Annotated in this window: 55 protein-coding genes, 1 tRNA gene and 2 pseudogenes (2 of these 58 running past the window's edge); 31 read left to right on the top strand and 27 right to left on the bottom strand. The window is 58.1% G+C overall.

What is annotated here, in order from left to right; all coding sequences use genetic code 11:
* The 4 genes in view from AB4O36_RS21505 to AB4O36_RS21490 are tightly spaced (at most 58 nt apart) and all read left to right on the top strand, a layout consistent with a single transcriptional unit that may run on beyond the window.
* On the top strand, nt 1-249 hold the final stretch of the coding sequence (locus AB4O36_RS21505; RefSeq protein ID WP_460117846.1) for a branched-chain amino acid aminotransferase. The gene continues 624 nt to the left of window position 1, outside the view; the window shows 249 of its 873 coding nt (coding positions 625-873); the start codon falls outside the window, past its left edge; its stop codon occupies nt 247-249.
* Nucleotides 250-270: 21 nt separating this feature from the next.
* On the top strand, nt 271-1,029 hold the full coding sequence (locus AB4O36_RS21500) for a TauD/TfdA family dioxygenase (RefSeq protein ID WP_460140227.1): 759 nt from the start codon (nt 271-273) through the stop codon (nt 1,027-1,029).
* 58 nt (nt 1,030-1,087) lie between these two features.
* Nucleotides 1,088-2,047, top strand: a complete 960-nt coding sequence (locus AB4O36_RS21495) for a diiron oxygenase (protein ID WP_460140226.1) — start codon at nt 1,088-1,090, stop codon at nt 2,045-2,047.
* 13 nt (nt 2,048-2,060) lie between these two features.
* Complete coding sequence (locus AB4O36_RS21490; protein ID WP_460140225.1) at nt 2,061-2,873, top strand: N-acyl homoserine lactonase family protein; 813 nt, start codon at nt 2,061-2,063, stop codon at nt 2,871-2,873.
* Between the two features lie 104 nt (nt 2,874-2,977).
* On the opposite strand, the gene AB4O36_RS21485 is transcribed toward AB4O36_RS21490, so the two are convergent.
* The 4 genes from AB4O36_RS21485 to AB4O36_RS21470 all read right to left on the bottom strand — a co-directional run bounded on the left by AB4O36_RS21485 (nt 2,978) and on the right by AB4O36_RS21470 (nt 7,800).
* The gene (locus tag AB4O36_RS21485; RefSeq protein ID WP_460140224.1) at nt 2,978-4,408 is read right to left on the bottom strand and encodes an aminotransferase-like domain-containing protein; all 1,431 of its coding nucleotides are present in this window, start codon (nt 4,406-4,408) and stop codon (nt 2,978-2,980) included.
* Nucleotides 4,409-4,621: 213 nt separating this feature from the next.
* Nucleotides 4,622-5,326, bottom strand: coding sequence for a hypothetical protein (locus tag AB4O36_RS21480; RefSeq protein ID WP_460140223.1), 705 nt, complete (start codon nt 5,324-5,326; stop codon nt 4,622-4,624).
* Nucleotides 5,327-5,569: 243 nt separating this feature from the next.
* The gene (locus tag AB4O36_RS21475; protein ID WP_460140222.1) at nt 5,570-7,087 is read right to left on the bottom strand and encodes a sensor histidine kinase; all 1,518 of its coding nucleotides are present in this window, start codon (nt 7,085-7,087) and stop codon (nt 5,570-5,572) included.
* On the bottom strand, nt 7,084-7,800 hold the full coding sequence (locus tag AB4O36_RS21470) for a response regulator transcription factor (RefSeq protein WP_460117833.1): 717 nt from the start codon (nt 7,798-7,800) through the stop codon (nt 7,084-7,086). The genes AB4O36_RS21475 and AB4O36_RS21470 overlap by 4 nt, the downstream gene beginning before the upstream one ends.
* 151 nt (nt 7,801-7,951) lie before the next feature.
* Between AB4O36_RS21470 and msrB the strand changes: the two genes are divergently transcribed.
* Together msrB and msrA are read left to right on the top strand one after the other, a co-directional pair.
* Nucleotides 7,952-8,470, top strand: a complete 519-nt coding sequence (gene msrB, locus AB4O36_RS21465; protein ID WP_460140221.1) for a peptide-methionine (R)-S-oxide reductase MsrB — start codon at nt 7,952-7,954, stop codon at nt 8,468-8,470.
* A 28-nt stretch (nt 8,471-8,498) separates the two neighbouring features.
* Nucleotides 8,499-9,206: a peptide-methionine (S)-S-oxide reductase MsrA gene (gene msrA, locus AB4O36_RS21460; RefSeq protein WP_460117830.1), complete on the top strand. Its 708-nt coding sequence runs from the start codon at nt 8,499-8,501 to the stop codon at nt 9,204-9,206.
* Nucleotides 9,207-9,216: 10 nt separating this feature from the next.
* On the opposite strand, the gene AB4O36_RS21455 is transcribed toward msrA, so the two are convergent.
* Nucleotides 9,217-10,230 (bottom strand): sensor domain-containing diguanylate cyclase, encoded by a 1,014-nt coding sequence (locus AB4O36_RS21455; RefSeq protein ID WP_460140220.1) that lies wholly within the window; start codon nt 10,228-10,230, stop codon nt 9,217-9,219.
* Between the two features lie 65 nt (nt 10,231-10,295).
* A complete protein-coding gene (locus AB4O36_RS21450) occupies nt 10,296-11,201 on the bottom strand; it encodes a LysR family transcriptional regulator (RefSeq protein ID WP_460140219.1) in 906 nt (301 codons plus the stop codon).
* A 102-nt stretch (nt 11,202-11,303) separates the two neighbouring features.
* On the opposite strand from AB4O36_RS21450, the gene AB4O36_RS21445 reads away from it, so the two are divergent.
* Nucleotides 11,304-12,479, top strand: coding sequence for an acetylornithine transaminase (locus AB4O36_RS21445; protein WP_460140218.1), 1,176 nt, complete (start codon nt 11,304-11,306; stop codon nt 12,477-12,479).
* A gap of 3 nt (nt 12,480-12,482) precedes the next feature.
* Here the strand turns inward: AB4O36_RS21445 and AB4O36_RS21440 are convergent, their stop codons facing one another.
* The 5 genes and pseudogenes from AB4O36_RS21440 to AB4O36_RS21420 form a co-directional block, all read right to left on the bottom strand.
* Nucleotides 12,483-12,737, bottom strand: a complete 255-nt coding sequence (locus AB4O36_RS21440; protein ID WP_460117823.1) for a Txe/YoeB family addiction module toxin — start codon at nt 12,735-12,737, stop codon at nt 12,483-12,485.
* A complete protein-coding gene (locus tag AB4O36_RS21435; protein ID WP_460117821.1) occupies nt 12,734-12,988 on the bottom strand; it encodes a type II toxin-antitoxin system prevent-host-death family antitoxin in 255 nt (84 codons plus the stop codon). The genes AB4O36_RS21440 and AB4O36_RS21435 overlap by 4 nt, the downstream gene beginning before the upstream one ends.
* 209 nt (nt 12,989-13,197) lie before the next feature.
* Nucleotides 13,198-15,120, bottom strand: coding sequence for an alkaline phosphatase D family protein (locus AB4O36_RS21430; RefSeq protein ID WP_460140217.1), 1,923 nt, complete (start codon nt 15,118-15,120; stop codon nt 13,198-13,200).
* A 94-nt stretch (nt 15,121-15,214) separates the two neighbouring features.
* A pseudogene (locus AB4O36_RS21425) lies at nt 15,215-15,451 on the bottom strand (hypothetical protein); the annotation flags it as partial.
* A complete protein-coding gene (locus AB4O36_RS21420) occupies nt 15,441-16,241 on the bottom strand; it encodes an MlaA family lipoprotein (protein ID WP_460140216.1) in 801 nt (266 codons plus the stop codon). The pseudogene AB4O36_RS21425 and the gene AB4O36_RS21420, both read right to left, overlap by 11 nt.
* Before the next feature lie 168 nt (nt 16,242-16,409).
* Here AB4O36_RS21420 and AB4O36_RS21415 point away from each other — a divergent pair, with 168 nt between their 5' ends.
* Nucleotides 16,410-17,120: a response regulator gene (locus tag AB4O36_RS21415; protein ID WP_460140215.1), complete on the top strand. Its 711-nt coding sequence runs from the start codon at nt 16,410-16,412 to the stop codon at nt 17,118-17,120.
* Nucleotides 17,117-18,466 carry an ATP-binding protein gene (locus AB4O36_RS21410; protein WP_460117814.1) on the top strand — a complete coding sequence of 450 codons (1,350 nt, stop codon included), beginning with the start codon at nt 17,117-17,119 and terminating at the stop codon, nt 18,464-18,466. The genes AB4O36_RS21415 and AB4O36_RS21410 overlap by 4 nt, the downstream gene beginning before the upstream one ends.
* 789 nt (nt 18,467-19,255) lie before the next feature.
* Here the strand turns inward: AB4O36_RS21410 and AB4O36_RS21405 are convergent.
* The 5 genes from AB4O36_RS21405 to AB4O36_RS21385 all read right to left on the bottom strand — a co-directional run bounded on the left by AB4O36_RS21405 (nt 19,256) and on the right by AB4O36_RS21385 (nt 25,291).
* Entirely contained in the window at nt 19,256-19,477 is a 222-nt protein-coding gene (locus AB4O36_RS21405) for a formate dehydrogenase subunit delta (protein ID WP_460140214.1), read from the bottom strand.
* Complete coding sequence (gene fdhF / locus AB4O36_RS21400; protein ID WP_460140213.1) at nt 19,474-22,356, bottom strand: formate dehydrogenase subunit alpha; 2,883 nt, start codon at nt 22,354-22,356, stop codon at nt 19,474-19,476. The genes AB4O36_RS21405 and fdhF overlap by 4 nt, the downstream gene beginning before the upstream one ends.
* A complete protein-coding gene (locus AB4O36_RS21395; protein WP_460140212.1) occupies nt 22,353-23,915 on the bottom strand; it encodes a formate dehydrogenase beta subunit in 1,563 nt (520 codons plus the stop codon). The genes fdhF and AB4O36_RS21395 overlap by 4 nt, the downstream gene beginning before the upstream one ends.
* A complete protein-coding gene (locus tag AB4O36_RS21390) occupies nt 23,912-24,388 on the bottom strand; it encodes a formate dehydrogenase subunit gamma (RefSeq protein WP_460117806.1) in 477 nt (158 codons plus the stop codon). Before AB4O36_RS21390 ends, AB4O36_RS21395 begins: the two co-directional genes overlap by 4 nt.
* 573 nt (nt 24,389-24,961) lie before the next feature.
* Nucleotides 24,962-25,291, bottom strand: coding sequence for a hypothetical protein (locus AB4O36_RS21385; protein ID WP_460140211.1), 330 nt, complete (start codon nt 25,289-25,291; stop codon nt 24,962-24,964).
* A 222-nt stretch (nt 25,292-25,513) separates the two neighbouring features.
* On the opposite strand from AB4O36_RS21385, the gene AB4O36_RS21380 reads away from it, so the two are divergent.
* A complete protein-coding gene (locus tag AB4O36_RS21380) occupies nt 25,514-26,851 on the top strand; it encodes an MFS transporter (protein ID WP_460140210.1) in 1,338 nt (445 codons plus the stop codon).
* Between the two features lie 35 nt (nt 26,852-26,886).
* Here AB4O36_RS21380 and AB4O36_RS21375 read toward each other — a convergent pair whose 3' ends face one another.
* Nucleotides 26,887-27,921, bottom strand: coding sequence for a LacI family DNA-binding transcriptional regulator (locus AB4O36_RS21375; protein WP_460140209.1), 1,035 nt, complete (start codon nt 27,919-27,921; stop codon nt 26,887-26,889).
* Nucleotides 27,922-28,131: 210 nt separating this feature from the next.
* Here AB4O36_RS21375 and AB4O36_RS21370 point away from each other — a divergent pair, with 210 nt between their 5' ends.
* A complete protein-coding gene (locus AB4O36_RS21370; protein ID WP_460140208.1) occupies nt 28,132-29,463 on the top strand; it encodes an MFS transporter in 1,332 nt (443 codons plus the stop codon).
* 13 nt (nt 29,464-29,476) lie between these two features.
* Nucleotides 29,477-30,835, top strand: coding sequence for an amidase (locus AB4O36_RS21365; RefSeq protein WP_460140207.1), 1,359 nt, complete (start codon nt 29,477-29,479; stop codon nt 30,833-30,835).
* 251 nt (nt 30,836-31,086) lie between these two features.
* Here AB4O36_RS21365 and AB4O36_RS21360 read toward each other — a convergent pair whose 3' ends face one another.
* Nucleotides 31,087-31,407 (bottom strand): DUF3077 domain-containing protein, encoded by a 321-nt coding sequence (locus AB4O36_RS21360; protein ID WP_460140206.1) that lies wholly within the window; start codon nt 31,405-31,407, stop codon nt 31,087-31,089.
* Between the two features lie 618 nt (nt 31,408-32,025).
* On the opposite strand from AB4O36_RS21360, the gene AB4O36_RS21355 reads away from it, so the two are divergent.
* A complete protein-coding gene (locus tag AB4O36_RS21355) occupies nt 32,026-32,445 on the top strand; it encodes a hypothetical protein (protein WP_460140205.1) in 420 nt (139 codons plus the stop codon).
* Between the two features lie 128 nt (nt 32,446-32,573).
* On the top strand, nt 32,574-33,011 hold the full coding sequence (locus tag AB4O36_RS21350) for an NUDIX hydrolase (protein WP_460140204.1): 438 nt from the start codon (nt 32,574-32,576) through the stop codon (nt 33,009-33,011).
* Between the two features lie 322 nt (nt 33,012-33,333).
* On the opposite strand, the gene AB4O36_RS21345 is transcribed toward AB4O36_RS21350, so the two are convergent.
* Together AB4O36_RS21345 and AB4O36_RS21340 are read right to left on the bottom strand one after the other, a co-directional pair.
* On the bottom strand, nt 33,334-34,422 hold the full coding sequence (locus AB4O36_RS21345; protein WP_460140203.1) for a toxin-antitoxin system TumE family protein: 1,089 nt from the start codon (nt 34,420-34,422) through the stop codon (nt 33,334-33,336).
* 32 nt (nt 34,423-34,454) lie between these two features.
* Complete coding sequence (locus AB4O36_RS21340; RefSeq protein WP_460140202.1) at nt 34,455-34,670, bottom strand: hypothetical protein; 216 nt, start codon at nt 34,668-34,670, stop codon at nt 34,455-34,457.
* A gap of 919 nt (nt 34,671-35,589) precedes the next feature.
* Between AB4O36_RS21340 and AB4O36_RS21335 the strand changes: the two genes are divergently transcribed.
* The 4 genes from AB4O36_RS21335 to AB4O36_RS21320 are packed head-to-tail and all read left to right on the top strand — an operon-like array spanning nt 35,590 to nt 40,772.
* Nucleotides 35,590-35,787 carry a hypothetical protein gene (locus AB4O36_RS21335; protein WP_460140201.1) on the top strand — a complete coding sequence of 66 codons (198 nt, stop codon included), beginning with the start codon at nt 35,590-35,592 and terminating at the stop codon, nt 35,785-35,787.
* A gap of 27 nt (nt 35,788-35,814) precedes the next feature.
* On the top strand, nt 35,815-39,141 hold the full coding sequence (locus AB4O36_RS21330) for a hypothetical protein (RefSeq protein WP_460140200.1): 3,327 nt from the start codon (nt 35,815-35,817) through the stop codon (nt 39,139-39,141).
* Entirely contained in the window at nt 39,134-39,607 is a 474-nt protein-coding gene (locus tag AB4O36_RS21325) for a response regulator transcription factor (protein WP_460140199.1), read from the top strand. Before AB4O36_RS21330 ends, AB4O36_RS21325 begins: the two co-directional genes overlap by 8 nt.
* A complete protein-coding gene (locus AB4O36_RS21320; RefSeq protein ID WP_460140198.1) occupies nt 39,588-40,772 on the top strand; it encodes a hypothetical protein in 1,185 nt (394 codons plus the stop codon). Before AB4O36_RS21325 ends, AB4O36_RS21320 begins: the two co-directional genes overlap by 20 nt.
* Nucleotides 40,773-40,863: 91 nt before the next feature.
* On the opposite strand, the gene AB4O36_RS21315 is transcribed toward AB4O36_RS21320, so the two are convergent.
* From AB4O36_RS21315 to AB4O36_RS21290, 6 genes and pseudogenes are all read right to left on the bottom strand, one after another.
* Nucleotides 40,864-41,229 carry a histone-like nucleoid-structuring protein, MvaT/MvaU family gene (locus AB4O36_RS21315; protein ID WP_460140197.1) on the bottom strand — a complete coding sequence of 122 codons (366 nt, stop codon included), beginning with the start codon at nt 41,227-41,229 and terminating at the stop codon, nt 40,864-40,866.
* Nucleotides 41,230-41,296: 67 nt separating this feature from the next.
* A complete protein-coding gene (locus tag AB4O36_RS21310) occupies nt 41,297-41,482 on the bottom strand; it encodes a hypothetical protein (protein ID WP_460140196.1) in 186 nt (61 codons plus the stop codon).
* Nucleotides 41,483-41,545: 63 nt separating this feature from the next.
* On the bottom strand, nt 41,546-42,139 hold the full coding sequence (locus AB4O36_RS21305; RefSeq protein WP_460140195.1) for a chromosome segregation protein SMC: 594 nt from the start codon (nt 42,137-42,139) through the stop codon (nt 41,546-41,548).
* Between the two features lie 134 nt (nt 42,140-42,273).
* Complete coding sequence (locus AB4O36_RS21300) at nt 42,274-42,516, bottom strand: hypothetical protein (protein ID WP_460140194.1); 243 nt, start codon at nt 42,514-42,516, stop codon at nt 42,274-42,276.
* Between the two features lie 20 nt (nt 42,517-42,536).
* A pseudogene (locus AB4O36_RS21295) lies at nt 42,537-42,870 on the bottom strand (chromosome segregation protein SMC); the annotation flags it as partial.
* 314 nt (nt 42,871-43,184) lie between these two features.
* Nucleotides 43,185-43,269, bottom strand: a tRNA-Leu gene (locus AB4O36_RS21290).
* 107 nt (nt 43,270-43,376) lie between these two features.
* On the opposite strand from AB4O36_RS21290, the gene queA reads away from it, so the two are divergent.
* From queA to AB4O36_RS21260, 6 genes are all read left to right on the top strand, one after another.
* Nucleotides 43,377-44,426: a tRNA preQ1(34) S-adenosylmethionine ribosyltransferase-isomerase QueA gene (gene queA, locus AB4O36_RS21285; RefSeq protein WP_460140193.1), complete on the top strand. Its 1,050-nt coding sequence runs from the start codon at nt 43,377-43,379 to the stop codon at nt 44,424-44,426.
* A gap of 14 nt (nt 44,427-44,440) precedes the next feature.
* Complete coding sequence (gene tgt, locus AB4O36_RS21280) at nt 44,441-45,556, top strand: tRNA guanosine(34) transglycosylase Tgt (protein ID WP_162130405.1); 1,116 nt, start codon at nt 44,441-44,443, stop codon at nt 45,554-45,556.
* A 43-nt stretch (nt 45,557-45,599) separates the two neighbouring features.
* On the top strand, nt 45,600-45,938 hold the full coding sequence (gene yajC, locus AB4O36_RS21275) for a preprotein translocase subunit YajC (RefSeq protein WP_007916913.1): 339 nt from the start codon (nt 45,600-45,602) through the stop codon (nt 45,936-45,938).
* A gap of 63 nt (nt 45,939-46,001) precedes the next feature.
* On the top strand, nt 46,002-47,870 hold the full coding sequence (gene secD / locus AB4O36_RS21270) for a protein translocase subunit SecD (protein ID WP_460117765.1): 1,869 nt from the start codon (nt 46,002-46,004) through the stop codon (nt 47,868-47,870).
* A 9-nt stretch (nt 47,871-47,879) separates the two neighbouring features.
* Nucleotides 47,880-48,794 (top strand): protein translocase subunit SecF, encoded by a 915-nt coding sequence (gene secF, locus AB4O36_RS21265; RefSeq protein WP_460117763.1) that lies wholly within the window; start codon nt 47,880-47,882, stop codon nt 48,792-48,794.
* A gap of 132 nt (nt 48,795-48,926) precedes the next feature.
* Nucleotides 48,927-49,475 (top strand): glycine zipper 2TM domain-containing protein, encoded by a 549-nt coding sequence (locus AB4O36_RS21260; RefSeq protein ID WP_371049206.1) that lies wholly within the window; start codon nt 48,927-48,929, stop codon nt 49,473-49,475.
* A gap of 256 nt (nt 49,476-49,731) precedes the next feature.
* Here the strand turns inward: AB4O36_RS21260 and suhB are convergent, their stop codons facing one another.
* Entirely contained in the window at nt 49,732-50,550 is an 819-nt protein-coding gene (gene suhB, locus AB4O36_RS21255) for a type III secretion system regulator SuhB (RefSeq protein ID WP_007941397.1), read from the bottom strand.
* 146 nt (nt 50,551-50,696) lie between these two features.
* Between suhB and trmJ the strand changes: the two genes are divergently transcribed.
* From trmJ to hscB, 7 genes are all read left to right on the top strand, one after another.
* The gene (gene trmJ / locus AB4O36_RS21250) at nt 50,697-51,467 is read left to right on the top strand and encodes a tRNA (cytosine(32)/uridine(32)-2'-O)-methyltransferase TrmJ (RefSeq protein WP_460117761.1); all 771 of its coding nucleotides are present in this window, start codon (nt 50,697-50,699) and stop codon (nt 51,465-51,467) included.
* 3 nt (nt 51,468-51,470) lie between these two features.
* Entirely contained in the window at nt 51,471-52,250 is a 780-nt protein-coding gene (gene cysE, locus AB4O36_RS21245) for a serine O-acetyltransferase (RefSeq protein ID WP_460117759.1), read from the top strand.
* Nucleotides 52,251-52,525: 275 nt separating this feature from the next.
* Nucleotides 52,526-53,017, top strand: coding sequence for a Fe-S cluster assembly transcriptional regulator IscR (gene iscR / locus AB4O36_RS21240; protein WP_192302621.1), 492 nt, complete (start codon nt 52,526-52,528; stop codon nt 53,015-53,017).
* Nucleotides 53,018-53,068: 51 nt separating this feature from the next.
* The gene (locus AB4O36_RS21235) at nt 53,069-54,283 is read left to right on the top strand and encodes an IscS subfamily cysteine desulfurase (protein ID WP_460117757.1); all 1,215 of its coding nucleotides are present in this window, start codon (nt 53,069-53,071) and stop codon (nt 54,281-54,283) included.
* 82 nt (nt 54,284-54,365) lie between these two features.
* Entirely contained in the window at nt 54,366-54,752 is a 387-nt protein-coding gene (iscU, locus tag AB4O36_RS21230; RefSeq protein ID WP_003443374.1) for a Fe-S cluster assembly scaffold IscU, read from the top strand.
* Nucleotides 54,753-54,785: 33 nt separating this feature from the next.
* Nucleotides 54,786-55,109 carry an iron-sulfur cluster assembly protein IscA gene (gene iscA / locus AB4O36_RS21225; RefSeq protein ID WP_028620147.1) on the top strand — a complete coding sequence of 108 codons (324 nt, stop codon included), beginning with the start codon at nt 54,786-54,788 and terminating at the stop codon, nt 55,107-55,109.
* Nucleotides 55,110-55,117: 8 nt separating this feature from the next.
* Nucleotides 55,118-55,257, top strand: the beginning of a protein-coding gene (gene hscB / locus AB4O36_RS21220) for a co-chaperone HscB (RefSeq protein ID WP_460140192.1). Its footprint extends 382 nt past the window's final position; only the first 140 of its 522 coding nucleotides appear in the window; it begins with the start codon at nt 55,118-55,120; its stop codon lies beyond the right edge, outside the window.

Below are 55,257 nucleotides of genomic sequence, written 5' to 3'. Positions count from 1 at the left end.
ACGCCCAAGCCGGATTGTTTTCTCGATGGGATCACCCGCCAGACCGTCATCGAGCTGGCCAGGGCGCTGGATTACCAGGTGGTCGAACGCAGGATTCTTCCCACCGAGCTGGGTGATTTCGACGAGTGTTTTCTCACGGGCACCGCCGCCGAAATTACCCCAGTGCAGAGCATCGACGAGCAGCACTACCGACCGGGCACTGCCTGCCGCGACTTCATCGCCGCGTACACCCAAACCGTTAACGCCTGATAAACCACCAGGAACACCACCATGTCAGATCAAGGGACTCTTGTGTCTACACCTTACGTTTCGCTCGGCCATCGCCAAGAGGAATTGGCCTCGCGCGGCTGGACGGTGCTGACTGCTGGCGAATTTGCCTACGATGTTGTCGGCACATTGCAGGCGTTCGGCCGGATCATTCCGCAATTCAATGGGCAAACCGCCTACCCCATCACCCGTAAGCCAGGGTATGAAGCCTTGCCGTATTCCCAGAGCATGAATGGCATTGGCCCGCACACCGAGGCGCCGGTCTACGGCCCGCCGCCGCGTTACCTGGCGCTGCATTGTCATCAGCAGGCGACCTGCGGCGGTGGGCATACCGGGTTGGTGGACGGCATCGAGTTCCTGGCCCATCTGGAGCGCACCGAACCGGAATTGCGCGAGTGGCTCGACGAAACCCCGGTGGAATTTGTGGCCACCGCCAAACCGGGGGAAGCGGCACAGACGCGGGTCAAGGAATACATCCTCACGCCTACAGAAGATGGGGATATTTTCCGCTTCAGCTACAACCAGTTTCACTACGGCGATGTGAACCCGTCCGAGGAAGACCTGCAGCACTCGAACGTGACGAACAGCCGCTCGCCACTGGCCCGTTTTGCGACCCTGGGGGAAGCCTGGTTCGTCGAGCACAACACGCCGGTGCTGATCCCCGATGGCTGCATGTTGATCTGGGATAACTGGCGCATGATCCACGCCCGCAGCCGATACACCGACCCCGGACGAAACCTGACCCGCTACTGGCTGGCCTGACTCCCACTTTTCCATTGGCGTACCCCTTACCGGGTACGCGTCCTACAGGTATCGCCTCATGCAAACAGCAATCGAGATCGCCAAGGTCGATCATCAACTGGTGGTCCGCCTCAACCAGGCCTGGACCCGACGCGCCACGGTGTGTTCGCCGGACAAGTCTGCCGTCGACGAAGTGTTCGATCCCGGTCGTCCGGATTATCCAGAGTGCATGGTGCCGTTTTTCCACCACCCGGAGTTCCAGGCGCTGGATGACGAGCTGAAAAGCAACGTCGTGACCTGGGGCTGGATTGGCTACAACCTGCGCACCGTGACCGCTGAAGAGCACGTGGTTAATCCGGCACTGAGTGTCATCGCCAACCAGTATCTGGGAAAGGACAACTGGCATTTTCGCGAGGCGATGCAACAGACACTGATCGACGAGCACTACCACACCCTCATGCACCTGCGAGCCATCGAGCGGACCCGAGAGGACCGTGCGCTGGACCACGACCTGGACCTGCCACCCTCAGTCACCTACCTGCGCCTTGTCGCATTGCAGCAAACCCTGACCGAACAATGGCAGCGCGACCTGGCGGCGATCACCTTCGCGGTGGTGGCCGAGATCAGCGTCAACGCCTACCTGGATCTCCTGGCCGATGACCAGAGTATCCAACCGCAAAACCGCCGGGTTGCCGAACTGCACAACCGCGACGAATATGCCCACAGCAAGGTACTCGCCGAAGTGGCGAAGGTCATGTACGCCAACATGGAATCCGAGCAACGGGTGTTTTTCACACAGACCCTGTCGGTAGCGCTGAGTGCATTCGTGGCACAGGACTACTCGATGTGGGAGGCGATCCTGACCCAACTGGGTGTCGCGCAGGCGGAGCGGATCATTGCCGACACCCGCGAGAGCAACCGGAACGCCACGATCATGCGTGACTACAGCGGGCTGCAGCGGTTGGCCGAGGATCTGGGCATCCGCGACCAGATCGATTTCGACTTCCGTCCGACACTCAAATCGGCTGCCGTGGCCTGATCAGGAGATGAATATGTCCGTTCCTGAGTACGAAGTGTTCGCCATTCGCGTCGGCGCCAATGCCCAGCGCACGGCGGGGGAGAACTTTCTTTACGACGCCTGTTGTGGTGATCCGAACGCCTCGATGCCGCTGGATTACTACTTCTGGGTCATCCGCAACCCGCAGCAGGTGATCGTGGTCGACACCTGTTTCCAGCCGGCCACGGCGGATCGGCGCAACCGACAGATGTATTGCCTGCCGGAACAATCCCTACGCCAACTGGACATAGATCCGTCGCGCGTCGAGAACCTGATCCTCACCCATTTGCACTGGGATCATGCCGGCAACCTAGGGTTGTTTCCCAACGCCACGGTGCATTTGCAGGAAGCCGAATTGCGTTTCTGCACCGGTCCGAAAATGGCACACCGTACGGTGAACAAAACCTATGAGGTGGAGGATGTGATGTCGGCATTGCCGCCGCTGTTCGAGGGGCGGTTGCGGTTGCATGGTGGCGTGGTCGAAGTGGCGCCGGGTGTGACGCTGCACCCGGTGGGCGGCCACACGCCGGGCAGCCAGGTGGTGCGGGTCAACACCGCACGCGGGTGGATTGTCCTGGCCTCGGATGCGGCGCATTTGTGGGCGAACATCCGCGAACGCAGCCCGTTTCCGATTCTGGATGACCTGGCGCAGACGCTGGAGGCGTTCGATGTGATCGACGCGCTGGCGGATGGCGAGGACCACGTCATTCCTGGGCATGATCCGCTGATCGCTGAGCGTTTCCCGCATTGGAATGGTGAGCCGCACATTATCTGTCTGCATCAAGCACCAATGCTCTACCCCCTGTAGGAGCGAGCATGCTCGCGATGGAGGCCAACGATAACGCTGGCTGCCTGACACCCTGTGGAGTCCCGGCCACCATCGCGAGCGTGCTCGCTCCTGCAGCGAGGTGTTCAGGTCGGGTTTTTTAACATCTGCCCCAACGTCGCCAGCGCCTCATCGATCTTCGGCGAATACGGCATCCCGCAGCCGATCCGCACGAAATGATTGAAGCGTTGGTTGTTGGAAAAGACATCCCCAGGCGAGATCTGGATCCCCACCTTGAGCGCTTCATGGAACAGCCTCATGGATGAACAGTGTGGTGGCAGTTCCACCCACAGCAACGCGCCGCCCCGAGGTTCGCTGATGCCGGTGCCTGCCGGGAAATAGCGTGTGATCGATTCACTCATCTGCTGGCGTTGTAGCGTCAGGGTTTTTCTCAACCGGCGCAGATAACGTTCGTAGGAGGGTGTTTTCATGAACGCGCTCACCGCCAGTTGCGTCAACGCTTCGCAACCTCGGGACTGCGTGTGTTTGAGCATCTCGACGCGTTCGTGCCATTTCCCCCCGCTGATCCAGCCCAGGCGCATGCCCGGTGCCAGGGTTTTATTCAATGAGGCGCAATGGATCACGTTATCGCTGTGGTCCCAATGCTTGAGCGTCGACAGCGGCTGATCGGTCTCCACCAGGTCGCCGTAAGTGTCGTCTTCGATCAGCACCGTGCCGTGCTCGGCGCACAGTTGCACCAGCCTGGCCTTGTTGGCGTCGGGCATGATGCTGCCCAGCGGATTTTGCAGGTTCGGCATGACGACCACGGCCCGTATGGGTTGCGAGCCTTGCAGCAGTTGCTCCAGAGCCAGCAGGTTGATACCCGATTGCGCCGTTGCCGGAATTTCCTGCACGTGCAGGTGGAGGCTCTCGAGAATCTGCAGCAGTCCATAGAAGGTCGGTGACTCCACGGCCACCGTGTCACCGGGATGGCTGACCGCGCGCAGCGCCAGCGTGAGAGCTTCAGTGGCGCCGTTGGTGATCACGATTTTCTCCGCGGGCAGAATGGCTTTGGCGGTCAGCGCACGTCGAGCGAGGACATTGCGCAACGCAAGGTTGCCGCAGGTCGAGCCTTCTGTATCAAGTAAATGCGCGTCCCGACGCAGCGCCTTGATCATCTGGTCCTGCAAGGTCTTCAAGGGGTAGAGCGATGGCGCGCAGTAGGCAGTGGCGAAATTGACCTTTACCGCCGCCTGCTCGCTGGCCTTGAACACCGATGACACCTGCGGGTGAATGCCCAGGTAAACACTGGTGTCCAGGGGCGGGGCAGGTGTGATCGCAACCTGTCTGGGCGAGGTGTCTGGTTGGCGAATGTAGTTGCCCGAGCGCGGGCGCGCTTCGAGGACGCCGCAGTCCTCAAGTTCGCGGCAAACCTGCACGGCCGTCGACAGGCTGACGGCATGTTTCTCCATCATCAGCCTGATAGAGGGGAAACGTTCACCGGTTTTCAAGGTGCCGCTTCGGATCGCGTCGAGATAGTGGTTGGCCAACTGACGGTACAAGGGCGTGGTGTGCATGATGACCTCAGCAATCGCACCACTGAAGTCTTGGGCTGGAAAGAAAGTCGATGTTCCCCGCAGGCGGACCCGTGGTGCTCAAGGGTGAAGGGAAGTGTTTAAGCATGTGTCGTTACTGTGAGAGTAATCGGGCTTTGGCAGGAATCGCGGGCAATAAAAAGCCCCGCTCTAGGGCGGGGCTTTCAGTCCGACGGTGGCGGGACTTCGAGGGAGTTACTGTGCGGTGATGCTATAGCCGTCGAAGGCTGTTTGCTGTTGGAGCGCGGTGATGATGTTCTTGCGGTTGACCGCTTGTTCGGTGCCCGCATTATCCAGGAAGGTCTCGCTTTCAAGCTCGGCTTCATCGCCTTCACCGACGAATGCAAAGCCGAGGAATTCCAGCGCTTCACGGTCAACGCTCAAGCGCGAGCGCGGGGTGCGCAGGGGCAGGGTGACACTGATGCCTTCCTTGCTGATGGTGAACACTTCGGCTTCTTTTTTGACTCGGGCAGCCTTGCTCTTGCCACCGCTCGGGTTGCTGATGGCCTGATGCGTCTGGTTCAGCACTTTGAGTGCCAGGCCGTAGACGATTTCCTGGAACGCCGGGTCGTCCTTGAACGCAGACAGGATGCGGCTGATCGGGAATTTGCTGCTCAGGTCTTCCAGCGCCGCCGTATCGGCTGCTTCGGCATCCTTGAGCTGTTTGAGCTGGCCCATCAGTTCATAGGCGGTATCGTCATCAAAGCGGTCATGCGCCTGGCGAATCGCGGCACGCAGCTCGCGAATCTGGTCACTTTCCCGAGTGGACTGGAAAGCGTCCAGCACCATCTCGCTAATGGTCTTGGCCTGGGACACATGTTGTGAAAGATTGATGGAGTTTTCGTATTCCGCTTTGGACGACAGGGTGACTACGGATTCAGCGGTATTGGAATCGGACATTGAAATTTCACTACTTATTTCAGCTTGAATAGAGACGAGAAAGCGCGCGGGCTTTTTCCGGCCGACTAATCTATTGGACCGGGGCGGGGTTGTCACCCCTGTAGGAGCGAGCCTGTCAAAACGTCGAAACGTGGCGATGGTCGTTAACGATAACGATGGCTGCCACCCTGCGGCGTCCTTGAGTCCATCGCGGACAAGTCCGCTCCTACAGGGGATGCGTTATCCCCGTTCCCACGATGGGGTTTACAGGGTTGGGGTGTTGAGGTTCATGGACCGCACGGCCCACTGTTCCGCTGTCTGTTGGTTTACCGCCAATGTGAAGCGAAAGGTCGCGCCGCGCCCGGGCACGTCGACCAGCTGGATATCGCGGCCATGCAATTGCAGGATCCGGTGCACGATCCTCAGCCCCAGTCCGCCGTCACGGCGCGCGCCGCCGATGTTGAACGGCCGCAGGAACAAGCCTTCGCGCAGTTCCGGGGCGATACCCGGGCCGGTATCGCTGACGGTCACCTCAATGAAAGCTCCCTGAGGTCGCAGGCTCAGTTCGATTTCTCCACCCTGCGGCGTATGGCGCAAGGCATTGTCGAACAGGTTGGTCAGCACCCTTTCGATCAAGCCCAGGTCGGCGCAGGCTGCCGCCACGCTGGGGGCGAAACTGGCCTTGAGCTCCACTTGGCGCGCCTCGGCGGTCAGTTCGAATTTCTGAAAAATGTCCTGAACCAGATCGGTCAGCGAAAAGCGCTCAAGCACCGGTTGCACAAAACCGTGTTCGAGCCTTACCAGTTCCAGCAGTGACTGCGCCAGGCCGCCTACCTTGCGGCTCTGATCCAAGGCGATGCCCAGGTAACGCCGCCGGTCGGCTGGGGACAGCGTCGTATCCTTCAGCGACAGGGTCTCCAGATAACCATGCAATGAAGCCAGCGGCGTACGCAGGTCATGGGAAATGTTCGCGACCAGTTCGCGTCGCTCCTGATCCTGGCGGGTCAGCGAGCGCCACTGTTCGCTAAGCCGTGTCTGCATCTGGCGGAAAGTCGCATCGAGAATGGCAATTTCGTCGTGGCTGGCGATCTTTTCCACAGGGAGTGCGGCAGCGGCTGCCATTGGCGTGCCATCAATGTCGAACCGGCTGACGGTTTCCGTCAAGCGGCGCAACGGCCGGGTGATCAACGCGAACGCGGTGAGACCTGCGATCAGGCAAAGCAGGGCGACCAGGGCGATGGACAGCAGTGCAGTGTTGAGGGCCGCGCTGGTGGCACCGCGTTCGGCCAGGCGATCATGATCTTCGCCCAGTAGCACCACATAGAGATAGCCGGCGGCTTTGCCGTCAACCTTGAGCGGCGCAGCACTGAATACCTTACGGGCATCGACGCTGCGCGGGTCGTCGCCGAGGATCGGCAGGGCATCGCCCTTGAGCAGGCGCTGGATAGGCGCCAGGTCGACACGCTCGCGGTGAATCCGTCCTTCGGGCGCCGCGCTGCCGACGATCTTGCCCTCGGTGTCGAGCAGATACACCTCGACACTCGGGTTGACCAGCATCAGCTTGCTGAACAGATCACGCACGGCATTGGGCATCAGGCCCTGGGTGTCCATCAGCACGGTGTCGCGGGCGATGTGCTGGGCGAGGTCGCGTGACAACCCCTGCACCACTTCCTGCTCGTGCATCTGGTTGGAGCGCACCTGCATCCATGCCGACGTGCCGCAGCACACCAGCAACAGCACGGCGAATACCAGCGACAAACGCTGCGTCAGGGTCAGCCTCATGGCTGTTCATCCGGGGCGGCGAATTTGTAACCCCGACCCCACACCGTGAGGATGCGCATCGGGTCTGCCGGGTCGGCCTCGATCTTGGCGCGCAGGCGGTTGATGTGGGTATTGACCGTGTGCTCGTAGCCTTCATGGCTGTAGCCCCACACGGCATTGAGCAGGTCCATGCGCGAGAACACCTTGCCTGGCTGGCGGGCGAAGAAATAGAGCAGGTCGAACTCCCTTGGCGTGAGGTCCAGTCGCCGGCCATCGAGGGCGACCTCGCGGGTGATCGGGTCGATGGACAGTCCGTCGATGATCAAGCTGCCGGCGTCCATCTTCAGGTTGCGCGCCATGGCGTCCACCCGCCGTAACAACGCCTTGACCCGGGCCACCAGCTCGAGCATGGAGAAGGGTTTGGCCAGGTAGTCGTCGGCACCCAGCTCCAGCCCGAGAATCCGGTGCACCTCACTGGAGCGCGCACTGGTGATGATGATCGGTGTGTAGCGGGCCATGGCGCGAGCGCGCCGACAGATTTCCAGGCCGTCGACACCCGGCAGCATCAAATCGAGAATCAATGCGTCCCAGCTTCCTTGCTCCAGCCGTCGCATACCTTCGTTGCCGTCGGCGCAGTGCACCACCTCGAACTGCTCGTCACGCAGGTGCAGGCAGATAAGGTCGGCGATATGCAGGTCGTCCTCGACCACGAGAACGCGTTTGGTCTGTTCCATCCAGTTCAATCCTTCGACGCAATGGGCACATTGTGCGGGTTTTCCAACGCCAGAGTTATCACGAATTATTTAACTTCTCGTGAGGATTTGGCGATCAACCCAAGCCTAGGCTGTGTTCCACGAAAGGCACTTTGGATTGTTGGAGGCGGCCATGTTTTCTCGGCGACATTTTCTTCTCGCGGGCGGTGGGCTGGGGGTTGCGGCGGTGGTCGTCGGTGTATTGCCAAAATTTGCCGCGACCAGCGCACTGATCAGCGAAGCCAATGCCGGGGAGGTCTTCGAGGTCACCCACAGCGACAGCGAATGGCGTTCAAAACTCAGTGCCGAGCAATACGAAATCCTGCGCGAAGAGGGCACGGAACGCGCCTACAGCAGCGCCCTGAACAACGAACACCGCGAGGGCACGTTCGCCTGTGCGGGTTGCGAGCTGGCGTTGTTTTCATCGGCGACCAAATTCGACAGCCGCACAGGCTGGCCAAGTTTTTGGGCGCCGCTGGACGGCGCCGTCGCGACGCGCCAGGACCGCAGCTTCGGCATGGTGCGCGACGAGGTCCACTGCCGGCGCTGCGGCGGGCACCTGGGGCACGTTTTCGATGACGGGCCGAAACCCACGGGCCTGCGCTATTGCATGAACGGCCTCGCCATGACATTCGACCCCAAAACCATTTGATACGTTTTTTTCATTCTGGAGTAAGCCCATGAAATCCATGTTCACCTGGCGTCGTGCCCTGTTGGGCCTGGCCGCTGCCGGCGTTATCGGGCAGTGTTCGGCGTTTTCCCTTGGCGGGGCTGAAGAGGCGGTGCTTCTTCCTCCTCCCGCGATTGACGAAAACACCCAGGCCCACACTGAAACAGCGATCTTCGCCGGTGGCTGCTTCTGGGGTGTACAAGGCGTGTTTCAGCATGTCAAAGGCGTGAAGAGCGCGGTGTCGGGTTACGCCGGGGGGGCGGCCGGTACTGCGCAATACGAGCGGGTCAGTGAAGGGGATACTGGCCATGCGGAGTCGGTACAGGTGACTTTCGACCCCACGCAGGTGAGCTATGGCACCTTGCTGCAAATCTACTTTTCCGTGGCGCACAACCCCACTGAACTCAACCGCCAGGGACCGGACCACGGCACGCAATATCGTTCGGCAATCTTCGTGCAGAACAGCGAGCAGCAACGTGTCGCCCAGGCTTATATCGACCAACTGAGTGCGACGAAGTCCTTCGAGCAGCCGATCGTCACGCGGCTGGAACGCTACAACGGTTTTTACCCGGCGGAGGAGGAACACCAGGACTTCCTGACCGAGCATCCGACGTATCCCTACATCGTGATCAACGATCTGCCGAAGGTGGCGCAGTTGAAGCAGTTGTATCCACAGCGCTACCAGGAAAAACCGGTGCTGGTAAAAGCGGGGCCTTGAGGGCGGGAGTTCAACTGGAAATCACATTCTTGCCTGCCGTTTTCGACCGATACAACGCTTGATCGGCTCTGGCGAGCAAACCGGTCTGGTGTTCTTCGTCGAATCGCTGCACCACCCCGATGCTGAGTGTCAGTTGGAAATCGCCGACCGGGGGAAGGTCGGCAAGTTTGCTACGAATGGTTTCAGCAAGAGCCCTGGCGTCGGCCAGGCTCGTATTGGGCAGGACCATGATGAACTCGTCACCGCCCCAGCGCACCAGCAGGTCGCCTTCACGAACGCATTGTTTGACCTTATCGACCACCCGCACCAGCGCTGCGTCCCCAAGGGCGTGCCCGTAGTGGTCGTTGATCGGCTTGAAGTCGTCAATGTCCATGGCAATCAGCGACAGTGGCTGGCGAAAACGTTGGGCGCGCTCACATTCCTGGGGCAGGGCGGTGCTCAGCAGGTGTCGGTTGGCGGTCGCTGTCAGCGCGTCGGTTTGCGCCAGTTTGCGGTTTTCTTCGAGCTGGGTTTGTAGCTGCTGGTTCACCCGGGACAGCTCCTGGGTGCGTACTTCAACCATGGCTTCCAGGGATTCATTGCGTCGCTCGAGGGCTTCGACCAGTCGCTTCCTGTCATCGATACTGCGATGGGCGCCGACCATGCGCGCGACAGAGCCATCGTCATTGCGGGCTATCACGTAGCCTCGGTCTTCAATCCAGATATAGCGCCCATCTTTGGCGCGGCACCGGTACTCGGCCTGGTAGCCGGTCGAGCGTTGTTCCAGGTAGGCGTCGAACAGGGCCATGACCCGAGGGTAGTCGTCGGGATGTATCACGCTTTCCCACGTCAGCACGGTGTTTTCCAGGGAATGCGGTTCGTAACCCAACATTTCATACCAGCCGGGGTTGCGATAGACAAATCCGGAATTGGCGTTCCAATCCCAGATGCCATCGCTCACCAACTCCAGAATGGTGTGCAGCATGTCTTCGTTCAAATCCGATAGATTGAACTTCAGCGTTTCAATTTCCGACGCTCCATCCATCAACGTTCTCCCTGACGAAAATGATCCGCGTGCCCAGCAGATTAGTCGAACAGTTGTTCAGCCGCCTAGTGCTTGCCCCACATCTGCATGGCGAAATCGACAAAGCGACGCAGTTTCGGCAAACGGTAGCGATCTTGCGCGTACATCAGGCTCATCGGCCGGCTAGGGGGCAAGAAGTCCGGCATCAGGGCAATCAATTTGCCGTTCTCCAGATCCTGCTCCACCAGCGCATCAGGCAACATTACGATACCCATGCCTTTACGGGCAGCCTGGTGTAGCCCGGCGGAGCTGTTGATGAGCATTGGCCCGTTGACCGCGACGGCAATCTCGCCATCGGGTCCACTCAGGCGCCATTGTTTTTCCACCGAGTGCCAGTCGTCGCCTGCCGGGTAGGCGAACGACAGACAGTCGTGCAATTGCAACTCCTCCGGGGTTTGCGGATTGCCACGTCGCGCCAGGTAGGCGGGGGAGGCGCACATGGTCAGCGGATAGTCGATCAAGGGGCGGGCGATCAGATTCTGCTGTTCCATATGGCCGAGGCGAAAGGCCACGTCGAAACCGTTTTCCAACAGGTCCGGGCGGCGATTGGTCAGGACCACATCGAGTTTGACGTGCGGGTACAACAGCGTGAACTCGCTCAGGGCCGGTGCCAGTTTTTCCGTGCCGAACGTCAACGGGGCAGTGATGCGCAAGGTGCCGCTCGGCTCATCCAGTGCCTGCTCGGCCAGGCGCTCGGATTCGGCCACCAACCCCAGTACCTCCAGGCAGCGCTGATAGTACGCGGTGCCGAATTCCGTCAACCGCTGGCGCCGTGTCGTACGGTTGAGCAAGCGCACGCCAAGACGTTTCTCCAGGGCTCGCAGGTGATTGCCCACCATTGTGGTGGACATTTCGCACTGCAAAGCCGCAGCGGTCATGCTGCCTGTTTCCACCACTTTGACGTAAACGGTCATTGCCTGGAACAAGTCCATTATCAAGCCTGACTTATAAATGAATTAAGTTTTACAGAGTTTATCCATTTCAGGTGGCTAACCATACTGGCAAAAACGCCACCCTTGATGGAGCTTGATGCCATGACCGCCGCCTGCCTGATGAGCACTTACCAACCACTGGCCCTGAGCTTCAGCAAAGGGCTGGGCACGCGTTTGTGGGACCAGGCCGGGCGAGAGTACCTGGACGCGGTGGCAGGGGTGGCGGTGACCAACGTCGGTCACTCACATCCGAAAATCGTCTCCGCCATCAGCGAACAGGCCGGCCTGTTGCTGCACACCTCCAACCTCTACAGCATCGACTGGCAGCAACAGTTGGCGCAGAAACTGACGCGATTGGCGGACATGGAGAAGGTGTTTTTCAACAACTCCGGTGCCGAGGCGAACGAAACCGCGTTGAAACTGGCGCGTCTGCATGGCTGGCACAAAGGTATCGAACAACCGCTGGTGGTGGTCATGGAAAACGCTTTCCATGGCCGCACGCTCGGCACCCTGTCGGCCAGCGATGGCCCGGCGGTGCGCCTGGGCTACAACAAACTGCCGGGGGACTTCGTCAAAGTGCCATTCGGTGACCTCAAGGCGTTGGGCAAGGTGCAAAAGGCCCATGGCCCGCGCATTGCCGCGATCCTCATGGAACCGATCCAGGGCGAGAGCGGCGTACAACCGGCACCACCCGGGTACCTCAAGGCGCTCCGCGATGTGTGCAGCCGGCACGGCTGGCTGCTGATGCTCGATGAAATCCAGACCGGTATCGGCCGCACGGGACAGTGGTTCGCCTTTCAGCACGAAGGCATCGTCCCGGACGTGATGACCCTGGCCAAGGGCCTCGGTAACGGCGTCCCCATCGGCGCCTGCCTGGCTCGTGGACGAGCCGCCGAACTGTTCACCCCAGGCAGCCACGGCAGCACCTTCGGCGGCAACCCGCTGGCTTGCCGCGTGGGTTGCACCGTGCTGGAGATCATCGAGGAACAGGGGCTGCTGGAGAACGCCAAAGTGCAGGGAGCACGGCTGCTCGAAAAATTACGCATCGAGTTGGCCGACAACCCCAACGTCCTGGCGATTCGCGGCCAAGGCTTGATGATCGGCATCGAACTCAAGCAACCCATCCGCGACCTAGCCCTGATCGCCGCCCGAGATCACGGCTTGCTGATCAATGTCACACGCGGCAAGACCATTCGCCTGCTGCCGCCGTTGACGATCGATGAGCGGGAGGTGGAGATGATTGTCAGAGGGGTGGGGCGGGTGGTACGGGAGGGGTGAATATCAGTAATGGTATCTGCACATGACGATGCAGATTTCACCGCCTTCGACGGCGTAGACCAATCGGTGCTCTGCCGTAATCCGACGTGACCAAAAACCGCTCAAGTTGTGTTTGAGCGGTTCTGGCTTTCCGAGACCATCGAACGGTTCGCGCTGAATTGATTTGATCAACAGATTGATGCGCTTCAAACCTGCTTTATCGTTTTGTTGGAACCACAAATAGTCTTCCCAACCTTCAGGAGTGAATTCGATGTTCATTCTTCGATAAGTTGCCTGGTTTTTGTTTTCCCTGCTCGCAGGTTGCTGATCGATTTGATCAGACGCTCAGCGTTGGCCGGTGAGCGCAGGAGATACGCTGTTTCTTCGAGGGCGTTGTATTCCGCCAGGGACATCATTACGACTGGCTCGCCTTTCTGGCGAGTCACCAGCAATGGTGCTCGGTCTTCGTTAACTCGATCCATGGTTTCGGCAAGGTGCGCGCGTGCGGTGGTGTAGTTAATGGTTTGCATATTGTCGTCCTCGCTTGATGCGACGAACGTACAGAAATGAGTACAGGTTGACAAGGCGATACCTACCAATGGTTGTTTCGCAGACGACGTATCTGCGTTCGCTCTGAAGTATCGCTCAAGCCGATTCGAGACGTTTCTGTGACTGATGTAGTCCAGGTCCTAGCGTAATCAAGCAGACAACACGGACAACTGTAGGAGCAAGCTCGCTCCTACAGGTCCTCGGGTTCAGGGGGGATCATCCGGGTTTTCGGTGCGCCGTTGGCGTTGTGCTGGTAGATCGCCTGCGGTTGCCCCTGTTCATTGAAGAACACCTGGCCGATCCCCGCCGAGTTCCACAGGCGCTCGCCCGCTTCGGCATGCTCGGGCACATGCGGCACGATGCGCATGCGCCGACGTTTGGTCAGCCAGTTCAAGGGTGAGCGTGGGGAATAGAGCCAGCGGTTGAGACGGTCGAACCATTCCAGCAGGGCGGGCGGGAATTCGTTCTTGATGCCGCTGCTGGTGATTTGCCAGATCCGTGGGCCGCCCTTGCGGTGGCGGATAAACACTTCGTAAACGAAGGAATAATGCACGTCGCCGGACAGCACCACGTAGTTTCCCGGTGTACGCGAGTGTCGGAAAATGTTCAGGATCACCTGCGCTGCGCCGCGATGGGCCATCCAGTTTTCCGCGTCCACCAGCAGGGGGTAACCCAGCCAGCTGAAGACCCGCTGCACGGTCTCGATCAGTTTGACGCCGAATATCGGAGCGGGGGAAACGATGATCGCCGAAGGGTGATCCAGCAGTTCCTGTTGCAGTTCACACAAGGCTTCCCAGTCCAGCAGACCCGAGGGTTGCTTGAGTGTCATCTCGCTGCGCCAGCGCCGGGTGCGGGTGTCGAGCACCACCAGCGCCGGGGTGGTGGGCAGCACGTAATGCCAGTGCTGGAACTTCAGCAGTTCGTCGATCAAGGCGTCCTGCACCGGGCTGTCGAGGTAGCCGTCGTCGCCGGTGGTACTGAAACCATTGGCCTTCTCAAGTAAGGCGCCGAACACATCCGGGTTGTTGCCCCAGCCCTGGCACAGCAGGTAGGCAATCAGCGCGTTACCGATGATGCGCTTGGAGAACGGATGGCCGTAGGCCGTTTCTTCCCATTGCGCGGAAAGGTTCCAGTCGTCGGTTATGTCGTGATCGTCGAAAATCATCAGGCATGGCAGGTGCGCGAAGGCCCGGGCGACACGGGGCAGGCCAGCCTTGAACGCATCGATGCGCGTCTGCTCCAGGGCATAATGCTCACGGCGCTCGGGGATCAGCTTCGGCGGTTTAGGCGCGATCAGCGTCCAGGGCACTGGAGACCAGACCAGCAGGTACATGGCCATGACTTCGGCGAAGGTCACCAAATGGTTGTCGGCACTGCTGCTGGTGAAAATCGGCTTACGTGTGCCGCCGAAAAATCGCTCGCGCAGGGTTTCGTTGCTTCGCAGCGCCGGTAGCAAATCCGCACGGTGGTAGTAGCTGGCCGGGTGTTCGTAGAGCTTGGCGCTGTCACTGACCACCGCGCCCTCCAGATGCTCGCCAAACAGGCCGAGGCGCTCGATCAACGCATGAATCGCCCGCAGCATCGGTCCGGCGACATCGTCGGCGTACACCTGATCGCCGCTCATCAGCAGCATCGCGGGCCGCTCTGTTGCTTCATGCGTCGAAGCCAGCAAGCCGTCCACACAAAGCAAACCGTCAACTGCCGGGTGATGCGGTTTTCGGCAGGAACCGTGCAACAACTGGTCGATACGCGAGCGCAGGACAACATTCGGACAAGTCGCCGCGCCGTACACCAGATGGGGCGCCCATTCAGCAATGCCGCTCAAGCCGTCGATCAGCAGGTCGTAATCGATCAACGTGTCGCAGGGCAGGGCGCTGTCCAGCGGCACATCGATCAAATGCACAAAAGCATGACGACCGACCGGGATCACCGTGCACTGCCCGGCATCCAGACGGATGTCGCCAACACCTTGCAGACGTAACGTCAGCGCCAGCGCCCGACTTCCTACGAGCCACAAGACCAGCCGCGTAGGCTCCAGCCGTCGCAGCATGGGCCCTGCGAGAACCGCTGGCAGTGAAGAATCATCGTCAGGTAATGGCAGAGATACGGACATCCGGGTTCAAGACTCGTGGCGCTTGGGTGGCCGATGATACCGCAGAGCGCAGAGGAGCCAGGAATGGCTGTGTTGAAACAGCATGATTCGCCGGTGATTCGTGGCGTCTTATTGCCGTTTCTCCATTGGCCACCAGCCAGCGAAACAACTCGCTGACTGACACCGTATGGCTGCGCTCGATCCAGCGTACCAGCGCCGGGCCGTAATGTTCGCTGTAGCGGCTGAGCACCAGTTGCCGGCAGTCCGGGGAAAACCGCAGGGTGATTTCCCGGCAGTGCAGCGCCGCCTCGTCCTCGCGGGTGGTGCGTTGTTGCAGCAGTTCAAAAACCATCAGCCGATGCTCCTGTGCAGTGTGGCTTGGATGCCTTTGGCGACCCTTGTTTGCCCTCAATCACAAAACCGGCACGATGCTCGGCCACCACGTTGCGCAGCGCGCTGTAATAATCCGGCAGTTTTTTCAGGCTGTCGGTGAGCGGCAATGCCTCAGCGCGGCCGTCTACGATGTCACCCACGGTATTGACGGTCGAGAGCGTGTCCACGGTGTCGCTGTTGTCGCCAAACGGATCGACGACAAAACTCAGCACCCGACCGGCGGCGTCGCGGCTGTTGGAGGTGCCGAGCAGCGGCAGCTCGACGATTGGTCCGTTGCCGATACCCCACACGCCAAAGGTCTGACCGAAATCGGCCTGGTGACGGGCGATGCCCAGTTTGCCTGACACGTCGAACAGGCCCACCACGCCCACCGTGGTGTTGATCACGAACCGCCCCAGTGTGTTGGCCGAACGCTGCGCATTGCCTTGCAACAGGTCGTTGATGAACACCTTGGGTTCGCCGAAGTTGTTGACGAAGTAATGCACACCCGTCTGGAAAAAATCCGGCAGGTGACGGTAACCCCGGGCAACCGGCGCCAGGGCGTAGTCGTCCACCACTCGGTTGAAGGCGAAGATCCCACGGTTGACCGGCTCCGCTGGGTCATACACCGAATAGTTCACATCGGCGCAACGCACATCGGCCTCCACCTCCGGGGCCGGTGGCTGGCTGCTGCAACCGGCCAGGCCAACGACGATCACGGCAATTGAGGTGTTGCGGGCCAGCCAGGGAGCAGGGGCATAACGCGACATAGGGGCAAGTCTCGTGGGAAATTCGCCGTGATGCTGGGCCCAGAGCCTTGCGTAAAGATGTCCGCTTTATTGCGCCGCTGACGTTTTGTTGCACGATTGAAATATATGACGTGCTGCCGCGAATGGTTTTGAATGACGGTTCTATTCGTGCCTTTTAAGTGACCCTTGGTGAACAGCCTGTTGATTGTCGATGACGACGTTGAAGTCCTCGACCTGCTGAAAAAATTCTTCGTCCAGCATGGCTACCGCGTCGAAGTCGCCACCGACGGCGCGTCGCTGTGGGCGGCCATCGAGCGTCAGATGCCGGACCTGATCATCCTCGACGTGATGCTGCCAGGGGACAGCGGGCTCATCCTGTGCCAGCAACTGCGCATTCGCCATGCGATGCCGGTCATCATGCTCACCGCCATGGGCGAACTCAGCGACCGCGTGGTCGGGCTGGAGCTGGGTGCCGACGACTACCTGACCAAACCCTTCGACGCCCGTGAACTGCTGGCCCGAGTGCGCGCCGTGCTGCGCCGCGTCGACGAACGCCGCCCTCTGGCCGAGGAACGACCACGGCCACTGATCGACTTCGCCGACTGGCACCTGGACGTCACCCGCCGTGAACTGCGCTCGCCGGACAACGTCATGATTCCGCTGTCGGCGGGCGAGTTCGACCTGCTGCTGGTGTTTGTCGAGCATCCGCAGCGCATTCTCACCCGCGAGCAGTTGCTCGACCTGGCGCGGGGCCACAGCCACGACGCCTTTGATCGAAGCATCGACGTGCAGGTCAGCCGCCTGCGCCGCAAACTGGAGTCCGACACCAAGCGCCCGGCGATGATTCGCACGGTGCGCAACGGCGGCTATCTGTTCACCCCCAGCGTGACACGGCGATGAACTGGCTCAAGGGATTTCGCCGCGACACGGTAGCGCGCTGGGTGGCGCTGACCATCATCCTGGCGATGCTGATTTCCCTGGCGCTCAACGGGCTGTTCATCCAACTGGCCGGGGTGTGGGCGCGACCGCCGTTGACCGAGGTCGGCATTCTGGAAAATGCCGCGACCGTCGCCCGCCTGATCGATGCGGCGCCGGTAGCGCTGCGGCCGCAATTGGCGCAGACGGTCACGGAGAGCGGCTTCGAGGTCAGTTGGCACGCTGATCGGCACGATCTCAGGTTACCGGAGGTGGACGATGACATCTCCGAAGAAGGCTCCAGAATTCTCCTGCCGTTGTTACATGCCACCAATCGACGCATTGAGGCCTATGAACCCGGCGAATGGCCCGAGGGCTCGGCGGATGCGCGGTATGTGCTGGTGATCGAACTGTCGGATGGCTCGTGGCTGACGTTCTCGGCACCGTCGCGCAGTTGGGGGCTCGATGAAACGCCGCGCACCTTGATCGTCGTTCTGCTGGTGCTGATCTCGACCGCGTTGGTGGCGCTGATCGCCACGCGGCGCCTGGCCAAGCCCTTGGAGCAATTCACCGAAGGCGCCAGACGTTTTGGCGTGGACTTCCGCGCCCCGCCCATCGAACCGCTGGGTCCGCAGGAAATCCGTCAGGCGATCCTCGCGTTTAATGCCATGCAGGCCCAGTTGCAACACTTTATCCGTGACCGCACACAGATGCTCGCCGCCATTTCCCATGACCTGCGCGCACCGCTGACGCGCATGCGCCTGCGAGGTGAGTTCATCGAAGACGCCGAGCAACAGCAGCGGCTGTTTCGTGATGTGGATGAAATGCAGGCGATGATCAACTCGGCACTGGAGTTCTTCCGCGATGATGCGCGGTTGGAGCCGGCGACCCAGTTCGACCTGGCCGAATTGCTGCACACGCTCAAGGACGATTACCGCGACCAGGGCATCGAGGTCGCCTTCAGCGGTCCGCAACGGTTGGTGTATTTCGGTCGGCCGCTGGGGCTCAAGCGAGTGATGACCAACCTGCTGGATAACGCGATCAAGTACGGCGCGGAGCCTGAAATGAAGCTGGTGGCCGATGCTGGGGAAGTGCGGATCAAGGTGCTGGATCGCGGGCCGGGGATTCCAGAGCAGAGCCTTGAGCAGGTGTTCACGCCGTTTTTCCGCATGGAAGGTTCGCGTAACAAAAGCACCGGCGGCGTGGGCCTGGGCTTGTCGGCGGCGCGAGCCATTGTGCTGGAACACGGCGGCAAGCTGACGTTACGCAATCGCTACACGGGTGGTTTACAGGCGCTGGTGGTGCTACCAGAGGTGCACACATCCCTGTAGGAGCGAGCATGCTCGCGATGCGGTCTACCCCTCGCCACAGCAGTGTCTGGCCGGTTGCTATCGCGAGCAAGCTCGCTCCTACAGGTCCGGCGTTAATGCAGAACCATTGTAGGAGCGGGCTTGCCCGCGATGCGGTTTGCCCGTCACCACGGCAGTGTCTGGCCGGTTGCTATCGCGAGCATGCTCGCTCCTACAGGTCCGGCGTTAACGCAGAACCATTGTAGGAGCGGGCTTGCCCGCGATGCGGTCTAACCCCTCACCACAGCAGTGTCTGGCCGGTTGCTATCGCGAGCAAGCTCGCTCCTACAGGTCCGGCGTTAACGCAGAATCATTGTAGGAGCGGGCTTGCCCGCGATGCGGTCTAACCCCTCACCACAGCAGTGTCTGGCCGGTTGCTATCGCGAGCAAGCTCGCTCCTACAGGTCCGGCGTTAACGCAGAATCATTGTAGGAGCGGGCTTGCCCGCGATGCGGTGTGCCCGTCACCACGGCAGTGTCTGGCCGGTTGCTATCGCGAGCAAGCTCGCTCCTACAGGTCCAGGGTTAATGCAGAACCATTGTGGGAGCGGGCTTGCCCGCGATGCGGTGTGCCAATCACCACAGCAGTGTCTGGCCGGTTGCTATCGCGAGCAAGCTCGCTCCTACAGGTCCAGGGTTAATGCAGAACCATTGTAGGAGCGAGCTTGCTCGCGATGCGGTTTGCCAGTCACCACGGCATTGCCTGGCCGGTTGCTATCGCGAGCAACCCCGCTCCCACAGTGGTGGAGTCCTCACAGAGTTTGGCGAATACTCAAGCCTCCCAACCCGCCTCACTCACCGCCGTCTGCACCAGCGGGTGCAGTTCTGCCCCCTGGTGCTCGGTCTGCCAGGCCAGCAACTCTTTGCGCATGCCCGGGGTCCAGAACATCTGCAGGTGGTTGCGCACGCTGAGCACGGCCTGTTGCTGGTCCGGCTCGTTGGCGAAGTATTGGGCGATCTGGTTGGCCATCTTGATCAGGTTGGCTGTACTCATTGGCGCGCCTCCGCTTTATCGCCCCGTGCCTGACGGCGTTCCTTGAGCAGGCGTTGCTGTTCATCACTGAACGCCTGGTAGCGCTTCTGCCACTCGGATGGGTGATAAACGCGGCTGACTTCCACCGCCGTGACCTTGTATTCCGGGCAGTTGGTGGCCCAGTCGGAGTTGTCGGTGGTGATCACGTTGGCGCCCGATTCCGGGAAGTGGAAGGTGGTGTACACCACGCCCGGCGCCACCCGCTCGGTCACCCGAGCGCGCAGCACGGTCTGCCCGGCGCGGCTGCCGATGCCCACCCAGTCGCCTTCGTTGATGCCACGGCTCTCGGCGTCGGTCGGGTGGATTTCCAGGCGGTCTTCGTCGTGCCAGGCCACGTTGTCGGTGCGCCGGGTCTGCGCGCCCACGTTGTACTGGCTGAGGATGCGCCCGGTGGTCAGCAGCAGCGGATAACGGCTGTTGACCTTCTCTTCGGTGGGCACATACCCGGTGAGCATGAACCGCCCTTTGCCACGCACGAACTCCTCGATGTGCATGGTCGGCGTGCCGTCCGGCGCCGCCTCGTTGCAGGGCCATTGCAGGCTGCCGTGGCGGTCCAGTTCGGCGTAGCTGACGTTGGTGAAGGTCGGCGTCAGGCTGGCGATTTCATCCATGATTTCCGATGGATGTTTGTAGTTCATCGGGTAACCCAGCGCATGCGCCAGGGCCACGGTGCCTTCCCAGTCGGCTTTGCCGCCCAGCGGTTCCATGACCTTGCGCACCCGCGAGATACGCCGCTCGGCGTTGGTGAAGGTGCCGTCCTTCTCCAGGAACGAACTGCCCGGCAAAAACACATGGGCAAACTTGGCGGTTTCATTGAGGAAAATATCCTGCACCACCACGCACTCCATCGCCGACAGGGCCGCCGTCACGTGTTGGGTGTTGGGGTCGCTCTGGGCGATGTCCTCGCCCTGGCAATAAAGGCCCTTGAAACTGCCGGCCAGCGCCGACTCGAACATGTTGGGAATACGCAGCCCCGGATCGGGTTGCAGGGTGACGTTCCACGCCTGCTCGAACTGGGTGCGCACGCCGACGTTGGAGATGTGCCGGTAGCCGGGCAATTCATGGGGGAACGAACCCATGTCGCAGGAGCCCTGCACGTTGTTCTGCCCGCGCAACGGGTTCACGCCCACACCCTCGCGGCCGATGTTGCCGGTGGCCATGGCGAGGTTGGCGATGCCCATCACCGAGGTGCTGCCCTGACTGTGTTCGGTCACGCCCAGGCCGTAGTAGATGGCCGCGTTGCCACCCGTGGCGTAGAGGCGGGCAGCGGCGCGGATGTCGGCCGCCGGCACACCGCAGATCGGGCCGAGCACTTCCGGCGAGTTTTCCGCACGGCTGACGAACTCGCTCCAGCGGGCAAAATCACTGGCCTCGCAACGGGCGTCGATGAACGCCTGGTCTTGCAGGCCTTCAGTGAGGATCGTGTGCGCCAGGGCATTGAGCATCGCTACGTTGGTGCCGGGGCGCAGCGCCAGGTGCATCTCGGCGCGGGCATGCACCGAGTCCACCAGATCGATGCGCCGTGGGTCGATGACAATCAATCGTGCGCCTTCACGCAAGCGGCGCTTGAGCTGCGAGCCGAACACCGGGTGCGCATCGCTCGGGTTGGCGCCCATCACCAGAATCACATCGGCCTTCATTACCGAATCGAAGCTCTGGGTCCCGGCCGACTCGCCGAGGGTTTGTTTCAAACCATAACCGGTCGGCGAGTGGCAGACCCGTGCGCAGGTGTCGACGTTGTTGTTGCCGAACGCGGCGCGCACCAGTTTCTGCACCAGGTAGGTTTCTTCGTTGGTGCAACGGCTGGACGTGATGCCGCCAATGGAGTCGCGTCCGTATGTTTGCTGCAAGCGACGGAATTCGCTGGCGGCGTAGGTCACCGCCTCATCCCAGCTGACTTCCTGCCACGGATCACTGATGTGCTTGCGGATCATTGGCTTGGTGATGCGATCCGGGTGGGTGGCGTAACCCCAAGCAAAGCGGCCCTTGACGCACGAGTGGCCGTGGTTGGCCTGCCCGTTCTTGTCCGGCACCATGCGCACCAGTTGATCGCCCTTCATTTCGGCGCGGAACGAACAGCCCACACCGCAATAGGCGCAGGTGGTAATCACCGCACGTTCAGGCTGGCCCATCTCGACGACGCTTTTTTCCATCAGTGTGGCGGTCGGGCAGGCCTGCACGCAGGCACCGCAGGACACGCATTCGGAGTCCAGAAAGTCCTCGCCACCGGCCGCCGAGATCCGCGATTCAAACCCGCGCCCGGTGACCGTCAGGGCAAAAGTGCCCTGGGTTTCTTCGCAGGCGCGCACGCAGCGGTTGCAGACGATGCACTTGCTCGGGTCGTAATCGAAATACGGGTTGGAGGTGTCTTTCACATCCGCCAGGTGGTTCTCGCCTTCGTAGCCATAACGCACCTCGCGCAGGCCCACTTGCCCGGCGACGGTTTGCAGTTCGCAGTTGCCGTTGGCCGAGCAGGTCAGGCAATCGAGCGGGTGATCGGAGATGTACAGCTCCATGACATTGCGGCGCAGGGTCGCCAGTTTCGGCGTCTGGGTGTGCACGGTCATGCCTTCGGTGACCGGCGTGGTGCACGACGCCGGATACCCGCGCATGCCGTCGATTTCCACCAGGCACATGCGGCAGGAACCGAAGGCTTCCAGGCTGTCGGTGGCGCAGAGTTTGGGGATGGTGGTGCCCATCAGCGCGGCGGCTCGCATCACCGAGGTGCCTTCGGGCACTGTGATGCTGCGGCCGTCGATATTCAGGGTGATTTGCACCTGGCTGTCGCGGGCGGGCGTGCCCAGGTCGATATCGGTTTTCGGGTCGAAGAGAGTGATCATTGCTCGGCCTCCGAGGCGTGCAGACCGAAGTCGGCAGGGAAATGCTTGAGGGCGCTGGCCACCGGATAGGAAGTCATGCCGCCCAATGCGCACAACGAACCGTATTGCAGGGTGTCGCACAGGTCCTTGAGGATGATGGCCTGCTCATCGCGACCGCTCTGGTCCGGCGCTGCCAGCAGGCGGTCGATGACTTCGACACCCCGGGTGGAGCCGATCCGGCAGGGCGTGCACTTGCCGCAGGATTCCTCGGCGCAGAACTGCAAGGCGAAGCGCGCCATGTGCGCCATGTCGAGGCTGTCGTCCGCCACCACCACGCCACCGTGGCCGAGCATCGCGCCCATGGCGGCAAACGCTTCGTAGTCCAGCGGCGTATCGAATTGCCCCGGCGGCACCCAGGCGCCCAGCGGGCCACCGACCTGCGCGGCTTTCAACGGCCGGCCACTGGCGGTGCCACCGCCGTAGTCTTCCACCAGTTCGCGCAGGGTCAGGCCAAAGGCCCGTTCCACCAGGCCACCGTGGCGAATGTTGCCGGCCAGCTGGAAGGGCATGGTGCCCAGCGAACGGCCCATGCCGTAATCGCGATAAAACTGTGCGCCCTTGGCCAGAATCAACGGCACCGACGCCAGCGTCAGCACGTTGTGCACGAGGGTCGGCAGGCCGAACAAACCTTTGAGCGCCGGAATGGGCGGCTTGGCACGCACGTAGCCGCGTTTGCCTTCCAATGAATCCAACAGCGCGGTTTCTTCACCGCAAATGTAGGCCCCGGCACCCACGCGCACTTCCATGTCGAAGGTCAAACCGCTGCCACCGACGTTCGCGCCCAGGTAACCGGCCTGGCGCGCCAGGTTGATCGCCTGACGCAACACCGCCACCGCATCCGGGTATTCCGAACGCACGTAAATGTAGCCATAGGTCGCGCCGACGCAGACGCCGGCAATCGCCATGCCTTCGATCAGCAAAAACGGATCGCCTTCCATCAACATACGGTCGGCAAAGGTGCCGGAGTCGCCCTCGTCGGCGTTGCACACAATGTACTTCTGCGCAGCCTGGGTGCCGCGCACCGTGCGCCACTTGATCCCCGCCGGAAACGCCGCGCCGCCCCGGCCGCGCAGGCCGGAATCGAACACCGCCGTGGCCGTCTGCTCGCCGCCCAATTCGACGGCCCTTTTCAGCCCCTCGAAGCCTCCGTGGGCTCTGTAATCGTCCAGCGACAAGGGCCGGGTAATGCCGGCGCGGGCGAACAGCAAACGTTGTTGCGTCTTCAGATAAGGCAATTGCTCCACCAGTCCGAGGGCCAGCGGATGGCTGAAAGCAGGGTTTTGCAGGGCCTCGAGCACCGACGGCACGTCGGCGGCGGTCATCGGCCCGAAGCCGAGCCGGCCTTGCGGGCTGTCCACTTCCAGCAATGGCTCCAGCCAGTACAAACCACGGGAGCTGGTGCGTTGCAGTTCCAGCGGCAGGTTGCTTTCTTTTGCCTGTGTGATCAGCGCCGTCGACACCTCATCGGCGCCCACGGCACGGGCCAGGGAATCGGCTGGCAAATAGAGAGTGGGCATCATGCGTCCTCCCGGCAGGCGTCCAGCAACGCATCCAGGCGCTCGGCACTGAGCCGCGCATGCACCCGGCCATCGAGTTCCAGGGCCGGCGAGCAGGCGCAGGCGCCCAGGCAGTAAACCGGGCGCAAGCTGATGTTGCCATCGGCGCTGCTGCCGTGATCATCGAGCTGCAAGCGCTCGCGCAACTGCGCCGCCAACTGCTCGGCCCCACGGCTCTGGCACGACTCGGCGCGGCACAAACGCAGAATGTGCCGGGCGGGCGGGGCAGTACGAAAATCATGGTAAAAACTGATCACCCCGCGCACCTCCGCCTGACTCTGGTTCAGCGCGTGGGCTATCTCGGGCACGGCGGCATCCGGGATATACCCGATGCGTTCCTGAATATCATGAAGAACCGGCAACAGCGCCCCCGCCGAGCCCGCATGGCGCTCCAGCAGGCTGTTAACCACGGACAGGTGCAAACTCTCATCAGGCATTGCGCAATCCTCACGGTCACGGACACACCAGATGGTTGTCGGTTGTCCGAAAGTGTCGGCTGCGGCACTCGCCACGTCACGATTCGTGGCATCTAACGGCCGGCGGCCAGGGCACCCTGAGCGGGCATCTTGTTGTGCCCGGCACGGTCTTCGCCGCGCCTCTGAAGGGCATAAAAGCCAGATTGCCACGACGCCCTGGCTTTAAACGCACCAAAGCGACGTGCTCAGTTCTGTCTACGACTCTCCATTGAGTCTAGATGAGGACCCAATGCCCGGCAGGGCTTGTCGATATAGCCTGTATACCAACCGCCAGGCTTGATAAACAGCATCAGAAGGGTAGGCAAATCTACGGCGCAGAGCTGGCTGCGCAAAAACCTTGAAACACATTAGCCCCAACCCGTGGGGATCGCATCGCCCTAATCGCGAGCGGGCTCGCTTGTTCCACATTGCCCTGCGTTACACAGGGCCATTGTGGGAGCGGGCTTGCCCGCGATGGACTTCAACGATAACGCTGATAACCAGACACCCCGCATCACAGCGCTTCCAGCCGGAACTACGCTTTCTAACGGGCGCTCACAGGATGTCCTTCAAATACTGCCTCAAAGCCCCCACCGGAACACCAAGCTCCCCCATCGTCCCCACACAACTCACCTCAGCCGCCAACCGCTGCAACTCCCGCCCCAACGGCTTCTCCACTCCACCCACAGCCTCCATCGCCAACCCTACGCATTCCCCCACCTTCATCTGGATCCCCGCCACATCGCCACGCTTTACCAGCAGCTCAAACACATCCCGCTGGTAATCCCCCATCACCAGGTCGTCGCGCAAAATCGGGCTTTGCCCGTCCGACTCATAGGCAAGTTTCAGCGAGAACAGGGCGACGGTTTCCAGCTGTGATTCCATGGGCGAGTCCTTTTAAGGGCGGTGGTGGATCAGGGGCGCACGATTGTACCGCTGTGGATAAAAGGAGGCATCGGGTTATCCACAGCTGCGTGATGGCCCGAAACCTGCCTGTCTGACCCGCGACAGGTCGTTACTGACTACGCGAACGGCACATCTGAGCCGAACCGCGTGGGTGGCTACCCCGATAATCGGACGTGAATGGACGAAATGGCGAGGTTCAGCATGACGAGTGTAACGACAGAGCAGGTCAGCCCGCAGACCCTGAGAAGGGTGATCGTGGCCGCCGGGATCGGCAATTTCGTCGAGTGGTTCGACTTCGCGGTCTACGGCTTTTTGGCGACCACCATCGCCCAGCAGTTTTTCCCCAGTGGCGACGCCAGTGCGGCGTTGCTCAAGACTTTCGCCGTGTTCGCCGTGGCGTTTGCCTTTCGCCCGCTGGGCGGGCTCTTTTTCGGCATGCTGGGTGACAAGATCGGTCGCAAGCGCACCCTGGCGATGACGATTCTGTTGATGGCCGGTGCGACCACGTTGATTGGCCTGCTGCCCACTTATGCGGCGATTGGGGTGGCGGCGCCGATCCTGCTGTCACTGATCCGGTGCGCCCAGGGCTTTTCTGCCGGGGGCGAGTACGCGGGCGCCTGTGCCTACCTGATGGAGCACGCGCCGAGCGACAAGCGCGCCTGGTACGGCAGCTTCATTCCGGTGTCGACGTTTTCCGCTTTCGCCGCAGCGGCGGTGGTGGCCTACGCACTCGAAGCCTCGTTGTCGGCCGATGCCATGGGCAGCTGGGGCTGGCGCCTGCCGTTCCTGATTGCTGCGCCGCTGGGGCTGGTGGGCCTTTACCTGCGCTGGAAACTGGACGAGACACCGGCCTTCCAGGCGGTGACCGAGGAACACGCCGTCGCGCATTCTCCGCTCAAGGAAACCCTGCGCAACCATGGTGCAGCCATCTGCTGCCTGGGCGCATTCGTGTCACTCACGGCGCTGTCGTTCTATATGTTCACCACCTACTTTGCCACCTACCTGCAAGTCGCCGGTGGCCTGAGCCGCGCCACCGCGTTGCTGGTGTCGCTGATCGCCTTGTTGTTCGCGGCGGCGATCTGCCCGCTGGCCGGGCTGTACTCGGATCGGTTTGGCCGGCGAAAAACCGTGGCAACTGCCGGCATCCTGCTGATCGTGGTCGTGTACCCCTCGTTCCTGATGGCCAGTTCCGGCTCGTTCGCCGCGTCCGTCGTCGGCGTGATGTTGTTGGCGATTGGCGCGGTGTTGTGCGGCGTAGTCACGGCGGCCTTGCTCTCGGAAACCTTTCCGACACGCACTCGCTACACCGCCTCGGCGATTACCTACAACATGGCCTACACCATCTTCGGCGGTACTGCGCCATTGGTCGCCACCTGGCTGATCACCACCACGGGCAGCAACCTGTCGCCGGCGTTTTACCTCATCGCGATTGCGCTGCTGGCGTTGGCGGGTGGGTTGGCGTTGCCGGAGACATCGCGCATTTCCCTGCATGACGTGCCGAGCGATGAAAAACGTGCTGGTGTCGGCGCGACGGCGTAACGCCATTCAAGACCTGCGGGCGCACGGAAGCGCCTTCAGTCAGCGCAACGCCGCGAAGAGCTCGCTCGCACCTGCAACTGCGGGGCGAGGATGATCGACTGGGCAGGCTCGCCCTGGATGCGTTTGAGCAACAACTCAACGGCGTGTCGGCCCATGTCCGCCAACTGCAAGCGCACGCTGGTGAGCGGCACGGTCAGTTCGTTGGCCAGGGTGATGTCGTTGAAACCCACGACGGCGATGTCCTTTCCCGGCATCAGCCCCTTGTCGCGGGCGGCACCCATCAGGCCGATGGCCAGGAAGTCGTTGACCGCAAAAAACGCCTGAGGACGTGGGGTGAGCCCCAGCAGGTACTCGCCTTGTTGATGGCCGGTCAGGCTGTCAAAAGGACCATTAATGGTCCACTGCGGATTCAACGTCAGGCCCTGCTCGCGGTAGTAGCGAATGAACCCACGGGTACGATCAGCACCGGTGGACGCATGGCGCTCGCCCGCCAGGATCGCCACGTCGCGATAACCCAGCTCAAACAAATGTTGCGCCGCCAGCCAGCCGCCCAATTCGTCGTCGCTCGCTGCCGCCAGATGTCCGGCAATCTGCCGGCTGGCCAGCACGTAGGGGATGTGCTTGCGTGTCAGCAAGTCCAGCAGCGGCTGGCTGTCGCCCAGGTGCGAGTCCGCCACGATCAGCCCGGCCACCGAACGGCGCAAGGCGTGCTCGGCACGGGCCAGTTGGCGGGGTTGCTGGTCGTCGGTGTTGGAGACGAAGGTGAGGTAGCCGGCCTGCTCGGCGGCGGTGTCGATGCTGTCATAAATGGTCGCCATCACCAGGTCGGTGAGGCGGGGCATGAGCACGCAGATTTCCTGGCTCTTGCGCAATTTCAGGTTGGAAGCCTGGGTGTTTGGCCGGTAATCCAGGGCCTCGGCCAGTGCGCGAATACGCGCCACCACCTCGGGCGACGCCGCACGCTCTACGCCGTTGGGGTCGCCATTGAGCACGCGGGACACCGTCGAGACGTGCAACCCGAGTTCAGCCGCCATGGATTTCAGCGTGGCGGGGCGAGATTGATTCGGCATGTGTGCGGGGCTTCCGACCGTCTGTTGTTAAGCCCCGGATTCTAACCCAAGGGCTGCATCCTCCCGGAAAAATCCTTTACCCAAACGATTGACTAAACGTTTTTCGGAATCTACATTCGGTCAACCCAAACGTTTGGGTAACACAATAAAAATACGCCGGACGCGGCCGACTTTTTGACCTCTGCCCTCATTTTGAAGAGTCAGACACCCATGAAAAGTGCAGCTATTCCGTCTTTCCGCTACCAGATTTTCTTCCTGATCATGCTGATGGCGTTGCTCAACTACATTGATCGCGGGGCCATTTCCTACGCTTCAGCGAGCATTCTTCCCGAGTACGGTTTCGACAAGGCTGACTGGGGCAACGTCCTGGGGTACTTCGGCTATGGCTACATCCTGGGCGCCTTGATTGGCGGCATCCTGGCCGACCGCTTTGGCGCCAAGCGCATCTGGCTGATCGCCGGCGCCACCTGGTCGATTTTCGAGATCTGCACCGCGTTTGCCGGCGACCTGGGGCTGGCCTTCATGGGCGGCTCGGCCATGGCGGGCTTCGCCACCATCCGCGTGCTGTTCGGCTTTGCCGAAGGTCCTGCCTATTCGGTGATCAACAAGAGCGTGGCCAACTGGGCGACCCCCAAGGAGCGCGGTTTTGTGGTATCGGTGGGCCTGCTCAGCACGCCCCTGGGTGCGCTGTTGACTGCGCCGATTGCGGTCGGCCTGCAAACCCTCACCGGTGACTGGCGCAGCATGTTCGTGGTGTTGGGCGTGGTCAGCCTGGCGCTGTTGATCTTCTTCATGACGCGCTTCACCAACACCCCCGACGAGAACCCGCGCGTGTCCCAGGCCGAGCGCGACTACCTGCGCCAGGAACGCGCGGCGGCGGGCAATGCTTCAGCCCCTGCGGCGGCCACCACGTCGGTCTGGCATTTCTTCAAGAACAAGGACCTGCTGCTCAACGCGGTCGGTTACTTCTCGTTCGTGTACGTAACCTTTTTGCTGCTGACCTGGACCCCCAAATACCTGCAGGACCAGTTCCACTACAACCTGTCGTCCCTCTGGTACATGGGCATGATCCCCTGGACCGGCGCCTGCTTCACCGTGCTGCTGGGTGGCAAGCTTTCCGACCTGTTGCTGCGCCGTACCGGCAACCTGAAAGTGGCGCGCAGCTGGCTGGCGGCGACTTGCCTGCTGTTGACCACCCTGTGCTTCATCCTCGTATCGCAAGCGCAGACCGTATGGGGCGTGATCGCCCTGATGACCGTGGCCAACGCCCTCAACGCGCTGCCCAATTCGGTTTACTGGGCCGTGGTGATCGACACCGCGCCGTCCAACCGCGTCGGCGCCTACAGCGGCATGACCCACTTCATCGCCAACACCGCCTCGTTCATCGCGCCCATGCTCACCGGCTACCTGACCTTGCACTACGGCTACTCGTCGATGTTCGTCGCGGCGGCGGTCGCCACGGCACTGGGCATGAGCGCGATGCTGATGGTGCGCCCGGGTGCTCGGCAAGTTGCCGCTTCCCCACTATCCGCCGCTGTTTGATGGAGTCGTTTTTATGAGCCTGGCCAAGCCCGTTCATGTTGGACCCTTTCACGGCCAGTCAGTCGTCACACTGGCCAAAGACTTGCGCGCCGGCACCCTGACCTGCGTGCAAATGACACAAGCCGCCCTGGACAGCATCGAACGCCTGAACCCGACGCTGAACGCCTTCGTCCACGTCGATGCAGCCGTGGCGCTGGCCCAGGCGCACAAGGCCGACGCGTTGCTGGCGCAGGGCATCGACCTGGGCCCGCTGCATGGCATCCCGGTGGCGATCAAGGACAACATCGACACCTTCGACCACGTCACCACCTACGGCTCGGCGCATTTCGCCGGCTTCCGGCCGAGCCGTGACGCGTTGTGCGTACAACGCCTGCGCGAGACGGGGGCGGTGATCCTGGGCAAAACCCTGACCCACGAATTCGCCTACGGCCCGACGGGCGATCGCTCGCTGCAAGGCGCGGCACGCAACCCGTGGGACGCCACCTGCATCACCGGCGGCTCCAGTGCCGGCAGCGCGGCGGCGGTGGCGAGCGGCATGGTGCCCTTGGCACTGGGCACCGACACGGGCGGGTCGATCCGCATTCCGGCGGCATTGTGCGGCGCGGTCGGCTTCAAGCCCTCGTTCGCCAGCGTCCCGCTGGACGGCGTTTTTCCGCTGTCCAGGAGCCTCGATCACGTGGGGCCCATCGCCAACCACGTCGAAGACGCGCGCTTGTTGTATGAAGTGCTGGCAGGGCGTCCATGCAAGCAATCGCCCCCTGATCGCCCGCTGCGGGTGGGCTGGATCACCACCGGCAGCTTCGGCCCGGTGGACCCCGAGCTGGATCGACAAATCTACCTGGCGGCGTCGCGATTATTCGGCGATGCGCTCCAGGAAACCGCTGAACTCCAACCCCTGGCCGCCGACATGAAACAAGCCTTGCTGGCGCTTCAACGCGCCGAAGCCTACGACGTCCATGCCGAACGCATGCAACAGGCACCACAACAATTCGACCAGGAAGTGCGCGAGCGCCTGGAGTTATCAGCCGAAGTCCGAGGCTGGCAATACATCCGCGCCCAAACAAAACAGGCCGCACTCAAAGCGACCATGGCCCACCTGTTCGAACACTATGATTTGCTGGTTTCCCCCAGCGTGCCCATCACCGCAACACCCATCGATGCCCGCGAAGTGCAGGTGGGTCACCAGACCCTCGACGTCCGCGCCGCCGTCCTCAGCTACACCAGCCCCTGGAACCTCACCGGCCTACCGGCCATCAGCCTGCCCGCAGGCCAGGTAAACGGAATGCCCGTCGGCCTGCAAGTGATCGCCGCAGCGGGAGAGGATGATCGTTTGTTGCAAGTCGTCGCTCAGCGATCCCACCTGCCTCAATAAACCCAGACGGCGAATCCTCCCAAAAAGGGATTCGCCCACTTATCCACAAGCCACTCCGCGTGTGACTCATTTGTGGGAGCGAGCCCGCTCGCGATAATCGCCAACGATAACGCCGAAACACCCGCCAACCCCGTACCCTGTAGGAGCGAGCTTGCTCGCGATGGACGTAAACGATAACGCTGAAAACCAGAATACCCACAGCGCCATCAACCACCCCAACAAAACCCACCCCCACAGCCCAACATCAGCCGTTAACCCTCAGCAGCGGCCTCAGCCTCAGCCGCCCGCGTCGCCGCCCGCCCCCGATCCCACTCCAACACCTTCACCGCATCATCCACCAACGCCTTACTCATCGACGCCAGATAATGCGCAGCCCAGGCGTGATAATCCGAATCCCGCGCATAAGCCGCATCCTTGCTCAGCGCTTTAGCGAGAAACAGAAAATCAGAAGCCATGCCCAACGCATCCACCAGCGGCACACCGCGAGTGACATGGAACAGCGGATCGTCAGAACCGGTGGAGTAAATCGCCGGGGTCAAACCGATGGTTTTGAGTTCGGGTTGCTCGGTCATTGGACACCTCCGCAGAGGCGGGGATGATGGGGGAGGGTGGAACGTGGACGGAAGAGCCAGATTACAGACGGATTTGTACTGCACATAGTGAAGCTCCTTAATTTCAAGAGCCGCCACAATTCGTTACCAAGCGAATGGGTGGCAGCTGTGCGCAGGTTGGTAAACCGGGAAATCAAGGAAACCGGCACGTCCGAAGACGTCCCACGCACAGCCGCCATAACGCAGATCGCAGGCGAAAAAAAGCGCCTGCGAACGCAGAGCACTGTTGCGCAGTGATTTACCTCGGGTTACCAAGCCCGGCCGCTGAATTGGCAGCGACGTAAGGAGGTTATCGCCCGGAAGGCTTTCCCGCAACCGTCAGCATCACGGATGATAAATCAGCCCCACGCCGGGAAAAACTCAGAGGAATCAAGGCACAACAGCACTTCAGTAGGCATGCGGGTGTATATCACGAAAATCATTGAAACAAACCTCTGTCAGGAGGCAACACTTTGCCTCTACCGGCAAACCGCTGCACTCAACCCCCCCAGCCAATCAGCCAACACCCCGCAAAACAGCCCCCCAACCCATTGGCCTGCCTTTTGCTCAACCGCTCATTACCCACAAAGGAGCGGCAACATGATCGGAAGCAACCTCCCCATGCTGGACTACGTCAAAGAGTTCAGAAAGTCACTGGAAAACGGAACAGTAAAGACCGCCCGATTCGAGCTAACCAACGCGACCCCGGAAGCACAGGCAAAGCTCGATCAACGGTTTATCCAGGACGAGGTCGATTTAAAACAGCTGATAAAACACCACCAGGCAAACCCAAGCTGGGCAACTTTCGATGATCAGAACAATTCCGTTGAATTTCCGGATGTGCAGTCCCTCAGCAAGAGCGATGCTTCGCACATACTTAACGGCCTCAAACACCTAATGGACATCGGGCGTTTGGATGGGAAAACCATCAACGCCACGAATGGCGGTCTGTCGACTAACAACGTAGCGGACTACCAAGACTGGTTGTTGGCTCGTATGGGGGTAGATGAAACGGCATAAGCCCCGGGGCAGAAGCCAATCATCAGAGTAAGCGGACGCTTTCGAACCTTCGGTTTCGATATCAGTTCGCTTTCCCCTAAGCGCCCCGACGGGTCTTGGGCATTTCAAACAGGAAAAGGTGTGACGGCATGACAGCAGATAAAGCCTGCCCTGTGGTTCTGCGATCCCGTGAAATTCTGGAAATCCTGGCGTTCGAGCACCCGTTAGCCGGCCTGCAACTGGTCAAAGGCAGCGTGGAACCGGGTGAGTCAACCGACATGGCTGCCGTGCGAGAGCTCATGGAAGAAGCCGGGATTCAATCCGAGGCAGGGCGAGATTTGGGCGAGTGGCGTGCCATCGAAACGGGGCACACGTGGGCCTTTCATGAGTGTCATGTTGCCCACGACCTTCCCGACACCTGGGAGCATTTTGCAAACGATGATGGAGGCCATGAATTCAGGTTTTTTTGGCATCCACTGATGAGTGAGCCTTCTGAACGATGGCATCAGGTTTTCAAGGATGCTTTGGGCATTCTCAGGGCTATCCTTTCAGATGACGATTTCCAGCGAAGCAGAATGGAAAACTGAGTAAAAAATCGGGTACAAAAAAACCGACTCAAAAGGCCGGTTTCTTCATTCCGAAAGCCCGGTAGTGACTTTCGTCTACTGATATATGATGCCGAGGGAGACTGTAGTGTTCCAGTAAACTCAAGGCCTCCAGAGTGGTTTGCTAACTCGGGATACATGTGGGGATACATGATCATCATTGCTAGCCTGGTAGGACCATTCTCGGTAGCTCCCTGCAGACCCACTGCCAGATAAGACTACACGGAACTGAAGGTTAGAATTCCCTGATTTCAAATCAAGCATGGTCGGTGACTCTGTAAGGGGAGGGCATTTCAAGGCTGATTCATATTGCCTTATGTTCTTGACTGACAGTTCGCAACCTCTTTAGATCGAAAATTGGCGTTCCATACAGGTAACTTGGAGCTGTGACATCTTTTTTGCGATCTGGCCTTGAGTGCTCGTGATCAGGGAAAAAGGGGAGCTCAGTGTGATGAGGTGCTGAGTCTGCTCGGTAGACAGCTACATCGTCACCAGGTCTGAAAAGCATGTAGGCATAGTCCATCAATGTCCTCAGGCGCAGTACCCAATGCCATCCAGAAGGGAGTTCTATTTTAAGAATCCAGTTTCCCTTACGCTTTTCTGCAGTGCCGATCGTGCCTCCTAACTCGTTTGCCGCAATTTGGTGTACTTCACTGATCATGGCATCGGGTATTGATTCAGTTCGAATTGACTCGGGTATATCAAGTGAGAGAGAGAACATCTTCGATATGAATGCCAGTACGTTGGGCTCCGCTCGCGCCTCCTCTAGGTGAATGGCGCAGACCGGAAGCTGCACAAGCGTAGCCTGTGAGGTAGCTAAGCCGATCGTGGTGCTCGCATGTGCGACTGCTGGTGCGGCACACACAACGCAACCCAGCCCGCTGGAAATTATCAACGATTGCCCTACTGAAGTATTTTTGAAGCGACCTTCAGCTAGCGCAGTGGCGTGCTTATTTCCCTGCGTAGTCCAGTGGTGCCAAGCATTGAAAACAGCCTGGGCTGATGCTGAATCGAGCAGGGAATAAAGCTCCTTTTCGTTTGGAAGTACCACCCACTCCCGTCCGTGTTTATGAGCACGCACTGGGTGTTCGACGTTGAGCCTGTAGGTTCGTACGCATCCGCAATGCTCAGTCGCACCATATACGGCGACACCCTCATTTTTTTCTTGTATCCAATAGCGTTCGGAAGCGCTATCGAGCATCTGTAGCCATGCGAGTGGGTTGTAGGTTGAGCACTCGATGATGTGGGGTAGCCGTTTCGAGATCAAGTCGAAATTTTTGTAGGCCAATGTTGCGACGTATAAATCAACCGTCGGCCCGACCGGATCTGAGTCCGAGAGCGCGTTGATCGCATCATCTACATTGAACAGGCGCCAAACAGGTTTATCGTCCATTTAAACCGCTCCTACCATGTACAAGGTGGTAATCACTTTTTGCCTGCTGTTGGCAGAGATAAAAGCGCTAGGTTGATGAAGTCTAGGTTTTTATCCAATGTGTCAAAAGCTCCTCTAACGTTGCTTGCTACGTCTGCGGAGCCTCGTTGTTCTACCCAAAATGCTAGTTCCTCAACTGCTGCGCCCAATGCCAGTTGATTTCGGTTCATGCGGGTCAGTAGTGACGCCAAGAGTGTGATGTCTTCCATGAGTGCTTCCTCGATTTGCCGGTTGATAAATTGGCGATCATCCCGTAGCACCTGGTGTCGTGCAATCCATGAACGCTAGGTCCCGGTGGAGTTCTAGAAGCCTGCCGGGGACCCTGAGCATCTTGCATGGACACGGGGTCGGAAACCCGCGGGGCTGAGTTAGTGGAAGGTCTTCAATGTTACTGAAATTTCAGTCATTGAAATTGAAAAAAGCCGATTGAAAAAGGGTGATCTTTACCGTCTCGGTAACGATCATCTGGTGTGTTGATGATTATGGACACCTGTGCCGTCGACCTCTTAACCAACGTGGAAGAGTCGGCCACTACCAAGTTCATGCAGGTTTTGTGCTCTGTGTCATTCAAAAATGCTCAGTGTCACCGGCGCCCTTTCCGGCTTCTGCAATGCTACTCGTGAATTGTTTACTCACCCGGACTCACTTGGTCGTGCGGGCCGCTTGTCCGTTAGCAAACTCCGGCGGGTTTCCGGACCGTTGTACTGTAGATGACGTCTGTGGCCCCGCGCGTGCTGCAAAGTCGTCGCTGATGGTATTGACACCTCCGGGGAGCAGGGGAAAGGCCGTCCAAAATGTAGTGTTACTCGTGTTACGGGTGTAACGAATACTGCTAACGTGTTGAATTTAAAGTATTAACTCTCCGTTACACGACCTTTAGATATAGTTTTTCGAGGGTGTTACTACGCGAATCGGTGTAACGACTTGATGTGAACCGTAGCCGAGGACACCTGCGGTCATCAAAGTCACTAAATTTGCGCGTGCGGCTTTGTATAAAGACTGCCAGACATGATTACTAGATCTGCTTGGTAGCTGATGGGAGACTCTGCAGTAGGCTCTCTGAAAATGCCCCGTATTTTCAGTCGAACCATTATGTGATAGAAGCTTGAGACCTAGCAGGGAGGCAAAATGATGGCAATCGAATTAGACTGGCTGAATGAGAAGTATTCTACCGTAGGCCGCGTCGAGATCGCCGCATGGCTTGTCTATGTCATCCGCGTTGAGCTGCTTAATTCAATCATCAATACTCTTCGCATAGTATTTTCATTTCCAAATGATTTCATTGATCGTGACATAAGTCATGCTTTTCAATATCAAATCAACTAATTTAATTAAAAAATTAAGCAGGCGGTTATGGCTAAGCATGTCAAATTCAGAGTTGGAAGAGAAAAAGCGCGTTTAGATGCGTTCCAGCTAATGGCTAATCCCCTCACTGCAAATTTATTGAGTGAGGAAAGATATATAGATGCCGCCGCAAGCTTTGTTGATGGATATTATAAGGAAGATTTTTCAAGGAAATTTTTGGAGTTGTATGAAAAGAAGCGCTTTCGGGAGCTTTTTAATTGCTCTTACAGTTCTATTGAAGATTTTTACATAAATGGAACATTTAGAATCACTAGAACTAAACGAATTTTAGAGGTGTATGGATGCGCACTCACAGCTCATGCGGCGGAAATCAATAAATTCGTTAAGGCTCGGAAAATTTTTGAGTCAGCAGTACTTGAAGGCAGACTTGATGAGGCTCTAGCAATTCTGGAGGATATTGAGCATCACGTAGGAGAGTCCATTTGGTACATTCGCAACAAAATATTAGTGCTAAGTCTAAAAGGCAATCTTCAAGAAATGCAGGATTTCGCTGAGTCTTGCACCGAGCGCAGCACAGAGCAGTTCTTCTCATACCTGATAAGTTGTTGCTTGCTAATCGCCAGTGACCCGTTATTACATCATAAAAAGCGTATACTCAATGGTGTGAAAGAGCTTGATAAAGCTGGCGTGAACCAGTGGTCTGATATGTTAAGACTGGTCTTTGTGCCAAGGCCATTTTTTGACTCTGTTGAGGTTTTGAGCTGCCTCAACGTGATACAAGCCTTCAATGCAATCGATCAATATTGTCTTTTGACTAAACTATCTGCGGAAGTGATTGCATTTGATGATGAATCGGACACGTCACAGTCTGAGTTCAAATATTTTATTGAAGTGCTAAGTGCCTCGATTGAGGACGAATCCCTTCCAAATCTGGCTCGTTTAAAGAAATCAGAAGTTGATGGTGATAGCTTATCTTTAAAGCTTACCTCGCTTTACGAAACTGAAAAATATGAAGATTTGATACGCGTTTTTGTAAGTCGTTTTACTGACATCGAGGAGCCATTGGCGTTTGTAAATTTAGTCGCTAAGGCCGCTGCGATAATTAAACCAAAATATTTGTCCTCAATGCCGGGGTTAATATATCAGTTGATTGAGAGTCTTTCGTCAATATACATGCTCTCTGTGCCGCCAAACCAAGTAGAAGATAAAATTTCTGCTGTCATTATTTTATTGCATCATTTCTCAGGCAGCAGTCAACTGCAGTTGTCTTTGTATAAGAGTATGCCGCTCAGATACGGTAAATCAGAGTGGGTGAGGCTAGCGAAAGCCGCATTGCTTACAACTTCTGACTGTACTCCATTATCCAAGCTTTTGGCTACTGATATGGATCCGTTGTCCTCCCATAAGTATATAACAAGCAAGTCGCTGCTCCCACTTCATCGAGTGCTAAGGGCGTCACTACAAGAGAGTGCGGGTAACGGAGACTCTGAATTGTCGGCGCTTCAAGCGCATTTCGAAAAGGTTCCTCTGGCTAAAGATTTTTATGAGTCAGTTTCTACTTATTACACCCGGGCAGAAAAGTTTTCGGAATTGATCGAGCTTTGTGCTCGGACTCTTGCAAAGAATCCAAATGCTTATATAGCATTTCCAATGCGGAAAATAGTGGGGTTCATCGAAGATGAGGCTGTTTGCAGTCTGGATTCGGTAATTATTGTTTACTACTATGTTAAGAAGATAGATTCAACTAAGGATTACTTGCTGAACGAAACGTATGAAGAGTTTTTCGGTGTGAACGGTACAAGCCGGCCAAGCGAGCTACTGGAAGTACTTGATGTTCGCGATGATCGCGCGTTGGTCCTGTTTCGTGACGTGTCTAGCTTTGAAACTATGGATTTTCTTGGATCGTTTAATGATAGTAACGATCTACGTGCGGAGAGAGTACGGATAATCGATTATCTTAGGGATGCTGAAGTAATAGATCCAGAGCTGCACCGTGCAGAAGTTGACGAGATTGTTGTCCAGGTTGTTGTTGATGCGGGCGCCACAGAGTTCAATGTTGCTAAAATTCATGTGAATGACAATGCGCTAAAGAGGCTGGTATCGGAAGATCTATCTTCTTTGCTTACATTGTTTAAGTCTATAAAACTAGAGAAAGAAGAAAAGATTATTCGTTTAGGGACCGACTCGCCAGATGGGCAGGCTACAAAGGCTGTAGTCGCTGGAGATCGGAATACCACCCTCCTGAAGATGCTTCAATTAATCCAAAATTCATTTTTGTATGATGAGAAACATGGTCTGGATAAAAATCTCAGTGCTGAGATTAGGCATGGCTTTTTCTCGAACTTAATGCGTTCAAAGCTTGAAGAAGCTAATTTACTAACTGAAGTTGATGAGCTAGGTAACTACAAAGCTAATGCTTACTGGCTAAATGCCAATTCCCTGGTCGCCTCAGAGATCCTCGAAAACATAGATAAGCAACTTCAGTGGTTTTCTGCAAGCTTCAACGAACTAATCGCGGAAGCTGAAGAGTGGATGAATGTTTCCTCGTTTGATGTGGAAACTAACAGGGTCTTTCACTATCGCACTAATGCTAACGCCTTTCAGATATTTCTGACCTTAGCAGATGTATCTACCACCAGTGATGAGTTTTTTGATTACTGCATAACAACATTGTGGGACACGACCGAGTTCTGCATGAAAGAAATGCGAGAAAAACTGAACGTCGATTTTAAAAATAAGGTTGATAGGCTATTTGATGAACTAATCGCTCGGATTACAGAAGCGAAATCTGGAGTGGCACTACACGATCTTATGACGTCCATAACCCAAACCAAAAGTGATATAAGAGAAGATATCACTACAGTCTCAGAGTGGTTTAAGCGAAATACAGAGTATGCCTCTACTGAGCGCTCCATAAAAGATTTGATAAATATTTCTATAGAGTGTTTTGAACGAGTAAGAGGTTTTCGTCTGATAGTGGAGAAAGAGGTCTCGTGCCTATCATCTGTATTGATTGATGGGCAGCATGTCAAAGCTTTTATTGTGGCTTTTGTCAATATTTTAGAAAATGCATGTAGGCATAGTGGGTTTTCTCAGTCTACCGAAATAAAAATTGAGTCGGAATTAAAGAGCAGTAGTTGGCGGGTAGCGGTATCTAATAACTTAAGCAGCACTAAGTGCTTGGCCCTGACTTCTGAGCGCATATCTCAGGTTGTCGATAAGATGAAAGGGCCTCTCTCATTGAATATGATGCGGCTAGAGGGGGGGTCTGGCCTAAGTAAAGCGTTTAACCAGTTGCGTACGATAGATAGTAAATTTGATGTGGATGTTGCTAAGATTGACAGTTCGTTTAGGACGCTAATCACTTATGGCTAATAATATACTGATAGTAGAAGATAATAATCACAAGCGTGAAAAAATTATCGGTTTCATAAAGGATAATTTTCCGCTTTGGAGTGTGTCGGAAGCTCACTCTTTCACGGCGGGGTGTCAACGTGTATTGGAAAATGTCTACGATGTGATTTTGCTGGATATGAGTTTGCCTACGTATGACAAGAGTGCAACCGAGTCAGGCGGGCGGTTCAGAACCTTCGGTGGTAGAGAAATTGCGCGAAAAGTAATGCGTCGGAAAATTGAATCGAAAGTTCTTTTTATTACTCAGTTTGAATCTTTTAGTGAGAGGGGGCACTCCCAAACGTTAGAAAGTATTGATAAGGAACTGCTTGTTGAGTGCGGGGCAGCCTATCTAGGGCTTATTTATTACGATAGTTCCAAAAGTATTTGGAAAGAAAAAATATCTTTGGCGTTAAGGTCACTTGCTAATGAAAATTTTGATAATTGATGACGACAAAACACGAAGGGATCGACTTAAGTCATACATCGATGGTCAAAATATTGATGAAATCGAATGCATAACCTTGGTCGAAAGTGTTGATGAGTCTAAGGGGTACTTGCGTGCGGTGTATTACGATGTCTTAGTTCTTGATGTCGTACTTCCAAAGCGCATTCCTGGGCCTGCAAATTCACAGAATGGCTTGCGTTTACTAGACCAAATTACCCGCTCTCCGTTTCTAAAAAAGCCTGGTATTATTATCGGTATTACAGCGCACCTGGAAGACATAGAAAATTATAGGCAAGAATTTGAAAAGAAGTGTTCGGTCGTAATTGAAGCCGCAACGAATCAGGATAAGTGGAAAAAGCGGATTGTAGATTTACTACGTTACAATTTGGACTCCAGGATTTCTAGGAGCGTCCAGGATTTCCAGACCAGTGTAGTGACTGTTCATGGGATTCAGACTTTTGGTGGATGGCAAAATCGTCTTAAATTGCTCGTTAATGCAAAGAGTGATGAAATTTCTTTTAGTAATTATAAATATGGATATTTCTCAGCGCTCTCGTTTCTTATACCTTTTTTTAGGAAAAGAGAAGTCTCTAGGTTGGCGGCACGCCTTAAGTTGTTCTTTATGGAGACCAAGTCCAAGAGGGTTGTTATTTTCTGCCATAGCTTCGGCACTTATTTGGTCGCGAATGCTATCAAAGAAATAATCTCAGAAACACTTAAGGTGGATCAGCTTACGTTGGTGCTGAGTGGTAGCGTTCTTCAGTCAAGGCACAGGTTTGATTATTTGAGAGAACACCCTAATTCGAATGTGATAAATGAGTGCGGGGATAGGGATTTACCAGTCTGTGGAAGTTGTGCATTTGTATTAGGGGTAGGGATGGCAGGTCGCGTTGGATTTCACGGAATGAATGATCAACGATTGATAAACCGATTTCACCTAGGTGGGCACAGCTTATATTTTGACGGTGATAAGTTCATGTCTCAGCATTGGCTTCCTATCATTTTTGATGAAGATTCTCGAGTGAGAGATATAGATTGTAGAGCTTCTTCATTCATCAATGATGCGATATTTGAAAAGGTTGTAGAAGTTTTTGGAAGGCTTAAGCCATATCTATATCTGTTTGCTTTTGTAGTTTTGGTTTGGTTCTTATTCGGATGTTTTTAAGCACGTCGGCGGCATCGAGTAGTTGTCGATAACAGAAGTTAGCGCCCTTTGAGATAAGGCCCCTTGCAAGGGGGGCTTGTTTCGAAGGTGTTTATATGGTCAACCAGCTCTCAACTAGATCGGATCCGTGCGTGGTTTTCCATTCTTTCAACGTCTTGTGATTGCCGCCTTTGGTTTCAAGCACTTCGCCAGTGTGCGGGTTCCTGTATGTCTTCAGCGCTCGTGGTTTACGAGCACCTGGCGCAGGGGTGGAAGCTGGACCATGCTTGGTGTTCTGCGGGTCTAGCAGGTTGATGATGTGCTTGAGGCTGAAGCCATAATGATCGAGTAGCTCGCGAAGCTTGGTTTCGAACTCTATCTCTTTCTTAAGGGCAGCATCGCCCTTCACTGCTTCTAAAGCCTGGAGTTGTTCAGCCAAATGTTTTTCAAGCTGGCGGTATTCGGTAAGTTTGGACATTAGGTCTCCTATTGGGTGTGTTGTGATATGTATCTGAATAGGATGAAAGGTGACAAGTTCAGCGTTATTACCGGCCTCTCAGTTTATTTTCCACGTAGCTCATTTCATTCTTGATCAAATCGATTGTGAGTGCCTGGACCTTTGTGGTCTTTCCGGTTTTGATATCGAGAATTTTTAGCAAAGCGGTCAAGTGCTCCTTACGCGCCTTCAAGGTGTCGCTCCAGCTCGCGCTGCTTTGAATATGGTTGATCATGTCTTCGTCCCGATAGAGTTATAAACAGCCCACGTGCGCAGGCTGTTTCAGTGGCTCAGTGCCTTACAGCGAGAAGATGTCTTCTACGGTGAACTTGTACGAGCGGTCAGCGAGTTCACGACTGCCCCATGTGTCGAAGCCTTCACCTTCTTTAGGCAGCACCAACCTTCTAAGGCTGAGCTGATCGCCACCTAGCAAACGTTGAGCAGCCCACAGCTTTGCGCCCATATCCATCAGTACCTGAGCTTTTTCGTTCCACTGCTCTTCCAATACCTTTTCGGCCAGCAACAATGCCGTTTTCTGGATGGCAAGGTGTTCCCTTTGCGCCTCGTCAATGTGCTGGTCGACGATGACCAGCTCCTGCTCCAGCGCGGTAATGATTAGGTGCTGGCGACGATTGTGCTCGATTGCAGTCGCAAGGTTTTTCGCAGCCTTTTGCGCGTCTGTATTGGCGATCTTTTCGCCCTCAGTATCGCCCCAGGCCACTGACTGTGCGTAGGCGGTAGCTGCATCGGCTTCGGCTTGCCGGGCCTTGGCCAGGTCTTCTACCGCTTGCCGCTGGATCTGCTCCAAACGGGTGCTGAGGCTCTCGCGTTTTTCGTTGAGCTCTTGCTCGTCGGCTTTCCAGTTCGCCATCGATCCGGCGTAATCGGCCATCAAGGTTTCGTGATTGAGCAGTTGCTCGCGTCGAGTGATCTGAGTACCTAAGATCCAGGCATGATGTTTATTGGAGTCGTATGGAAGTTTCAGCGTGTTGTACTCACTGCGGACTTCACGCAGACGATTCGCGTCTAATTCTTCGTCGCCAGTAAGGCTTCCAACGGTGCAATCTCGGCGTATTGCTCTTCAGCCGTCCTCAGGTATTTATCACGTCGGGTGATCAGTTGGTCGATCTCATCAACCAACCGTTGCTTCTTCTCGCAATTAGCGGTCGCTTGAGTGCTATCCGAGTTAGGTAGTGCAAGTAAGGTGGTCTCGCTGCCCCAGTTCGCTGACCGGCAGTTCATGTTGTTCGGTAGAAGCTTGGAATTCATTCATCTCTCTTGTTCCTTCAAATTGGGTTTGTGATCAGTTGGTGGCGGCGATTCTGTTCGGTGGCCGTGGCCAGGTTTTTCGCCGCTTTCAAGGCGTCGGTGTTGGCGTTCCTCTCGCCTTCGGTGTCGCCCCATGCAACCGCCTGTGCGTAGGCCGTCGCTGCGTCGGTTTCGGCTTGGCGGGCTTTCGTCATGTCGTCTGGCTCGCTGACGGACATGTTCCAGACGCGTGCTGACGCTTTGCCGTTTCTCGTTCAAGTCCTGCTCGTCGGTTTTCCAGTTGGTCATGGCTTCCCGGTAGCCGGCCATGAGCGAATTACAGTTCAGGAGATTTTCGCGACGTGCATTTTTTCGAGGGGGATGGAGGGCATCATCTACAGATGTCTAGGAAGGTCGGGAGTCTCTTGACCTAGCGCCGGCTTTTTGGAAGTGCAAATGCCGTTTGCACGCGCCGGACTACCGCATGTGCTGAGAAAATGCTCTCCCGTGGACCCTACACTGGTAGAACGACTGAGAGCGCCATCCAACCCGCTTCGCCTAATACGTCTCGACCGACGCTGACAGCACGCAAGCGAGGACCGACACAAAATCCAGGCACAAAAAAACCGGCTCAACTGGCCGGTTTCTTCATTCCGAAAGCCCGGTAGTGGCTTTCGTCTACTGCTATATGGTGCCCCGAGGGAGACTCGAACTCCCACTCCTTTCGAAAACGGATTTTGAATCCGCCGCGTCTACCAATTCCGCCATCAGGGCTCAATGGCGGCGAAGTATAGAGAGGTGAATACCGCTGGTCAATCAGGTACATGGAGAATTTTCGATAATTCCGCTAGACTTCCCGGCCCTGCTAGACGAACCCCATCATGCGTGTTTCCGACTTTACTTTTGAACTCCCCGATTCGCTGATCGCCCGCCACCCGTTGGCCGAGCGTCGCAACAGCCGGCTGTTGACCCTCGATGGAGTCAGCGGTGCCCTGGCACACCGTCAATTCACTGATTTGCTCGAGCATTTGCGCCCGGGCGATTTGATGGTGTTCAACAATACCCGGGTGATTCCGGCGCGGCTGTTTGGCCAGAAGGCGTCTGGCGGCAAGCTGGAGATTCTGGTGGAGCGGGTGCTCGACACGCATCGCGTGCTGGCTCATGTGCGTTCCAGCAAATCGCCCAAGCCTGGGTCGACGATTCTCATCGACGGCGGTGGCCAAGCGCAGATGGTGGCGCGCCATGATGCGTTGTTCGAGCTGGAATTTGCCGAAGACGTGTTGCCGCTGCTCGACCGCGTGGGGCACATGCCGTTGCCTCCTTATATAGACCGCCCGGATGAAGGCGCCGACCGCGAGCGTTATCAGACGGTGTACGCCGAGCGCCTGGGCGCGGTGGCGGCGCCGACGGCGGGGCTGCATTTTGATCAGCCGCTGCTGGAGGCGATTGCCGACAAGGGCGTCGAGACGGCGTTCGTGACCTTGCACGTGGGGGCAGGGACCTTTCAGCCGGTGCGGGTCGAGAAACTCGAAGACCATCACATGCACACCGAATGGCTGGAAGTCGGCCAGGACGTGGTGGATGCCGTGGCGGCCTGCCGCGCTCGCGGTGGGCGAGTGGTGGCAGTGGGGACCACCAGCGTGCGTTCCCTGGAAAGCGCCGCGCGCGATGGCGTGCTCAAGCCGTTCAGTGGCGACACCGACATCTTTATCTTCCCGGGCCGGCCGTTCCATGTGGTCGATGCCCTGGTGACCAATTTCCATTTGCCCGAATCCACGCTGTTGATGCTGGTTTCGGCGTTCGCCGGTTATCCCGAAGCCATGGCCGCCTACAAGGCCGCCGTTGAGCATCAATACCGCTTTTTCAGCTACGGTGATGCGATGTTTATCACCCGTAACCCCGCACCACGTGGCCCCGAGGACAAAGAATGAGTCGCCAATGTCGTATGTCGTTTGAGTTGCTGGCCACCGACGGCAAGGCTCGTCGGGGTCGCCTGACCTTCCCCCGTGGCACCGTCGAGACCCCGGCCTTCATGCCGGTGGGCACCTACGGCACGGTCAAGGGCATGCTGCCGCGTGATATCGAGGCCACTGGCGCCGAGATCATCCTGGGCAACACCTTCCACCTGTGGCTGCGCCCGGGCACCGAAGTGATCAAGAAGCACGGCGATCTGCACGATTTCATGCAGTGGAAAGGCCCGATCCTGACCGACTCCGGCGGTTTCCAGGTGTTCAGCCTGGGCGCCATGCGCAAGATCAAGGAGGAGGGCGTGACCTTCGCCTCCCCGGTCGACGGCGCCAAGGTGTTCATGGGCCCGGAAGAGTCGATGCAGGTCCAGCGCGACCTGGGCTCCGACATCGTGATGATTTTTGACGAATGCACGCCGTACCCGGCCGACGAAGACGTCGCGCGGGTCTCCATGGAGCTGTCGCTGCGTTGGGCCCAGCGCTCCAAGAACGCCCATGGCGACAACACCGCCGCGCTGTTCGGCATCGTGCAGGGCGGCATGCACCAGGACCTGCGCATGCGCTCGCTCGAAGGCCTGGACAAGATCGGCTTCGACGGACTGGCCATTGGCGGCCTGTCGGTGGGCGAGCCCAAGCATGAAATGATCAAGGTGCTGGATTATCTGCCGGGCCAGATGCCCGCTGACAAACCTCGTTACCTTATGGGCGTTGGCAAACCGGAAGATCTGGTTGAGGGTGTGCGCCGCGGTGTGGACATGTTCGATTGCGTGATGCCAACCCGTAATGCCCGCAATGGGCATCTGTTCATTGATACTGGCGTGCTGAAGATCCGTAACGCGTTCCATCGCCATGATGATTCGCCGCTCGATCCGACCTGCGATTGCTATACCTGCCAGAACTTCTCCCGCGCTTATCTGCATCATCTGGACAAGTGCGGCGAAATGCTGGGGAGCATGCTCAATACCATCCATAACTTGCGCCATTATCAAGTGCTTATGGCTGGTTTGCGCGAGGCTATTCAACAGGGTACATTGGCCGCCTTTGTCGATGCCTTCTACGCCAAACGCGGGCTACCTGTTCCGCCTTTGGACTGAGTTTTCTGACCCCAAGATTCAACATTTGCAACTGGAGTGCTAAATGAGCTTTTTTATCTCGAATGCCATGGCTGACGCTGCTGCACCGGCTGCTGCCGGCCCAATGGGTGGCGGTTTTGAGTGGATTTTCCTGGTCGGCTTCCTGGTCATTTTCTACCTGATGATCTGGCGTCCACAGGCCAAGCGCGCCAAAGAGCAGAAGAACCTGCTGAGCAGCCTGCAAAAGGGTGACGAAGTCGTGACCACTGGCGGCATCGCCGGCAAGATCACCAAAGTGGCCGACGATTTCGTGGTTCTGGAAGTTTCCGACACCGTGGAAATGAAGTTCCAGAAAGGCGCCATCGCCGCCACCCTGCCCAAGGGCACGCTGAAAGCGATCTAAGTTTCAACTTCTACTCAATCGACGGGGCGCGCAAGGCGCCCCGCGTTCTAAACGGGCGGCGTGATGCTGAACAAATACCCTCTGTGGAAATACATTCTGATCCTGGCGGTGCTGGCGATCGGTCTGATTTATTCCGCTCCCAATCTTTATCCTGATGACCCGGCCATTCAGATCAGTGGCGCCAGCACGGCGTTGCAGGTCAACCAGGCTGACCTGGACCGCGTGAGCACGGCGCTCAAGGAATCCGGGATGGCGGTCAAGGCGACTTCGCTGACAGCCGGTGGCAAGGGCGGCTTGATTCGCCTGGTCAAGGCTGAAGACCAGTTGCCTGCCAAGGATGTCGTACGCAAGGCGCTGGGCGATGACTACGTCGTGGCCCTGAACCTGGCACAAACCACCCCGCAATGGCTGCGCAGCCTTGGCGCGCACCCGATGAAGCTGGGTCTGGACTTGTCCGGTGGTGTGCACTTCCTGCTGGAAGTGGACATGGAAAAAGCCCTCGATGCCCGCCTGAAAGTCTACGAAGGCGACGTCAAGAGCCTGTTGCGCAAAGAGAAACTGCGTTATCGCAGCCTGCCGCAACTCAACGGTGCCATTCAGCTGGGTTTTGCTGACGAAGCTTCCCGCGAACAGGCCCGAGCACTGATTCGCAAGAGCTTTACCGATTTTGACATCGTGCCGGCCGACCTCAATGGTCAGGCGGTACTGCGTCTGGCGATGACCCCGGCCAAGCTGGCGGAAATCCGCGAATACTCCATCAAGCAGAACTTGACCACGGTACGTAACCGCGTCAACGAGCTGGGTGTTGCCGAACCGATCGTCCAGCGCCAGGGCGCCAACCGCATCGTGGTTGAGCTGCCGGGCGTGCAGGACACCGCAGAAGCCAAGCGTATCCTCGGCAAGACGGCCAACCTGGAGTTCCGTCTGGCCGCTGAGCCGGGTGCTTCCAAGGCCACTTCCGAAACCTTCGAGTTCCGCGAAGGCAAGCGTCCGCCAGCCCAGATCGAGCGTGGCCTGATCATCACCGGTGACCAGGTGACTGACGCCAAGGCCGGCTTTGGCGAGCACGGCACGCCAGAAGTGAACATCCGTCTGGATGGCCACGGTGGCGAGCTGATGAGCCGCGCAACCCGCTCCAACGTCGGCCGCAGCATGGCGGTGATCTTCATCGAGCAGCGTCCGGTCACCACTTACACCAAGCAAGTGGTCGATGGCGTCGAGAAAGACGTGGCGGTGCAGACCTTCAAGGAAGAGAAGAAGATCATCAGCCTGGCGACCATTCAGTCGCCGCTGGGTGCTCAATTCCGCATCACCGGCCTGAACGGCCAGGGCGAATCGTCCGAGCTGGCGCTGCTGCTGCGTGCCGGTGGTCTGGCGGCGCCGATGTACTTCGCTGAAGAGCGCACCATTGGCCCAAGCCTGGGTGCCGACAACATCACCAAGGGCATCGACGCGTCCCTGTGGGGCATGCTGTTCGTGTCGCTGTTCATCATCGCCATCTACCGCTTCTTCGGCATCATCGCCACGGTCGCGCTGGGCGTGAACATGGTGTTGCTGCTGGCGCTGATGTCGTTGCTGGGTGCCACGCTGACCCTGCCGGGTATCGCAGGTATCGTGTTGACCATGGGTATGGCGGTCGACGCCAACGTTCTGATCTTCTCGCGGATTCGTGAAGAGATCGCGGCGGGCATGACCGTTCAGCGGGCGATCAACGAAGGTTTCAGCCGTGCATTCACGGCGATTCTCGACGCCAACCTGACCACCTTGCTGGTGGGCGGTATCCTGTTCGCCATGGGCACCGGTCCGGTCAAGGGCTTTGCGGTTACCATGTCCCTCGGGGTTTTGACTTCGATGTTCACGGCCATCATGGTCACCCGCGCGATGGTCAACTTGATCTTCGGCGGTCGTGACTTCAAGAAGTTGTGGATTTAAGGGGCTGCCATGTTACGTACAATCAACTTCATGGGCGTCCGCAACGTTGCGTTCGGCGTCACAGTGTTCCTCACCCTGCTGGCGTTGTTCAGTTGCTGGCACAAGGGCATGAACTGGGGTCTGGACTTCACCGGCGGTACGCTCATCGAGCTGACCTACGAGCGTCCGGCTGACGTTACCAAGGTGCGTGAGCAGTTGGTTTCGTCGGGCTACCACGAAGCCATCGTGCAGAACTTCGGTGCGACCACCGACCTGCTGGTGCGCATGCCGGGTGAAGACCCGCAACTGGGACACCAGGTGGCGGAAGCGCTGCAGAAGGTCGGCGGCGATAACCCGGCGACCGTCAAACGCGTCGAGTTCGTGGGTCCGCAGGTGGGTGAAGAGCTGCGCGACCAGGGCGGCCTGGGCATGCTGATGGCGCTGGGCGGCATCCTGATCTACCTGGCGTTCCGCTTTCAGTGGAAATTCGCGGTCGGTGCCATCGTGTCGCTGATCCACGACGTGATCGTGACCATCGGTATCCTGTCGTTCTTCCAGATCACCTTCGACCTGACGGTGCTGGCGGCGGTACTGGCGATCATCGGTTACTCGCTCAACGACACCATCGTCGTATTCGACCGGGTTCGTGAGAACTTCCGTGTACTGCGCAAGGCCAGCCTGATCGAGAACATCAACATCTCGACCACGCAGACCCTGCTGCGCACCATCGCGACCTCGGTGTCGACCTTGCTGGCCATCGCTGCCCTGTTGTTCTTCGGCGGTGACAACCTGTACGGCTTCTCGCTGGCACTGCTGGTAGGTGTATTGGCGGGTACTTACTCGTCGATCTATATCGCCAACGTGGTGCTGATCTGGCTGAACCTGAGCTCCGAAGACTTGATCCCGGCGGTGAACACCGAGAAGGAAGTCGACGACCGTCCCTGAGTGGCTTTGAGACCAAGGCTGCCCTCAGCGGTGTAATCAAAAAAAGGCGCGAGTTGAACTCGCGCCTTTTTTTATGCTCCAAGGCTGGGAGAAGCGCGGGCGCGTCCCGCATGTGATGGTCAGGAGGTTCATGTGAACAAGTCGTTGCTGGTTGGTGCGGTATTGGGTGCTGTCGGTGTGACTGCCGGGGGTGCTGTTGCCACCTACAGCCTGGTTAAAAGCGGCCCTGAGTATGCGCAAGTGTTGGCCGTCGACCCGGTCAAGACCCAGATCAAAACCCCACGTGAGGTCTGCAAGGACGTCACCGTCACCCGGCAGGCGCCGGTGAAAGATCAACACCAGATCGCCGGTACGGTGGTGGGTGCCCTGGCCGGTGGCCTGCTGGGCAACCAGATCGGCGGCGGCACCGGCAAGAAGATTGCCACCGTGGCCGGTGCGGTCGGCGGCGGCTATGCCGGTAACAAGGTGCAGGAAGGCATGCAGGAGCGTGACACCTACACCACCACCCAGACTCGCTGTAACACCGTGAATGACATCAGCGACAAGGTTGTGGGTTATGACGTGCGTTACTCGCTGGACGGCAAGGAAGGCAAAGTGCGCATGGATCGTGACCCTGGGAACCAGATCCCTGTGGACAAGGAAGGCAAGCTGATCCTCTCGCAGGCGCAGCCAGGGCAATAAGGCTCAGAGTTGGATCGAAGGGGGCACTCCATTGGGGTGCCCCTTTTTTTGTGCCTGGAATTTCATTCTGAATCCACCGCAAATCCCCTGTAGGAGCGAGCTTGCTCGCGATGGTCGTCAACGATAACGCTGAGAATCTGATGCCCTGCGGTGTCTGAGCCACCATCGCGAGCAAGCTCGCTCCTACAGGGGGGGGGTGGGGATTTGCGGGCATAAAAAAGCACCCCGAAGGATGCTTTTTGGTATCGCGGGAAGCTTAGCGCTTCAGCGATGCCGGCAGGTGCGGCTGGATGGCGGTCAGCACGGCCTTGAAGCATTTGGTGTTGCCGGCAACGACGTGGCCTTTTTCCAGGAAGTCGTGACCGCCGGTGAAGTCGCTCACCAGGCCGCCAGCTTCTTGAATCAGCAGGGCGCCTGCTGCCATGTCCCACTCGGACAGGCCCGACTCCCAGAAGGCGTCGAAACGGCCGGCAGCCACGTAGGCCAGGTCCAGGCTGGCGGAACCTGCGCGGCGGATGCCGGCGGTCTGGCCAACCAGGGCGCGGAACATGCCCAGGTAGTTGTCGAGGTTGTCCATCTGGTCGTCACGGAATGGGAAACCGGTACCCAGCAGGGCGCCGTCGAGGCTGGTGCGGCCGCTGACGCGCAGGCGACGACCGTTCAGTTGGGCGCCACGGCCACGGCTGGCGGTGAATTCTTCCTGGCGAACCGGGTCCAGGACAACGGCGTGTTCCAGGCGACCACGGTATTTGCAGGCGATGCTGACAGCGAAGTGAGGGATGCCGCGCAGGAAGTTGGTGGTGCCGTCCAGCGGATCGATGATCCACAGGTATTCTTCGCCTTCGATCCCGGTGCCGGCGTGCAGACCGGTCTCTTCACCCATGATCGAGTGGTTCGGGTAGGCCTTGCGCAGGGCGTCGATGATTTTCTGTTCGGCAGCGCGATCCACTTCGGACACGTAGTCCTTGGCGTCTTTTTCGTCAACCTTGATGGTATCCAGGCGCTCGATGGAGCGGAAGATCAGTTCACTGGCGCTGCGGGCGGCGCGCAGCGCGATATTCAGCATGGGCTGCATGGATGTGTCACCTAAGGTTGTTAAAGAAAGCCGCGCATTCTATCAGAAACTTTCTACAGGTGAAGGTCAGTAATCGCATTCATGGCTTAACGGTCGCTTGGGCTGTAGTATTTGCCTCCCGATTATCGTGTTCGAGAGCGCCTCCCTTGCTGCAAAACATTCGTGTCGTCCTGGTCAATACCAGTCATCCAGGCAATATCGGCGGGGCTGCGCGTGCCATGAAAAACATGGGGCTGTCGCGGCTGGTGCTGGTCGAACCACGTGTGTTCCCGCATCACGAGGCCGACGCCCGTGCTTCCGGTGCCGGCGATATCCTTGAAAAAGCGCAAGTCGTCGCCACGTTGGAGGATGCCCTGGTCGGCTGCAACCTGGTGCTGGGCACCAGCGCCCGCGACCGTCGCATCCCCTGGCCGTTACTGGACCCTCGCGAGTGCGGGACGAAAGTGGTCGAGGAAGCCGGGCAGGGCGCAGAAATCGCCCTGGTCTTTGGTCGTGAAGATTCCGGCCTGACCAATGAAGAGCTGCAGCGATGTCATTATCACGTGCACATCCCATCCGACCCTGAGTTCAGTTCGCTGAACCTCGGGGCGGCGGTGCAGGTGTTGAGCTATGAAGTGCGCATGGCCTGGCTCGCGGCCCAAGGGCAGCCGAGCAAGGTCGAGAAGGAAGAAGTGGCTTCGGTCAAAAGCGCGGAGCTGGCGACCATGGACGAGTTGGAGCGATTCTATGAACACCTGGAGCAGACCCTGGTGGCCATCGAGTTCCTCGACCCGGAAAAACCACGGCACTTGATGGCGCGCCTGCGTCGGTTGTACGGACGCAGCTCGGTCAGCCGGGCGGAAATGAATATATTGCGTGGCATCCTCACGGAAACCCAGAAAGCGGCCCGTGGCGAGCTTCTTAAGCGGAAGGATTGAAAGATGTTCGAGCGTTTGCGTGAAGATATCCAGAGTGTTTTCCATCGTGACCCGGCGGCGCGTAACGCTTTTGAAGTCCTGACCTGCTACCCGGGCATGCATGCCATCTGGATTCACCGTTTGTCGTCGGTGTTGTGGCGTGCAGACCTGAAATGGCTGGCGCGCCTGGTGTCGAACTTTGGTCGTTTTTTGACCGGGATCGAGATCCATCCGGGTGCGAAGGTAGGCCGTCGATTCTTTATCGACCATGGCATGGGCATCGTGATCGGCGAAACCGCCGAGATCGGCGATGACGTGACGATTTACCAGGGTGTGACCCTGGGCGGCACCAGTTGGAACAAGGGCAAGCGTCACCCGACCCTGGAAGATGGCGTGGTGGTGGGGGCGGGCGCCAAGGTGCTCGGCCCGTTCACCGTGGGCGCCGGGGCCAAGGTCGGTTCCAACGCCGTGGTGACCAAGGCAGTACCGGCCGGGGCGACCGTGGTCGGTATTCCGGGACGGATCATCGTCAAGTCGGACGAAGAACAGGATGCCCGGCGCAAGGCCATGGCCGAGAAGATCGGCTTCGATGCCTATGGCGTTGGCGGCGAAGACATGCCGGACCCGGTGGCGCGCGCCATCAACCAATTGCTCGATCACTTGCAAGCCGTCGATGGTCGCCTGGAGGGCATGTGCGGTGCGCTGACTGAACTGGGCAGCAACTATTGTGCGAAAGACCTGCCTGAGCTGCGCGAAGAAGATTTTGCCTGCGTAAAAGACAAAGACCAGACCCAGGCGAGCTGATCACCACCAGCCTGTAGGAGCAAGCATGCTCGCGATGGAGTCTCAGGCACCGCTGGGTGTCAGGTGTCCAGCGTTATCGTTGGCGACCATCGCGAGCCTGCTCGCTCCTACAGAGGAATGGGTTGAGCATTCGCTGGCCCTACACCCCCAGCCTTTGCTATGATTTGCGCGCTGTTTTGCGGGTAAACCTGACTAAAGTACTAGGTCTTATAGTTGACTTAAATACTCGGGAATTGCATACTCGCCTCAATTCCGAAACTCCGTGGTAACTGTCCATGCGACTGACTACAAAAGGCCGATACGCCGTGACCGCCATGCTTGACCTGGCGTTACATGCGCAGCACGGGCCTGTGTCCCTCGCCGATATCTCCGAGCGCCAAGGCATCTCCCTGTCCTACCTCGAACAGCTTTTTGCCAAGTTGCGCCGCAGCAATCTGGTGTCGAGCGTGCGGGGTCCGGGCGGCGGCTACCAACTGTCCCGCGACATGCAGGGCATCCAGGTGGCCCAGGTGATCGATGCGGTGAACGAATCGGTGGATGCCACCAAGTGCCAGGGCCAGGGCGATTGCCATTCCGGTGACACCTGCCTGACTCACCACTTGTGGTGCGACCTGAGCCTGCAGATTCACGAATTTCTGAGCGGTATCAGCTTGGCTGATCTTGTCACTCGCCGTGAGGTACAAGAAGTAGCCATGCGTCAGGACCAACGCCGTTGCAACAGCAAGGCGCCACGCCTGGACAAGATTGAAGCGTCCGCCGTCGAATGACAGCCATTAGAGCTAACGGCGTGCCAGCCAGCCTGATTTAGGAGAAAGTCCATGAAATTGCCGATTTACCTTGATTACTCTGCGACCACCCCGGTTGATCCGCGTGTTGCGCAAAAAATGAGTGAATGCCTGCTGGTCGACGGAAACTTCGGTAACCCAGCGTCCCGCTCCCACGTGTTTGGCTGGAAAGCCGAAGAATCGGTCGAAAACGCCCGTCGCCAAGTGGCTGACCTGGTCAATGCCGACCCGCGTGAAATCGTCTGGACTTCCGGTGCCACCGAGTCCGACAACCTGGCAATCAAGGGTGCGGCACATTTCTACGCCACCAAAGGCAAGCACCTGATCACCTCCAAGATCGAGCACAAGGCTGTCCTGGACACCATGCGCCAACTGGAGCGTGAAGGTTTCGAAGTGACCTACATCGAACCTCAGGAAGACGGCCTGATCACCCCGGCGATGATCGAAGCCAACCTGCGTGATGACACCATCCTGGTTTCGATCATGCACGTGAACAACGAGATCGGCACCGTCAACGACATCGCCGCCATCGGCGAGCTGACCCGCTCCAGGGGCATCCTGTTCCACGTCGACGCCGCTCAGTCCACTGGCAAGGTCGATATCGACCTGCAGAAGCTGAAAGTCGACATGATGTCGTTCTCTGCCCACAAGACTTATGGCCCTAAAGGCATCGGCGCGCTGTACGTGAGCCGCAAGCCTCGCGTGCGCATCGAAGCGACCATGCACGGCGGCGGTCACGAGCGCGGCATGCGTTCGGGCACCCTGGCGACCCACCAGATCGTCGGCATGGGTGAAGCGTTCCGTGTAGCCAAGGAAGACATGGCTGCCGAAAACGTGCGCATCAAGGCCCTGAGCGACCGTTTCTTCAAACAGGTCGAAGGCCTGGAAGAGCTGTACGTCAACGGCAGCCTGACCGCCCGCGTTCCGCACAACCTCAACCTGAGTTTCAACTACGTTGAAGGCGAATCGCTGATCATGGCCCTCAAGGACCTGGCGGTTTCCTCCGGTTCGGCCTGCACCTCGGCGTCCCTGGAGCCTTCGTACGTGCTGCGCGCCCTGGGCCGCAACGACGAACTGGCACACAGCTCGATCCGTTTCACCTTCGGTCGTTTCACCACCGAAGAAGAAATCGACTACGCCGCGCAGAAAGTCTGCGAGGCCGTTACCAAGCTGCGCGCACTGTCGCCGCTGTGGGACATGTATAAAGACGGTGTCGACATTTCGAAAATCGAGTGGGCGGCACACTGATTTCAAGTCGCCGCGAACCAGCCCCGCGACCGATGTTCCGGGGCCCAAAGAGCGACTCTCTGATGAGTGAGGAATAAGTACCATGGCTTACAGCGAAAAGGTCATCGACCACTACGAAAACCCGCGCAACGTCGGCAAGATGGACGCGGAAGATCCGGATGTTGGCACTGGCATGGTCGGCGCTCCGGCGTGCGGCGATGTGATGCGCCTGCAGATCAAGGTCAACGAACAAGGCATCATCGAAGACGCCAAGTTCAAGACTTACGGCTGCGGTTCGGCCATCGCCTCCAGCTCCCTGGCGACCGAGTGGATGAAAGGCAAGACTCTGGATGAAGCAGAGACCATCAAGAACACTCAGCTGGCCGAAGAACTGGCCCTGCCGCCAGTGAAAATTCACTGCTCCGTACTCGCCGAAGACGCCATCAAGGCCGCCGTCCGCGACTACAAGCAGAAGAAAGGCTTGATCTGATTTTCCAGGTTTGCGACGAGTAAGGAGTCACCGATGGCTATCAGCATGACAGAAGCGGCTGCTCGACACGTGCGACGCTCCCTCGACGGGCGCGGCAAAGGTGAAGGGATTCGTCTGGGTGTTCGCACCACAGGCTGTTCCGGCCTTGCCTACGTGCTGGAGTTTGTCGACGAGGTGGTTGCGGAGGATCAGGTTTTCGAGAGTCACGGCGAGAAAGTGATTATCGATCCCAAGAGCCTCTCGTACCTTGACGGTACCGAGCTCGATTTCGTCAAGGAAGGGTTGAACGAAGGCTTCAAGTTCAACAACCCCAACGTGCGCGGTGAATGTGGCTGCGGCGAAAGCTTCAACATCTGAGGCTTGTCGTGGGTACTCCTTGCCATTTCGCTTTATTCGAGCTGCAACCGAGTTTCAACCTGGACCTCGATCAGTTGGCTACGCGCTACCGTGAGTTGGCGCGCAATGTTCACCCGGATCGTTTTGCGGACGCTTCCGAGCGCGAGCA

It is taken from the genome of Pseudomonas sp. S2_E01 (assembly GCF_054668365.1).
The sequence above is the reverse complement of the archived record's forward strand: the minus strand, read 5'-3'. Positions and strand labels throughout refer to the sequence as shown.

What these genes read in the sequence shown, in the direction of transcription:
- AB4O36_RS21500 (WP_460140227.1), top strand. Translation starts at nt 271, where the DNA reads ATGTCAGATCAAGGGACTCTTGTGTCTACACCTTACGTTTCGCTCGGC.
- AB4O36_RS21495 (WP_460140226.1), top strand. Translation starts at nt 1,088, where the DNA reads ATGCAAACAGCAATCGAGATCGCCAAGGTCGATCATCAACTGGTGGTC.
- AB4O36_RS21490 (WP_460140225.1), top strand. Translation starts at nt 2,061, where the DNA reads ATGTCCGTTCCTGAGTACGAAGTGTTCGCCATTCGCGTCGGCGCCAAT.
- AB4O36_RS21485 (WP_460140224.1), bottom strand. Translation starts at nt 4,408, where the DNA reads ATGCACACCACGCCCTTGTACCGTCAGTTGGCCAACCACTATCTCGAC.
- AB4O36_RS21480 (WP_460140223.1), bottom strand. Translation starts at nt 5,326, where the DNA reads ATGTCCGATTCCAATACCGCTGAATCCGTAGTCACCCTGTCGTCCAAA.
- AB4O36_RS21475 (WP_460140222.1), bottom strand. Translation starts at nt 7,087, where the DNA reads ATGAGGCTGACCCTGACGCAGCGTTTGTCGCTGGTATTCGCCGTGCTG.
- AB4O36_RS21470 (WP_460117833.1), bottom strand. Translation starts at nt 7,800, where the DNA reads ATGGAACAGACCAAACGCGTTCTCGTGGTCGAGGACGACCTGCATATC.
- msrB (WP_460140221.1), top strand. Translation starts at nt 7,952, where the DNA reads ATGTTTTCTCGGCGACATTTTCTTCTCGCGGGCGGTGGGCTGGGGGTT.
- msrA (WP_460117830.1), top strand. Translation starts at nt 8,499, where the DNA reads ATGAAATCCATGTTCACCTGGCGTCGTGCCCTGTTGGGCCTGGCCGCT.
- AB4O36_RS21455 (WP_460140220.1), bottom strand. Translation starts at nt 10,230, where the DNA reads ATGGATGGAGCGTCGGAAATTGAAACGCTGAAGTTCAATCTATCGGAT.
- AB4O36_RS21450 (WP_460140219.1), bottom strand. Translation starts at nt 11,201, where the DNA reads ATGGACTTGTTCCAGGCAATGACCGTTTACGTCAAAGTGGTGGAAACA.
- AB4O36_RS21445 (WP_460140218.1), top strand. Translation starts at nt 11,304, where the DNA reads ATGACCGCCGCCTGCCTGATGAGCACTTACCAACCACTGGCCCTGAGC.
- AB4O36_RS21440 (WP_460117823.1), bottom strand. Translation starts at nt 12,737, where the DNA reads ATGAACATCGAATTCACTCCTGAAGGTTGGGAAGACTATTTGTGGTTC.
- AB4O36_RS21435 (WP_460117821.1), bottom strand. Translation starts at nt 12,988, where the DNA reads ATGCAAACCATTAACTACACCACCGCACGCGCGCACCTTGCCGAAACC.
- AB4O36_RS21430 (WP_460140217.1), bottom strand. Translation starts at nt 15,120, where the DNA reads ATGTCCGTATCTCTGCCATTACCTGACGATGATTCTTCACTGCCAGCG.
- AB4O36_RS21420 (WP_460140216.1), bottom strand. Translation starts at nt 16,241, where the DNA reads ATGTCGCGTTATGCCCCTGCTCCCTGGCTGGCCCGCAACACCTCAATT.
- AB4O36_RS21410 (WP_460117814.1), top strand. Translation starts at nt 17,117, where the DNA reads ATGAACTGGCTCAAGGGATTTCGCCGCGACACGGTAGCGCGCTGGGTG.
- AB4O36_RS21405 (WP_460140214.1), bottom strand. Translation starts at nt 19,477, where the DNA reads ATGAGTACAGCCAACCTGATCAAGATGGCCAACCAGATCGCCCAATAC.
- fdhF (WP_460140213.1), bottom strand. Translation starts at nt 22,356, where the DNA reads ATGATCACTCTCTTCGACCCGAAAACCGATATCGACCTGGGCACGCCC.
- AB4O36_RS21395 (WP_460140212.1), bottom strand. Translation starts at nt 23,915, where the DNA reads ATGATGCCCACTCTCTATTTGCCAGCCGATTCCCTGGCCCGTGCCGTG.
- AB4O36_RS21390 (WP_460117806.1), bottom strand. Translation starts at nt 24,388, where the DNA reads ATGCCTGATGAGAGTTTGCACCTGTCCGTGGTTAACAGCCTGCTGGAG.
- AB4O36_RS21385 (WP_460140211.1), bottom strand. Translation starts at nt 25,291, where the DNA reads ATGGAATCACAGCTGGAAACCGTCGCCCTGTTCTCGCTGAAACTTGCC.
- AB4O36_RS21380 (WP_460140210.1), top strand. Translation starts at nt 25,514, where the DNA reads ATGACGAGTGTAACGACAGAGCAGGTCAGCCCGCAGACCCTGAGAAGG.
- AB4O36_RS21375 (WP_460140209.1), bottom strand. Translation starts at nt 27,921, where the DNA reads ATGCCGAATCAATCTCGCCCCGCCACGCTGAAATCCATGGCGGCTGAA.
- AB4O36_RS21370 (WP_460140208.1), top strand. Translation starts at nt 28,132, where the DNA reads ATGAAAAGTGCAGCTATTCCGTCTTTCCGCTACCAGATTTTCTTCCTG.
- AB4O36_RS21365 (WP_460140207.1), top strand. Translation starts at nt 29,477, where the DNA reads ATGAGCCTGGCCAAGCCCGTTCATGTTGGACCCTTTCACGGCCAGTCA.
- AB4O36_RS21360 (WP_460140206.1), bottom strand. Translation starts at nt 31,407, where the DNA reads ATGACCGAGCAACCCGAACTCAAAACCATCGGTTTGACCCCGGCGATT.
- AB4O36_RS21355 (WP_460140205.1), top strand. Translation starts at nt 32,026, where the DNA reads ATGATCGGAAGCAACCTCCCCATGCTGGACTACGTCAAAGAGTTCAGA.
- AB4O36_RS21350 (WP_460140204.1), top strand. Translation starts at nt 32,574, where the DNA reads ATGACAGCAGATAAAGCCTGCCCTGTGGTTCTGCGATCCCGTGAAATT.
- AB4O36_RS21345 (WP_460140203.1), bottom strand. Translation starts at nt 34,422, where the DNA reads ATGGACGATAAACCTGTTTGGCGCCTGTTCAATGTAGATGATGCGATC.
- AB4O36_RS21340 (WP_460140202.1), bottom strand. Translation starts at nt 34,670, where the DNA reads ATGGAAGACATCACACTCTTGGCGTCACTACTGACCCGCATGAACCGA.
- AB4O36_RS21335 (WP_460140201.1), top strand. Translation starts at nt 35,590, where the DNA reads ATGATGGCAATCGAATTAGACTGGCTGAATGAGAAGTATTCTACCGTA.
- AB4O36_RS21330 (WP_460140200.1), top strand. Translation starts at nt 35,815, where the DNA reads ATGGCTAAGCATGTCAAATTCAGAGTTGGAAGAGAAAAAGCGCGTTTA.
- AB4O36_RS21325 (WP_460140199.1), top strand. Translation starts at nt 39,134, where the DNA reads ATGGCTAATAATATACTGATAGTAGAAGATAATAATCACAAGCGTGAA.
- AB4O36_RS21320 (WP_460140198.1), top strand. Translation starts at nt 39,588, where the DNA reads ATGAAAATTTTGATAATTGATGACGACAAAACACGAAGGGATCGACTT.
- AB4O36_RS21315 (WP_460140197.1), bottom strand. Translation starts at nt 41,229, where the DNA reads ATGTCCAAACTTACCGAATACCGCCAGCTTGAAAAACATTTGGCTGAA.
- AB4O36_RS21310 (WP_460140196.1), bottom strand. Translation starts at nt 41,482, where the DNA reads ATGATCAACCATATTCAAAGCAGCGCGAGCTGGAGCGACACCTTGAAG.
- AB4O36_RS21305 (WP_460140195.1), bottom strand. Translation starts at nt 42,139, where the DNA reads ATGGCCGATTACGCCGGATCGATGGCGAACTGGAAAGCCGACGAGCAA.
- AB4O36_RS21300 (WP_460140194.1), bottom strand. Translation starts at nt 42,516, where the DNA reads ATGAATTCCAAGCTTCTACCGAACAACATGAACTGCCGGTCAGCGAAC.
- queA (WP_460140193.1), top strand. Translation starts at nt 43,377, where the DNA reads ATGCGTGTTTCCGACTTTACTTTTGAACTCCCCGATTCGCTGATCGCC.
- tgt (WP_162130405.1), top strand. Translation starts at nt 44,441, where the DNA reads ATGTCGTTTGAGTTGCTGGCCACCGACGGCAAGGCTCGTCGGGGTCGC.
- yajC (WP_007916913.1), top strand. Translation starts at nt 45,600, where the DNA reads ATGAGCTTTTTTATCTCGAATGCCATGGCTGACGCTGCTGCACCGGCT.
- secD (WP_460117765.1), top strand. Translation starts at nt 46,002, where the DNA reads ATGCTGAACAAATACCCTCTGTGGAAATACATTCTGATCCTGGCGGTG.
- secF (WP_460117763.1), top strand. Translation starts at nt 47,880, where the DNA reads ATGTTACGTACAATCAACTTCATGGGCGTCCGCAACGTTGCGTTCGGC.
- suhB (WP_007941397.1), bottom strand. Translation starts at nt 50,550, where the DNA reads ATGCAGCCCATGCTGAATATCGCGCTGCGCGCCGCCCGCAGCGCCAGT.
- cysE (WP_460117759.1), top strand. Translation starts at nt 51,471, where the DNA reads ATGTTCGAGCGTTTGCGTGAAGATATCCAGAGTGTTTTCCATCGTGAC.
- iscR (WP_192302621.1), top strand. Translation starts at nt 52,526, where the DNA reads ATGCGACTGACTACAAAAGGCCGATACGCCGTGACCGCCATGCTTGAC.
- AB4O36_RS21235 (WP_460117757.1), top strand. Translation starts at nt 53,069, where the DNA reads ATGAAATTGCCGATTTACCTTGATTACTCTGCGACCACCCCGGTTGAT.
- iscU (WP_003443374.1), top strand. Translation starts at nt 54,366, where the DNA reads ATGGCTTACAGCGAAAAGGTCATCGACCACTACGAAAACCCGCGCAAC.
- iscA (WP_028620147.1), top strand. Translation starts at nt 54,786, where the DNA reads ATGGCTATCAGCATGACAGAAGCGGCTGCTCGACACGTGCGACGCTCC.